28 protein-coding genes and 11 pseudogenes (2 of these 39 running past the window's edge) are annotated in these 57,671 nt (G+C 75.0%); 19 read left to right on the forward strand and 20 right to left on the reverse strand.

Going from position 1 to position 57,671, the window contains the following annotated elements:
• From MRQ36_RS24980 to MRQ36_RS34640, 8 genes and pseudogenes are all read left to right on the forward strand, one after another.
• Positions 1-3,110 (forward strand): annotated as a pseudogene (locus tag MRQ36_RS24980) (beta-ketoacyl synthase N-terminal-like domain-containing protein); its annotated part reaches 4,480 nt to the left of the window's first position; the annotation flags it as partial.
• A gap of 92 nt (positions 3,111-3,202) precedes the next feature.
• Positions 3,203-9,238: pseudogene (locus MRQ36_RS34615) on the forward strand (beta-ketoacyl synthase N-terminal-like domain-containing protein); the annotation flags it as partial.
• Between the two features lie 147 nt (positions 9,239-9,385).
• Positions 9,386-9,799: pseudogene (locus tag MRQ36_RS34620) on the forward strand (KR domain-containing protein); the annotation flags it as partial.
• A gap of 406 nt (positions 9,800-10,205) precedes the next feature.
• Positions 10,206-10,679, forward strand: a complete 474-nt coding sequence (locus MRQ36_RS34625; RefSeq protein WP_374251191.1) for a phosphopantetheine-binding protein — start codon at positions 10,206-10,208, stop codon at positions 10,677-10,679.
• On the forward strand, positions 10,661-20,098 hold the full coding sequence (locus MRQ36_RS34630) for a type I polyketide synthase (protein WP_374251192.1): 9,438 nt from the start codon (positions 10,661-10,663) through the stop codon (positions 20,096-20,098). Before MRQ36_RS34625 ends, MRQ36_RS34630 begins: the two co-directional genes overlap by 19 nt.
• A gap of 4 nt (positions 20,099-20,102) precedes the next feature.
• On the forward strand, positions 20,103-28,457 hold the full coding sequence (locus tag MRQ36_RS24990; RefSeq protein WP_374250707.1) for a type I polyketide synthase: 8,355 nt from the start codon (positions 20,103-20,105) through the stop codon (positions 28,455-28,457).
• Between the two features lie 86 nt (positions 28,458-28,543).
• Positions 28,544-28,864, forward strand: a pseudogene (locus tag MRQ36_RS34635) (polyketide synthase dehydratase domain-containing protein); the annotation flags it as partial.
• Between the two features lie 149 nt (positions 28,865-29,013).
• On the forward strand, positions 29,014-31,458 hold the full coding sequence (locus MRQ36_RS34640) for an alpha/beta fold hydrolase (protein ID WP_374250709.1): 2,445 nt from the start codon (positions 29,014-29,016) through the stop codon (positions 31,456-31,458).
• A gap of 50 nt (positions 31,459-31,508) precedes the next feature.
• Here MRQ36_RS34640 and MRQ36_RS25005 read toward each other — a convergent pair whose 3' ends face one another.
• Genes MRQ36_RS25005 through MRQ36_RS25015 form a run of 3 tightly spaced genes read right to left on the reverse strand, consistent with a single transcriptional unit; the run spans position 31,509 to position 33,782 of the window.
• On the reverse strand, positions 31,509-32,303 hold the full coding sequence (locus MRQ36_RS25005) for an ABC transporter permease (protein ID WP_242799197.1): 795 nt from the start codon (positions 32,301-32,303) through the stop codon (positions 31,509-31,511).
• Entirely contained in the window at positions 32,300-33,238 is a 939-nt protein-coding gene (locus tag MRQ36_RS25010; protein ID WP_242799198.1) for an ABC transporter ATP-binding protein, read from the reverse strand. Before MRQ36_RS25010 ends, MRQ36_RS25005 begins: the two co-directional genes overlap by 4 nt.
• Positions 33,239-33,266: 28 nt before the next feature.
• A complete protein-coding gene (locus MRQ36_RS25015; RefSeq protein ID WP_242799199.1) occupies positions 33,267-33,782 on the reverse strand; it encodes a YceI family protein in 516 nt (171 codons plus the stop codon).
• A gap of 168 nt (positions 33,783-33,950) precedes the next feature.
• Between MRQ36_RS25015 and MRQ36_RS25020 the strand changes: the two genes are divergently transcribed.
• Both MRQ36_RS25020 and MRQ36_RS25025 read left to right on the forward strand, forming a co-directional pair.
• Positions 33,951-35,153: a sensor histidine kinase gene (locus MRQ36_RS25020; RefSeq protein WP_242799200.1), complete on the forward strand. Its 1,203-nt coding sequence runs from the start codon at positions 33,951-33,953 to the stop codon at positions 35,151-35,153.
• Complete coding sequence (locus tag MRQ36_RS25025) at positions 35,150-35,800, forward strand: response regulator transcription factor (RefSeq protein ID WP_242799201.1); 651 nt, start codon at positions 35,150-35,152, stop codon at positions 35,798-35,800. Before MRQ36_RS25020 ends, MRQ36_RS25025 begins: the two co-directional genes overlap by 4 nt.
• A gap of 22 nt (positions 35,801-35,822) precedes the next feature.
• Here the strand turns inward: MRQ36_RS25025 and MRQ36_RS25030 are convergent, their stop codons facing one another.
• The gene (locus tag MRQ36_RS25030; RefSeq protein ID WP_242799202.1) at positions 35,823-37,088 is read right to left on the reverse strand and encodes an activator-dependent family glycosyltransferase; all 1,266 of its coding nucleotides are present in this window, start codon (positions 37,086-37,088) and stop codon (positions 35,823-35,825) included.
• Between the two features lie 221 nt (positions 37,089-37,309).
• On the opposite strand from MRQ36_RS25030, the gene MRQ36_RS25035 reads away from it, so the two are divergent.
• From MRQ36_RS25035 to MRQ36_RS25055, 5 genes are all read left to right on the forward strand, one after another.
• Positions 37,310-38,338 (forward strand): NAD(P)-dependent oxidoreductase, encoded by a 1,029-nt coding sequence (locus MRQ36_RS25035; protein WP_242799203.1) that lies wholly within the window; start codon positions 37,310-37,312, stop codon positions 38,336-38,338.
• A complete protein-coding gene (gene rfbH, locus MRQ36_RS25040) occupies positions 38,331-39,641 on the forward strand; it encodes a lipopolysaccharide biosynthesis protein RfbH (RefSeq protein ID WP_242799204.1) in 1,311 nt (436 codons plus the stop codon). The genes MRQ36_RS25035 and rfbH overlap by 8 nt, the downstream gene beginning before the upstream one ends.
• 52 nt (positions 39,642-39,693) lie before the next feature.
• Complete coding sequence (locus tag MRQ36_RS25045) at positions 39,694-40,725, forward strand: Gfo/Idh/MocA family protein (protein WP_242799205.1); 1,032 nt, start codon at positions 39,694-39,696, stop codon at positions 40,723-40,725.
• Positions 40,712-41,974 (forward strand): macrolide family glycosyltransferase, encoded by a 1,263-nt coding sequence (locus tag MRQ36_RS25050; RefSeq protein WP_242799206.1) that lies wholly within the window; start codon positions 40,712-40,714, stop codon positions 41,972-41,974. Before MRQ36_RS25045 ends, MRQ36_RS25050 begins: the two co-directional genes overlap by 14 nt.
• 233 nt (positions 41,975-42,207) lie before the next feature.
• Positions 42,208-42,390 carry a hypothetical protein gene (locus MRQ36_RS25055; protein ID WP_242799207.1) on the forward strand — a complete coding sequence of 61 codons (183 nt, stop codon included), beginning with the start codon at positions 42,208-42,210 and terminating at the stop codon, positions 42,388-42,390.
• 141 nt (positions 42,391-42,531) lie between these two features.
• On the opposite strand, the gene MRQ36_RS25060 is transcribed toward MRQ36_RS25055, so the two are convergent.
• The 4 genes from MRQ36_RS25060 to MRQ36_RS25075 are packed head-to-tail and all read right to left on the reverse strand — an operon-like array spanning position 42,532 to position 46,309.
• On the reverse strand, positions 42,532-43,452 hold the full coding sequence (locus MRQ36_RS25060; RefSeq protein ID WP_242799208.1) for a formyltransferase family protein: 921 nt from the start codon (positions 43,450-43,452) through the stop codon (positions 42,532-42,534).
• Positions 43,449-44,735 (reverse strand): PIG-L deacetylase family protein, encoded by a 1,287-nt coding sequence (locus MRQ36_RS25065; RefSeq protein WP_242799209.1) that lies wholly within the window; start codon positions 44,733-44,735, stop codon positions 43,449-43,451. Before MRQ36_RS25065 ends, MRQ36_RS25060 begins: the two co-directional genes overlap by 4 nt.
• A 30-nt stretch (positions 44,736-44,765) precedes the next feature.
• Positions 44,766-45,641, reverse strand: a complete 876-nt coding sequence (locus MRQ36_RS25070; protein WP_242799210.1) for a 1,4-dihydroxy-6-naphthoate synthase — start codon at positions 45,639-45,641, stop codon at positions 44,766-44,768.
• Complete coding sequence (locus MRQ36_RS25075; protein ID WP_242799211.1) at positions 45,638-46,309, reverse strand: hypothetical protein; 672 nt, start codon at positions 46,307-46,309, stop codon at positions 45,638-45,640. The genes MRQ36_RS25070 and MRQ36_RS25075 overlap by 4 nt, the downstream gene beginning before the upstream one ends.
• Before the next feature lie 183 nt (positions 46,310-46,492).
• Between MRQ36_RS25075 and MRQ36_RS25080 the strand changes: the two genes are divergently transcribed.
• A complete protein-coding gene (locus MRQ36_RS25080) occupies positions 46,493-48,031 on the forward strand; it encodes a macrolide family glycosyltransferase (protein ID WP_242799212.1) in 1,539 nt (512 codons plus the stop codon).
• Positions 48,032-48,039: 8 nt separating this feature from the next.
• On the opposite strand, the pseudogene MRQ36_RS34645 reads toward MRQ36_RS25080, so the two are convergent.
• Positions 48,040-48,174 (reverse strand): annotated as a pseudogene (locus MRQ36_RS34645) (cold-shock protein); the annotation flags it as partial.
• A gap of 167 nt (positions 48,175-48,341) precedes the next feature.
• On the opposite strand from MRQ36_RS34645, the gene MRQ36_RS25085 reads away from it, so the two are divergent.
• From MRQ36_RS25085 to MRQ36_RS25095, 3 genes and pseudogenes are all read left to right on the forward strand, one after another.
• Positions 48,342-49,196, forward strand: coding sequence for a metallophosphoesterase (locus MRQ36_RS25085; protein WP_242799213.1), 855 nt, complete (start codon positions 48,342-48,344; stop codon positions 49,194-49,196).
• Positions 49,121-49,414: pseudogene (locus MRQ36_RS25090) on the forward strand (hypothetical protein); the annotation flags it as partial. The gene MRQ36_RS25085 and the pseudogene MRQ36_RS25090, both read left to right, overlap by 76 nt.
• A 211-nt stretch (positions 49,415-49,625) precedes the next feature.
• On the forward strand, positions 49,626-49,838 hold the full coding sequence (locus MRQ36_RS25095; protein WP_242799214.1) for a hypothetical protein: 213 nt from the start codon (positions 49,626-49,628) through the stop codon (positions 49,836-49,838).
• A 110-nt stretch (positions 49,839-49,948) separates the two neighbouring features.
• Here MRQ36_RS25095 and MRQ36_RS25100 read toward each other — a convergent pair whose 3' ends face one another.
• The 11 genes and pseudogenes from MRQ36_RS25100 to MRQ36_RS34675 all read right to left on the reverse strand — a co-directional run.
• Positions 49,949-50,662: an aspartate/glutamate racemase family protein gene (locus MRQ36_RS25100; RefSeq protein ID WP_242799215.1), complete on the reverse strand. Its 714-nt coding sequence runs from the start codon at positions 50,660-50,662 to the stop codon at positions 49,949-49,951.
• A gap of 4 nt (positions 50,663-50,666) precedes the next feature.
• Complete coding sequence (locus MRQ36_RS25105; protein ID WP_242799216.1) at positions 50,667-51,989, reverse strand: MFS transporter; 1,323 nt, start codon at positions 51,987-51,989, stop codon at positions 50,667-50,669.
• Position 51,990: 1 nt separating this feature from the next.
• On the reverse strand, positions 51,991-53,325 hold the full coding sequence (locus MRQ36_RS25110; RefSeq protein WP_242799217.1) for a condensation domain-containing protein: 1,335 nt from the start codon (positions 53,323-53,325) through the stop codon (positions 51,991-51,993).
• A gap of 58 nt (positions 53,326-53,383) precedes the next feature.
• Positions 53,384-53,521 (reverse strand): annotated as a pseudogene (locus tag MRQ36_RS34650) (phosphopantetheine-binding protein); the annotation flags it as partial.
• A 381-nt stretch (positions 53,522-53,902) separates the two neighbouring features.
• Positions 53,903-54,196 carry an AMP-binding protein gene (locus tag MRQ36_RS34655; protein ID WP_374250714.1) on the reverse strand — a complete coding sequence of 98 codons (294 nt, stop codon included), beginning with the start codon at positions 54,194-54,196 and terminating at the stop codon, positions 53,903-53,905.
• Between the two features lie 159 nt (positions 54,197-54,355).
• Entirely contained in the window at positions 54,356-54,733 is a 378-nt protein-coding gene (locus MRQ36_RS25115; protein WP_242799218.1) for an AMP-binding protein, read from the reverse strand.
• Complete coding sequence (locus tag MRQ36_RS25120; protein WP_242799219.1) at positions 54,733-55,524, reverse strand: AMP-binding protein; 792 nt, start codon at positions 55,522-55,524, stop codon at positions 54,733-54,735. Before MRQ36_RS25120 ends, MRQ36_RS25115 begins: the two co-directional genes overlap by 1 nt.
• Positions 55,525-55,582: 58 nt before the next feature.
• Positions 55,583-56,242 (reverse strand): annotated as a pseudogene (locus MRQ36_RS34660) (condensation domain-containing protein); the annotation flags it as partial.
• A gap of 155 nt (positions 56,243-56,397) precedes the next feature.
• A pseudogene (locus tag MRQ36_RS34665) lies at positions 56,398-56,517 on the reverse strand (phosphopantetheine-binding protein); the annotation flags it as partial.
• A gap of 203 nt (positions 56,518-56,720) precedes the next feature.
• A pseudogene (locus MRQ36_RS34670) lies at positions 56,721-56,885 on the reverse strand (hypothetical protein); the annotation flags it as partial.
• A gap of 82 nt (positions 56,886-56,967) precedes the next feature.
• Positions 56,968-57,671: pseudogene (locus MRQ36_RS34675) on the reverse strand (AMP-binding protein) (its annotated part continues 343 nt past the right edge of the window); the annotation flags it as partial.

Here is a 57,671-nt window from a genome sequence, read left to right on the forward strand (position 1 = left end):
AGCAGCGGCTCCTGCTGGAGATCTGCTGGGAGGCGATGGAACAGGCCGGCCTCGACGCGCACACCCTGCGGGGCAGCCGCACCGGCGTCTTCGCCGGCGTCACCTACCAGGACTACGGCGGCCTGCTCGCCCTCGCCAAGGACGACTTCGAGGGCTTCCTCGGCACCGGCAACTCGCCCAGCGTGCTCTCCGGCCGCGTCGCGTACTCGTTCGGCCTGGAAGGGCCCGCGCTGACCATCGACACCGCGTGCTCCTCGTCGCTGGTCGCGCTCCACTCGGCCTGCCAGGCGCTGCGCGAGGGCGACTGCACGATGGCCCTGGCGGGCGGCGTCACCGTGATGTCCACCCCGATCTCGCTGGTCGAGTTCAGCCGGCAGCGGGCCCTCGCCCCCGACGGCCGGTCCAAGCCGTTCTCCGCCGACGCCGACGGGGCCAGCTGGGCCGAAGGCGCCGGCGTGGTGCTGCTGGAACGCCTCAGCGACGCCCGCCGCAACGGCCACCGCGTCCTCGCCGTGGTCCGGGGCAGCGCCGTCAACCAGGACGGCGCGTCGAACGGGTTGACCGCGCCGAACGGTCCGTCGCAGCAGCGGGTGATCCGGCAGGCCCTGGCCAACGCCGGCCTGTCCAGCACGGACGTGGACGTCGTGGAGGCGCACGGCACGGGTACGTCGTTGGGTGACCCGATCGAGGCGCAGGCGGTCATCGCGACGTACGGGCAGGACCGGCCCGCGGACCGGCCGCTCTGGCTGGGGTCGGTGAAGTCCAACATCGGCCACGCCCAGGCCGCGGCCGGCGTCGCCGGACTGATCAAGATGGTGGCCGCCATGCGGCACGGCGTGCTGCCCCGCTCGCTGCACGCCGGCACCCCCACCCCGCACGTCGACTGGTCCGCCGGCGATGTACGACTGCTCGCCGACGCCCGGGAGTGGCCGGCGGCCGACCGCCCCCGCCGCGCCGCCGTCTCGGCGTTCGGCATGAGCGGCACCAACGCCCACGTCATCGTCGAGGAGGCCCCGGAGCAGACCCCCGCGTCCCCGGACCGGCCCGCCCCGACCGTCGTACCGTGGCTGCTCTCCGCCCGCTCGACCGCCGCCCTGCACGGCCAGGCGTCCGCGCTGCGGCCCCTGGTCGACACCGCCGACCCGGCGGACGTGGCGTGGTCCCTCGCCTCGACGCGCGCCCGGTTCGAGCAGCGCGCCGTGGTGGTCGGCGATCACGCGGCCGGTCTGGCGGCCCTCGCCGCCGGCGAACCGGCGACCAACGTGGTGTCCGGGGTGACCGGGGCCGCTGGTCGCACGGTGTTCGTGTTCCCGGGTCAGGGTGCGCAGTGGGTCGGTATGGGCGGCGCGCTCCTCGATTCGTCCCCCGCGTTCGCCGAGTCGGTGGCCGAGTGCGCGGCCGTGCTGTCCGACCTGGTCGACTGGTCGGTCGTCGACGTGCTGCGCGCACACCCCGACGCGGTGTCGCTGGACCGGGTGGACGTCGTGCAGCCCGCGTCGTTCGTGGTGATGGTGAGCCTCGCGGCGCTGTGGCGCTCCTACGGGGTACGCCCCGCCGCCGTGGTCGGTCACTCGCAGGGCGAGGTCGCCGCCGCGTACGTGGCCGGGGTGCTCACGTTGCCGGAGGCGCTGCGGATCGTCGTGGCGCGGTCCCGGGCGGTCGCCGACCTCAGCGCCGGCAGCGGCACGATGGCGTCGCTGCGGATGCCCGCCGACGACGCGCAGACCCTGCTGGCCCGCCACGACGGCCGGGTCAGCATCGCGGCCGTGAACAGCCCCTCCCAGGTGGTGATCTCCGGTGAGGTCGCCGCCGTCGAGGACGTCCTCGCCGACTGCGAGCGGGCCGCTGTCCGAGCCCGGCGGATCGCGGTGGACTACGCGTCCCACTCGGCGGCGATGGACGCCCTCGCCGACCGGCTCGCCACCGAACTCGCCGACGTCACTCCCCGGGCACCCGAGGTGCCGTGGCTCTCCACGGTCACCGCCGACTGGGTCGACGGCCTGGACCTGGACTACTGGTTCCGGAACCTGCGCGAACCCGTCCGCTTCGCCGACGCGATCACCCGGCTCGCCGACGAAGGCCACGGCGTGTTCGTGGAGGTCTCCCCGCACCCCGTGCTGGCCGCCGCCGTCGAGGAGACCACCGACCAGGCGGATCAGCCCGTCGTGGTCACCGGCACGCTGCGCCGCGACGACGGTGACCTCGACCGGTTCCTGCTCAGCGCCGGCACGCTCTGGACCCACGGCGTCGACGTGGACTGGACCACCGCGCTCGGCGGACCCCGCCCGGCCGTCGACCTGCCCACGTACGCCTTCCAGCGGCAGCGCTACTGGCCGACCGTGCACCTCGGCCAGGCCACCGACACCGACACCGTGGAGACCGCCGACGGCGAGTTCTGGGCCGCCGTGGAACGTCAGGACACCGGCGCGCTCGCCAGCACCCTCGGCACCGACCCGGCCGTGCTCGACCCGCTGCTGCCCGCCCTGGTCAACTGGCGCCGCCAGCAGCGCGAACAGCACACCACCGACGCCTGGCGCTACCGGGTCTCCTGGACCCCGTTCACCCCGGCCACCCAGCCGGTCACCGGCAGCTGGCTGGTCGTCACCTCGTCCGACGACCCGGCCGCGCAGCGCTGGGCCGACGCGGTGAGCGGCGAACTCGCCAGCCGTGGCGCCACCTGCCGTCCGCTGCGGCTCACCGATGCCCACCTCGACCGCGCCGCGCTCGGGGCACTCCTCGGCGACGGCGGCCAGCCGGCCGGCGTGGTGTCGCTGCTCAGCCTCGACCAGCGACCCGTACCCGGCGTCCTCGGCCACCGCCGGCCTCGGCCTGACCGCCACCCTGCTCCAGGCCCTCGGCGATGCCGGCCTGACCGCCTCGATCTGGGCCGTCGCCGTGGCCCGCTGGGACAGCGTGGCCCATCCCGCGCAGGCCGCCGTCTGGGGTCTCGGCCGGGTGGCCGCGCTGGAACACCCCGACCGCTGGGGCGGCCTGTTCGACGTACCTGCCGAGGCCGACACCGCGGCCGCGCGGCGCGTGGTCGACGCCCTCACCGCCGGCGGCGAGGACCAGCTCGCCGTCCGCGACCTGGCCGTTCGCCCGCCGGCTGATCCGGGCACCCCGCCCGGCCGGCGCGGACGCCACCTGGCAGCCCTCCGGCACGGTCCTGATCACCGGTGGCACCGGCGCCCTCGGGGCCCGGATGGCCCGCTGGGTCGTCGCCAACGGCGCCACCCACGTGCTGCTGGCCAGCCGGCGCGGCCCGGACGCCCCGGGTGCCGCCAAGCTGCGCCAGGAACTCCAGTCGCAGGGCGCCGCCGTCACCGTCGCCGCCTGCGACACCACCGACCGGGCCCAGCTCGCCGCGCTGCTCGACGGCATCCCCGCCGCGCACCCGCTCACCGCCGTCGTGCACGCCGCCGGTGTGCTCGACGACGGCATCCTCGACTCGCTCACCCCCGAGCGGATCGGCGGGGTGCTCGCCCCGAAGGCCACCGCCGCGCTGCTCCTGGACGACCTCACCCGTCACCTCGACCTCGACGCGTTCGTGCTCTTCGCGTCCACCGCCGGCATCTGGGGCGGACCGGGCCAGGCCAACTACGCGGCGGCCAACGCGGTGCTCGACGCGCTCGCCGAACACCGCCGCGCCGCCGGCCACGCCGCCACCTCGATCGCCTGGGGACCGTGGGCCGACGCCGGCATGGCCGACAGCGCCGCCGTCGAGGACCGCCAGCGCAAGGGCGGCATCCACCCGCTGCCCCCCGAGTCGGCGGTCACCGTCCTGCACCAGGCCGTCGGCGACGGCGAGGCGACGCTGACCGTCGCCGGCGTCGACTGGCAGCGGTACGCCCCCGCGTTCACCGCGAGCCGGCGCAGCCCGCTGCTCGACGCCATCCCCGAGGCGCGGGCCGCCCTCGAATCCGCCGACGGCGACACCGGCGGCCACCCCGACGGCCTCACCGCGCGGCTCGCGCAGCTCACCGCCGCCGAGGGCGAGCGGGAACTGCTCGACCTGGTACGCCGGCACGTCGCCGGGGTGCTCGGCTTCGCCTCGCCGGCCGACGTGGAACCCACCCACGTCTTCTCCGCCATCGGCTTCGACTCGCTCACCGCGATCGAACTGCGCAACCGGCTCGGCCTGGCCACCGGGCTGCGCCTGCCGGCGACGATGATCTTCGACTACCCGACCCCGTACGCGCTGGTGCGGCACCTGCGCCGGGAACTCGTCGGCGACGCCGCACCCGCCCCGGTCGTGGCGACCGGGCGGGCCGAGGAGAGCGTCGACGACGACCCGATCGCCGTGGTCGGGATGAGCTGCCGGCTGCCCGGCGGGATCAGCAGCCCGGAGGAGTTCTGGCGGCTGCTGGCCGAGGGCGGCGACGCCATCACCGAGTTCCCCACCGACCGCAACTGGGACGTCGACGCCGTCTACGACCCGGACCCGGACCGGGCCGGCACCACGTACACCCGGCACGGCGGGTTCGTCACCGGGGTCAGCGAGTTCGACGCCACCCTTTTCGGCATCAACCCCCGCGAGGCGCTCTCCATGGACCCGCAGCAGCGGCTCCTGCTGGAAGCGGTCTGGGAGGCCGCCGAGCGCGCCGGCATCGACCCGCTGTCACTGGCCGGCAGCCGCACCGGGATGTTCGCCGGCGGCAACGGCTCCGACTACGGCGGCCTGCTCATCGCCAGCCCGCAGGGCGCCGACGGCTACTTCATGACCGGTAACGCGGCGAGCGTGCTCTCCGGCCGGGTGGCGTACGCGCTGGGCCTGGAGGGGCCGGCGGTCACCGTCGACACCGCCTGCTCGTCGTCGCTGGTCGCCCTGCACCTGGCGGCCCAGGCGCTACGCAACGACGAGTGCGACCTCGCGCTGGCCAGTGGCGTCACGCTGATCTCCACGCCCGCCCCGTTCGTCTCGTTCAGCCGGCAGCACGGCCTCGCCGTGGACGGCCGGTGCAAGGCGTTCTCCGACGACGCGGACGGCACCGGCTGGGCGGAGGGCGTCGGCGTGCTGGTGCTGGAGCGGCTCAGCGCCGCCCGCCGCAACGGCCACCGCGTCCTCGCCGTGGTCCGCGGCAGCGCCGTCAACCAGGACGGCGCCTCCAACGGCCTCACCGCCCCGAACGGCCCCTCCCAGCAGCGGGTGATCCGGGCGGCCCTGGCCGGCGCCGGCCTGTCGGCCGCCGACGTGGACGCGGTCGAGGCGCACGGCACCGGCACGTCCCTCGGTGACCCGATCGAGGCGCAGGCGCTGCTGGCCACCTACGGGCAGGACCGCCCCGCCGACCGGCCCGTGCTGCTCGGCTCGGTGAAGTCGAACCTCGGCCACACCCAGGCCGCGGCGGGCGTCGCCGGGGTGATCAAGATGATCCTGGCGCTGCGGCACCAGGTGCTGCCCCGCACCCTGCACGTCGGCACGCCCTCGTCGCACGTGGACTGGTCCGCCGGAGCGGTCGAACTGCTCACCGAGGAACGCGCCTGGCCGCGCGCCGGCCGGCCGCGCCGGGCCGGCGTGTCGTCCTTCGGCATCAGCGGCACCAACGCGCACGTCATCATCGAGGAGGCCCCCGAGGAGGCCCCTGGCCCGGAACCGGTGCGGCCGGAGCTTCCGGTGGTGCCCTGGCCGGTGTCGGCCCGTACGCCGGAGGGCGTGGCGGCGCAGGCCGCGCGGCTGCTGGCCGAGCCGGGGCGGGAGCCGCGGGACGTCGGCTTCTCCCTCGCCACCACCCGGTCGGCGCTGGAGCGTCGCGCCGTGGTGCTCGGCGCGGACCACGACGAGCTGCGCTCCGCCCTCACCGCCCTGGTGGCCGGTACGCCCGCCGCCGGTGTGGTCACCGGCGCCATCCGCAACGGCCTGACCGGTGTCGTCTTCTCCGGTCAGGGCGGCCAGCGGCTCGGCATGGGCCGCGACCTTGCGGCGGCGTTCCCGGTCTTCGACGCGGCGCTGTCCGAGGTGTGCGCGCAGTTCGACACCCTGCTGGACCGTCCGCTGCGTGAGGTGATCGATTCCGCCGCCGACGACCTGGGTCGGACCGGTTGGGCGCAGCCGGCCCTGTTCGCGGTCGAGGTGGCGCTGTTCCGGCTCCTCGAATCCTGGGGTGTCACCCCGGACTACCTGATCGGTCACTCGATCGGTGAACTCGCCGCCGCGCACGTCGCGGGTGTCCTCGACCTGGCGGACGCGTGCCGCCTGGTCGCTGCACGCGCGTCGCTCATGCAGGCGCTGCCGTCGGGTGGTGCGATGTGGGCGGTCCGCGCGACCGTGGACGAGGTGACCCCGCTGCTGGTCGACGGCGCGTCGATCGCGGCGGTCAACGCTCCGGGTCAGGTCGTCGTGTCCGGGACCCGGGAGGCCGTGGAGCAGGTCGCGGCGGGCCTGGCCGACCGGCAGGGCCGCTGGTTGACGGTGAGCCACGCGTTCCATTCCGCGTTGATGGACCCGATGCTGGCCGACTTCACCCGGGCCGCCGAGGCCATCGAGCTGCGGAAACCGCGGATCCCGATCGTCTCCACGCTGACCGGTGAGGTGGTGGACGAGTTCACCGCCGGCTACTGGGCGGACCAGGTGCGCGGCACCGTCGCCTTCGCCGACGCGGTCAGCCGGGCCGCCGAGCTGGGCGTGACCCGGTTCGTGGAACTCGGCCCCGACACGACCCTGGTCGCCGCGATCGAGGAGACCCGCGACGGGGTGCTGGCCGTACCGGCGCTGCACCGCAAGCAGACCGAACCCACCACCGCCGTGACCGCCCTCGCCCGGCTCTGGGCCGACGGCTGCCCCGTCGACTGGGCGGCGTTCTTCGCCCCCACCGGTGCGCGCGTCGTCGACCTGCCCACCTATGCCTTCCAGCGGAAGTCGTACTGGCCGCAGCCGATGACGCACCGGGCGGGGGACGTGACCGCCGCCGGCCTCACCGACGCCGGACACCCGCTGCTCGGTGCCGCCGTCGCCCTGGCCGGCGACGAGGGACACCTGTTCACCGGCCGGCTCAGCCTCCGCGACCACGCCTGGCTCGCCGACCACGACGTGCTGGGCACAATTCTCTTCCCCGGCACCGGGTTCCTGGAACTCGCCGTCCGGGCCGCCGACGAGGTCGGCTGCGACCGGGTCGAGGAACTCACCCTGGCCGCCCCCCTCCCGCTGCCCCGCACCGGCGGCATCCACCTCCAGCTCCAGGTCGGCCGCCCCGACGACACCGGTACGCGGACCATCCGCATCCACTCCCGCCCCGACGACGCCACCGCCGACACGCCGTGGACGCTGCACGCCACCGGCACCCTCGCCAGCGGCACCACCACCGAACCGATCGACCTGACCGCCTGGCCGCCGACCGGCGCGGAAGCCCTCGACGTCTCCACCTTCTACGACATGTACCGGGCCGGCGGCTTCACCTACGGCCCGTCGTTCCAGGGACTGCGCCAGGCGTGGCGGGTCGGCGGCGACGTCTACGTCGAGGTGGCCCTGCCACCCGAGCACGCCGCCGACGCCGCCGCGTACGGGCTGCACCCGCCGCTGCTCGACGCGGCCGTGCAGGCGCTCACCTTCGTCGCGCTCGACGGCACCGGGCAGAGCCGGCTGCCGTTCTCCTGGACCGACGTCACGCTGCACGCCGCCGGCGCCGCCAGCCTCCGGGTACGCCTGGCCCAGGCCGGACCGGACACGCTGACCATGGCCATCGCCGACGCCACCGGCCAGCCCGTCGCCACCATCGGCGCGCTGGCCATGCGCCCGGTCAACCCGGCGCAGCTCTCCGCGCCGCGCCCGACGTACCCGGACTCGCTGTTCCGCCTGGACTGGGTCGAGACGGCGACCGTCGGCGCGACCCCGACCGGCCGGTCCTGGGCGGTGCTCGGCGCCGACGACCTCGACCTGGCCGACGCGCTCGCGGCCCGCCCGGTCGCCGACCTCGCCGCGCTCGGCGACGAGGAAGTCCCGGACGTCGTCCTGGTCCCGTGCGTCGGCGACGCCACCGACGCCACCGACGCCGCCGGCATGGCGGCGGCGGCCCGCACCCTGAGCACCCGCGCCCTCGCGCTGGTCCAGAGCTGGCTCGCCGACGACCGGTACGCCCGGTCCCGGCTGGTCTTCGTCACCCGCGGCGCGGTCGCCGGCGACGACACGACCGGCCTGAGCGACCCGGCCGCCGCCACAGTGTGGGGCCTGGTCCGCTCCGCCCAGACCGAGGAACCCGGCCGGTTCCTCCTGGTGGACCTCGACGACGCGACGCACGCCGCCGCGCTGCTACCGGCGCTCGTCGACGCCGACGAACCGCAGGTCGTCGTCCGGGCCGGCGTGTCCGCGCGGCGCGCGGCTGGCCCGCCTCGCCGGCGACGGCGCGTTGCCCCGGCGGAGGCGGCCTGGCGGCTCGACACCACCGGCCGCGGCTCGCTGGGCAACCTCACCCTGGCCGCCGACCCGGAACTGCTCGCCCCGCTCGGCCCCGGCCTGGTCCGGGTCGCGGTGCGCGCCGCCGGCCTCAACTTCCGCGACGTGCTCAACGCCCTCGACATGTACCCGGGCGACCCCGGTCCGATGGGCGTCGAAGGCGCCGGCATCGTCACCGAGGTCGGCCCCGGCGTGACCCGGTTCGCCCCCGGCGACCGCGTCCTCGGCATGTTCGGCAAGGCGTTCGGGCCGGTCTCCGTCGCCGACGAGCGGATGATCGCCCAGCTGCCCGCCGACTGGTCGTTCACCCAGGCCGCGTCCGTGCCGATCGCCTTCCTCACCGCCTGGTACGGCCTGGTCGACCTGGCGAAGCTCGGCACCGGCGAGGCGGTGCTCATCCACGCCGCCGCCGGTGGCGTCGGGATGGCCGCCGTGCAGCTCGCCCGCCACCTCGGCGCCGAGGTGTACGCCACCGCCAGCGAGGGCAAGCACGACACCCTGCGCGCCCTCGGCATCCCCGACGACCACCTAGCCTCCTCCCGGAACCTCGACTTCGAGGAGCGGTTCCGGGCCACCGCCGGCCGGGTCGACGTCGTGCTCAACTCCCTCGCCGGCGAGTACGTCGACGCCTCGCTGCGCCTGCTCGGCGTCGGCGGCCGGTTCCTGGAGATGGGCAAGACCGACGTCCGCACCCCGGAGCAGCTGCGCGACCGGCACCCCGGCGTCGGCTACCACGCGTTCGACCTGATCGAGGCGGGCGCGGAACGCATCGGCGAGATGCTCACCGAGGTGCTGCGGCTGGTCGAGTCGGGGGCGCTGCGCCCGCTGCCGGTGGCGAGCTGGGACGTCCGCCGGGCACCCGAGGCGTACCGGCACGTCAGCCAGGCCAAGCACGTCGGCAAGGTGGTCCTCACCATGCCGGTGCCGCTCGACCCGGCCGGCACCGTGCTGGTCACCGGCGGCACCGGCGGCCTCGGCCGGTACGTGGCCCGGCACCTGGTCACCCGGCACGGCGTGCGGCACCTGCTGCTCACCAGCCGCCGGGGCGCCACCGCCGACGGCGCCGCCGAGCTGGTCGCCGAGCTGACCGGGCTGGGCGCGCAGGTCCGCGTCGAGGCGTGCGACGCGGCCGACCGGGACGCCCTGGCCCGTACCCTGGACACCGTCCCGGCCGACCACCCGCTCACCGCCGTGGTGCACGTCGCCGGGGTGGTCGACGACGGGGTCATCCCGGCGCTCACGCCCGCCCGTCTCGACACCACCCTGCGCCCCAAGATGGACGCCGCCCTCCACCTGTACGAGCTGACCCGCGACGCCGACCTGGCCGCCTTCGTCCTCTTCTCCGGGGCGGCCGGCACCTTCGGCGGCGCCGGGCAGGCGAACTACGCCGCCGCGAACGCCTTCGTCGACTCCTTCGCCCGCTGGGCCCGGCAGCGGGGCGTACCCGCGGTCGCCCTGGCCTGGGGGCCGTGGGTCGCCGACCGGGGCATGACCGGCCACCTCACCGAGACGGACTTCGCCCGGATGGCGCAGGCCGGCCTCCGGCCGCTCCGCGAGGAGCAGGGCATGGCCCTGTTCGACACGGCGCTCGCCGTCGACCACGCGGCCCTGCTGCCGATGCGGCTGGACCCGACCGTGCTCGGCGCCGGCACGGCCGCCGCTGCTGCGCGGCCTCACCGCCGGCCCGGCCTGCCGGACTGCCGCCGCCGCGCCGACCGGCGCGGCCCCGGCGGGCGGACTGGCCGCCCAGCTGCGCGGCCTGTCCCGCGTCGACGGCGTCGACCACCTGGTCGAGCTGGTCTGCGGGCAGGCGGCGGCGGTGCTCGGCCGCGCCGGCGCCGACGACATCGAGGCGGAGCAGGCGTTCAACGCGCTCGGCTTCGACTCGCTCACCGCGATCGAGCTGCGCAACCGGCTCACCGCGGCGACCGGCACCCGGCTGCCCGCCACGCTGGTGTTCGACTACCCGACCCCCGTCGCGCTGGCCGAGCACCTGTGGACCGCCCTCGCCCCCGAGGCGGGTGCCGCGCCCGACGCGGACCAGCCGACGGGGTCGGAGACCGCCGCGCTGCGCGAGGTGGAACGGCTGGAACGCGAACTGGACCGGCTCGCCGCCGGCGGCGCGGTCGACGCGGTGGTGAGCCGGCGCCTGCAGGCCCTGGCCGCCAGGTGGGCCGGGGTCGGCGTCCCGGTGGACCAGGACGACGACGGCGGAACCGACGACGACTTCTCCTCGGCCACGGCCGACGAGCTCTTCGACCTGATCGACAGCGAATTTGGTGGGGCGTCTTGAGCGAGAACCGGGATGTGCGCGGCGGCGGCGACGAGAAGCTGCTCGGCTACCTGAAGAAGGTCACCGGCGACCTGCGGCAGGCCCACCGGCGGCTGCGCGATCTCGAGGCGGCCAGCAGCGAACCCATCGCCGTCATCGGCATGAGCTGCCGGCTGCCCGGCGGGGTGGACACCCCGGAGGAGCTGTGGCGGCTGCTCGACGGTGAGGGCGACGCCATGGGCGGCTTCCCCGCCGACCGGGGCTGGGACCTGGAGCGGCTCTACAGCGCCGACCCCGGCCAGGCCGGCACCACGTACGCCAGCCGGGGCGGCTTCGTGCCCGGCGCGACGCAGTTCGACCCGGCGTTCTTCGGGATGAGCCCCCGCGAGGCCCTCGCGATGGACCCGCAGCAGCGGCTGCTGCTGCAGAGCGCCTGGGAGGCGTTCGAGAACGCCGGCGTCGACCCGCACTCGCTGCGCAACAGCAGCACCGGCGTCTTCGTCGGCGCCGCCTCCACCGGCTACGGCTCGCACCTCACCGCGCTGCCCGAGGGCGTCGAGGGCTACCTCCTCACCGGCAACTCGATGGCCGTCGCGTCCGGCCGCATCGCGTACACCCTGGGGTTGAAGGGTCCGGCCGTGACGGTCGACACGGCCTGCTCGTCGTCGCTGGTCGCGATGCACCTGGCCGTGCAGTCGCTGCGCTCCGGGGAGTGCTCGCTCGCCCTGGTCGGCGGCGTCACCGTGATGTCGACGCCCGGCATGTTCCTGGAGTTCAGCCGCCAGCAGGGCCTCGCCGTCGACGGCCGCTGCAAGGCGTTCTCCGACGACGCCGACGGCACCGGCTGGTCCGAGGGCGTCGGCCTGGTCGTCCTCGGCCGCCTCTCCGACGCCCGCCGTGCCGGGCACCGGATCCTCGCCGTGGTGCGCGGCACCGCCGTGAATCAGGACGGCGCGTCGAACGGCCTGACCGTCCCGAACGGCCCGTCGCAGCAGCAGGTCATCCGGACCGCGCTCGCCAACGCCGGCCTGTCGGCCGCCGAGGTCGACGCGGTCGAGGCCCACGGCACGGGTACGACCCTCGGCGACCCCATCGAGGCGCAGGCCCTGCTGGCCACGTACGGGCAGGACCGCCCCGCCGACCGGCCGCTCTGGCTGGGGTCGGTCAAGTCGAACCTCGGCCACACCCAGGCCGCCGCCGGGGTCGCCGGGGTGCTGAAGATGGTCCTCGCGCTGCGGCACGGGACGCTGCCCCGCACCCTGCACGTCGGCACCCCGTCGTCGCACGTCGACTGGTCGGCGGGTCAGGTGCGGCTGCTCACCGAGGCGCAGCCGTGGCCGCGCGGCGACCGGCCGCGCCGGGCCGGGGTGTCGTCGTTCGGGATCAGCGGCACCAACGCGCACGTCGTCCTGGAGGAGGCGCCGGCCGACGAGGAGACCACCGACCGGGCCCCGCTGCCCGTCGTACCGGTGCCGCTGTCGACCCGGCAGGAGGACACCCTGCCCGTACTGGCCGCGCGGCTGCGGTCCGCGCTGGCCGCCCGGCCCGACCTCGACCCGGGCGACATCGGCCGTACGCTCGCCACCGGCCGCGCCGCGTTCGACCACCGCGCGGTCGTCGTCGCCGGTGACCACGCCGCGACGCTCGCCGGCCTGGACCAGGTCGCCGCCGGTACGGATTCCGCCCTCGTGGTACGCGGCACCGCCGCCCGCAGCGGCCGGTCCCGGGACCGGCTGGCGTTCGTCTTCTCCGGCCAGGGCGGCCAGCGGCTCGGCATGGGCCGCGACCTGGCCGGGGTGTTCCCGGTGTTCGAGTCGGCCCTGTCCGAGGTGTGCGCGCAGTTCGACACCCTGCTGGACCGCCCGCTGCGACAGGTCATCGACACCGCCGCCGACGACCTGGGCCGGACCGGCTGGGCGCAGCCGGCCCTGTTCGCGGTCGAGGTGGCGCTGTTCCGGCTCCTGGAATCCTGGGGTGTCACCCCGGACTACCTGATCGGTCACTCGATCGGTGAACTCGCCGCCGCCCACGTCGCGGGCGTGCTGGACCTGGCGGACGCGTGCCGCCTGGTCGCGGCACGCGCGTCACTCATGCAGGCGCTGCCGTCGGGTGGTGCGATGTGGGCGGTCCGCGCGATCGTGGACGAGGTGACCCCGTTGCTGGTGGACGGTGCGTCGATCGCGGCGGTGAACGCGCCCGGTCAGGTGGTGGTGTCCGGGACGCGGGAGGCCGTGGAGCAGGTGGCGGCCGGTCTGGCCGAGCGGCAGGGCCGCTGGTTGACGGTGAGTCACGCGTTCCATTCCGCGTTGATGGATCCGATGCTGGCCGAGTTCAGCCGGGTGGCCGGCACGGTGGAGCTGCGGAAGCCGCGCATTCCGATCGTCTCCACGCTGACCGGCGCGGTGGTCGAGGAGTTCACCCCGACCTACTGGGCGGACCAGGTGCGGGGAACCGTCGCCTTCGGGACGGCCGTCGGCCGGGCCGCCGAACTCGGCGTCACCCGGTTCGTGGAACTCGGCCCCGACGCGAGCCTCGTCGGCGCGATCGAGGAGACCCGCACCGACGCGCTGGTGGTGCCGATGCTGCACCGCCGGCAGGCCGAACCGGCCACCGCCGTGACCGCCCTCGCCCGGCTCTGGGTCCACGGGTGCCCGGTCGACTGGGCCGCGTTCTTCGCCCCCACCGGGGCGGCCCTGGTCGACCTGCCGACCTACCCCTTCGCCCGGGACCGCTACTGGATGGAGAACCCCGAGGGCACCCGTACCCGCCCCGCCGTCGACCCGGTCGACGCCGAACTCTGGGACGCCCTGGAACGCGGCGACGTCGAACTCTTCGCCGCCGAGTTGGGGGTGGACGCCGAACTGCCGCTGCGGGACACCCTTCCGGCCCTCTCCGCGCGGCAGCGCGAACGCCGCGAGCGGGCCGCGATCCAGCGGCTCTGCCACCAGGAGTCCTGGACGCCTGTCGTGATCGGGGACCGGCCGGTCTCCGGGCACTGGCTGGTGGTGGAGTTCGCCGGTGACGAGTGGGCGCCGGTGCTGGCGGGTGAGTTGTCGGCCCGTGGGGTGACGGTGAGCCGGCTGCGGGTGGGTCCGGACGAACTGGACCGGGCGGTGCTGGCGGACCGGCTGGCCGGGTTCGCCGACGTCGACCGGGTGGTGTCGCTGCTCGGCCGGGCCGTGGACGGGTACCCGGGAGTGCCGCAGGGTCTCGCGGCGACGCTGGTCCTGGTGCAGGCGGCAGGCGACGCCGGCATCGACGGTCCGCTGTGGATGGTGACCTCGGGTGCGGTGTCGGTCGGTCCGGGCGAGGCGGTGACCGCGCCCCTCGCGGCGGGTGTGTGGGGTCTCGGCCGGGTGGTGGCCCTCGAAGAGCCGGGCCGCTGGGGCGGCCTGGTGGACGTGCCGGCAACCGCCGACCCGGTGGCGGCGCGGGCGGTCGTGGACGTGGTCGCGGCGGCGGGCCCGGGTGCGGCAGGCGGTACCGTCGGTGGTGAGGACCAGGTGGCGGTACGGGGGTCGGTGGTGTTCGGCCGTCGTCTGGTGTCCGCACCTCTCACCGGTGAGGGGTGGGTGCCGCGTGGCACGGTCCTGATCACGGGTGGCACGGGGGTGTTGGGTGCCCGGGTGGCGCGGTGGGTGGTGTCGCGGGGCGCCGAGGCTGTGGTGTTGGTGTCGCGTCGGGGATTGGCGGCACCGGGTGCGGTGGAGTTGCGGGACGAGCTGACCGCGGCGGGCGCGCGGGTGGAGGTGGTGGCCGCCGACGTCGCCGACGGGCGGGCCGTGGAGGAGCTGTCGGGTCGTGACGTGTCGGCGGTGGTGCATGTCGCGGGTGTGTTGGGTGACGGCGTGGTCGACGGGTTGTCGGTCGACGGGTTGGCGGGGGTGTGGGCCGGTAAGGCGGGTGCGGCGTGGGAGTTGGACCGGGCGTTCGGTGACCGGGACCTGGACGCCTTTGTGGTGTTCTCGTCGGCGGCGGGGGTGTGGGGTGGTGCCGGTCAGGGTGCGTACGCGGCGGCGAACGCGGCGTTGGACGGTCTGATCGCGGCGCGGCGGGCCCGGGGTCTGGTGGGTACGTCGGTGGCGTGGGGTCCGTGGGCGGACGGCGGCATGGCCGACGACGACCTCGTCCGGTCCCGACTCGACCGGGGCGGCATGACCCCACTCGACCCCGACACGGCCGTCACCCTGCTCGGCGCCGTGACCGGCTGCGTCACCGTCGCCGACGTCGACTGGGACCGCCTCGTACCCGCCGTCACCGCGGCCCGCCCCAGCCGGCTGTTCGACCGGATCGCCCCCCGACCGGCCGGCCCGGCCACGGCCACCACCACGCCCACCCCGGCCGGTGGTGCATTCGCCGGACTCTCCGGCACGGCACTGCGGGTGTCCCTCACCGACCTGGTGCGCGCCAGGGTTGCCACGGTCCTCGGCTTCGCCGATCCCACCGGGGTCGACGTGTCGGCGCCCTTCACGGACCTCGGCTTCGACTCCCTCACCGCCGTCGAACTCCGCAACGCCCTCTCGGTCGCCAGCGGACTGAAGCTCCCCTCGACCCTCGTCTACGACTACCCGTCGGTCACCGCACTCGCCGGACACCTGATGGACGAGCTCTCCGGCGGCGAGGACAGCCGGACCGCCGTCGAGGTGCCCGCCACCGTCGTCGACGGTGACCCGGTCGTGGTGGTGGGCATGGGGTGTCGATTCCCCGGCGGTGTGGAGTCTCCGGAGAGCCTGTGGGACCTGCTCTCCGGCGGCGTCGACGCGATGGGCCACTTCCCGGTCGACCGGGGCTGGCAGGTGGAGGACGGCTTCGCGGCGGTCGGTGGCTTCGTCGACGGGGCCGCGAACTTCGACGCGACCCTGTTCGGGATCTCGCCGCGTGAGGCGTTGAGCATGGATCCGCAGCAGCGGCTGCTGCTGGAAGTGGTGTGGGAGGCGCTGGAGCGCGCCGGGGTGGGTCCGCTGTCGCTGCGCGGTGCCCCGGTCGGTGTCTTCGCCGGCACCAACGGCCAGGACTACCCGGCGCTGCTCGCGTTGACCGGGGAGTCGACCGACGGGTACGGAGCGACGGGTTCGTCCGGCAGTGTGTTGTCGGGTCGGGTGTCGTATGCGCTCGGTCTGGAGGGGCCGGCGGTGACGGTGGACACGGCGTGTTCGTCGTCTCTCGTCGCGGTGCATCTGGCGGTGCAGTCCCTGCGGTCCGGGGAGTGCAGTCTCGCCCTGGCGGGTGGGGTGACGGTGATGTCCACCCCCGGTGCGTTCGTGGAGTTCGCCCGGCAGGGTGGTCTCGCTGGTGACGGCCGCTGTAAGGCGTTCTCGGATGACGCGGACGGCACCGGGTGGGGTGAGGGTGCCGGTGTGTTGGTGTTGGAGCGGTTGTCCGACGCCCGCCGCAATGGTCACCGGGTCCTCGCGGTGGTGCGGGGGAGTGCGGTGAATCAGGATGGTGCGTCGAACGGGTTGACCGCGCCGAACGGTCCATCGCAGCAGCGGGTGATCCGGCAGGCCCTCGCCAGCGCCGGCCTGAGCCCGGCGGACGTGGACGCGGTCGAGGCGCACGGCACGGGCACGTCGTTGGGTGACCCGATCGAGGCGCAGGCGTTGCTGGCCACGTACGGGCAGGGTCGTGAGGCGGACCGGCCGGTGTATCTGGGGTCGATCAAGTCGAACATCGGGCACACCCAGGCGGCGGCGGGGGTGGCCGGGGTGATGAAGATGATCCTGGCGCTGCGGCACCGGACGCTGCCCCCGACCCTGCATGTGGGCACGCTGTCGACACACGTCGACTGGAGCACCGGCAATGTGGAGGTGCTGACCGAGCAGCGGGAGTGGGAGGTCGAGCAGCGGCCACGTCGGGCGGCGGTGTCCGCGTTCGGTCTGAGCGGCACCAACGCCCACCTCATCCTGGAAGAAGCGCCCGCCGACGAGCCGTCGACGAGCACCACCGACGGCGTCGCCGTGCTGCCCGTGCTGCCCTGGCCCGTCTCGGCCAAGACCCGCGGTGCCGTGGCGGCGCAGGCCCGGCGACTCCTCACCGCCCTGGCCGACGACCCGGCCCCGGCCGACGTGGCGCTGTCGCTCGCCACCACCCGCTCCGGCCTGGAACACCGCGCCGTGGTGCTCGGCGCGGACGCCGACGAGCTCCGGGCCGGACTCACGCTGCTGGCCGGCGACGGTTCCCCGTCGACCGGCGTGGTGTCGGGTGCGGCCCGCGACGGCCTGACCGGTGTCGTCTTCTCCGGGCAGGGCAGCCAGCGACTCGGCATGGGCCGCGACCTGGCCGCCGCCTTCCCGGTCTTCGAGGCGGCCCTGGCCGAGGTGTGCGCCCAGCTCGACCCGCTGCTGGGCCGCCCACTGCGCGCCCTGATCGACGGCTCGGCGCACCAGCCGAACCGGTCGAGTGCCGCAGCGGAACAGACCGGATCCGGTGCGCCGGACGAGCGGCCCGATGCGACGGACGCGACGCAGGACCTGGCGCAGACCGGCTGGGCGCAACCGGCGCTCTTCGCCGTCGAGGTGGCGCTGTTCCGGCTCCTCGAATCGTGGGGTGTCACCCCTGACTACCTGATCGGTCACTCGATCGGTGAACTCGCCGCCGCGCACGTCGCGGGTGTCCTCGACCTGGCGGACGCGTGCCGCCTGGTGGCGGCGCGGGCGTCGTTGATGCAGGCGTTGCCGTCGGGTGGTGCGATGTGGGCGGTCCGCGCGACCGTGGACGAGGTGACCCCGCTGCTGGTCGAGGGCGCGTCCATCGCGGCGGTCAACGCCCCGGGTCAGGTCGTCGTGTCCGGGACCCGGGAGGCCGTGGAGCAGGTGGCGGCCGGTCTGGCCGAGCGGCAGGGCCGCTGGTTGACCGTCAGTCACGCGTTCCACTCGGCGTTGATGGACCCGATGCTCGCCGAGTTCACCCGGGTGGCCGGCACCGTGCCGATGCGCCGACCCCGCATCCCGATCGTCTCCACTCTCACCGGAGAGCCGATCACCGAGTTCACCGCGTCGTACTGGGCCGACCAGGTGCGCGGCACCGTCGCCTTCGCCGCAGCCGTCGACCGGGCGACCCGACTGGGCGTCACCCGGTTCGTGGAGGTCGGCCCCGACGCCAGCCTCGTCGGGGCGGTCGCCGACAGCGGCGACGGCGTGCTCGCCGTACCGATGCTGCGCCGGGACCGGCCGGAACCGGCCACTGCCGTCACCGCCCTCGCCCGGCTCTGGGCCGACGGCGGCACCGTCGACTGGGCCGCGCTCCTCGCCCCCACCGGCGCGCGCGTCGTCGACCTGCCCACGTACGCCTTCCAGCACCAGCGCTACTGGCCGAAGCCGAGGCCCGCCGCGTCGCCGACCACCGCCCCGACGGTCGACGCCGCCTTCTGGGAGGCGGTGGAACGCGAAGACGCCGACCTGCTCGCCGCTCGACTCGGCGTGGACGTGGAACTGCCGCTGCGCAAGACCCTGCCCGCGCTGTCGGCCTGGCAGAAGCAGCAACGGGAACAGTCCGAGCTGGCGCGGCTCCGCTACCGGGAGTCCTGGGTGCCCGTCGCCGTACCCGGTGACCGGCCGGTCCCCGGGCACTGGCTGGTGGTGGAGTTCGCCGGTGACGAGTGGGCGCCGGCCCTGGCCGACGAGGCGTCGTCCCGTGGGGTGACGGTGAGCCGGCTGCGGGTGGGTCCGGACGAGCTGGACCGGGCGGTGCTGGCGGACCGGCTGGCCGGGTTCGCCGACGTCGACCGGGTGGTGTCGGTGCTGGGCCGGGCGGTGGACGGGCACCCCGAGTTCCCCGGCATGCCGGTCGGGCTCGCGGCCACCCTGGTGCTGGTCCAGGCCCTGGGCGACGCCGGTGTCGAGGGTCGGCTCTGGACGGCGACGTCCGGCGCGGTGTCGGTGGGTACCGGAGACACCGTGGTGGAGCCGCTCACCGCGGGTGTGTGGGGTCTGGGCCGGGTGGTGGCGCTGGAGGAGCCGGGCCGCTGGGGCGGCCTGGTGGACGTGCCGGTGGCCGCCGACGCGGTGGCGGTGCGGGCGGTCGTGGACGTGGTCGCGGCGGCGGGCCCGGGTGCGGCAGGCGGTGCCGTCGGTGCTGAGGACCAGGTGGCGGTACGGGGGTCGGTGGTGTTCGGCCGTCGTCTGGTGTCCGCACCTCTCACCGGTGAGGGGTGGGTGCCGCGTGGCACGGTCCTGATCACGGGCGGCACGGGCGCGCTGGGTGCCCGGGTGGCGCGGTGGGCGGTGTCCCGGGGCGCCCAGGGTGTGGTGTTGGTGTCGCGTCGAGGGCTGGTGGCACCGGGGGCGGCCGAACTGCGGGACGAACTGACCGGCTCGGGTGCCACGGTGGAGGTCGTGGCCGCCGACGTGAGCGACCCCGCCGTGGCGGAGGAGCTGTTGACGCGGCCGGTGTCGGCGGTGGTGCACGTCGCGGGTGTGTTGGGTGACGGCGTGGTCGACGGGTTGTCCGTCGACGGGTTGGCGGGGGTGTGGGCCGGTAAGGCGGGTGCGGCCTGGCAACTGGACCGGGCGTGCGGTGACCGCGAGTTGGACGCGTTCGTCGTCTTCTCGTCGGCGGCCGGGGTGTGGGGTGGTGCCGGGCAGGGTGCGTACGCGGCGGCGAACGCGGCGTTGGACGGTCTGATCGCGGCGCGGCGGGCCCGGGGTCTGGTGGGTACGTCGGTGGCGTGGGGTCCGTGGGCGGACGGCGGCATGGCCGACGACCAGCTCGTCCTCTCCCGGGTCAGCCGGGGCGGCGTCACGCCGCTGGACCCCGACCGCGCGCTGCGGGCGCTGGAATCCGTCGGCGAGGGCTGCGTCACCGTGGCCGACGTCGACTGGGACCGCTTCGTGCCCGCCGCCACCGCGCTGCGCGCCAACCCGTTCTGGGACCTGGTCGCGCCCCACCCCACCGCCGCCACCCGGCCGGAGACCGGTCCCACCGACGACCTCCGGCAGCGGCTGGCCGCGATGCCCGCCGCGGCGCGCCGGACCACCCTGACCGAGGAGGTACGCGCCCACGTCGCCACGGTCCTCGGCTTCCCCGACCCCGCCGCGGTGGCGGTCGGCACCGCCTTCAAGGACCTCGGCTTCGACTCGCTGACCGCCGTGGAGCTGCGGAACGTCCTCGCCGCGCAGACCGGCCTGAAACTCCCCTCCACGCTGGTCTTCGACCACCCGACGACCACCGCGCTCGTCGACGTGCTGCTGCGCGACCTGGCCGGAGAAGACGACACCGAGCCCGACGCCGACACCGAACTGGACCGGCTGGAAGCCACCCTGCTGGCCCTGCCCACCCAGGAACTCAGCCGCCTGCGGGTGACCGCCCGCCTCCAGCAGCTCATGAAACGCCTGGAATCCGCTCCCGAGGCTCACACCGACGCCGACCTCTCGGCCAGGATCGAAGCCGCCACATCCGACGACATCTTTGCCCTTATCGACAACGAGATCGGGACGCGGTGAGCTGATGAGCGACGAGGCCAAGCTTCTCGGTTACCTGAAGAAGGTCACGCTCGAACTGCACGAGACGAAGCAGCGCCTCCGCGACGTCGAAGCGGCCGACGACGAACCGATCGCCGTCGTCGGCATGGGCTGCCGCTTCCCCGGTGGCGTGACGTCCCCCGAGGAACTGTGGCAGCTCCTCGACGGTGGCGTCGACGCCCTCGGCCCGTACCCGCCGGACCGGGGCTGGGAGGACGACGGCGGCGTCGGCGGATTCGTCGACCGGGTCGCCGACTTCGACGCCGGCCTGTTCGGCATCTCGCCCCGCGAGGCGACGGTGATGGACCCGCAGCAGCGGCTGCTGCTGGAAGTGGTGTGGGAGGCCCTGGAGCGCGCCGGCGTGGGTCCGCTGTCGCTGCGCGGCGCTCCCGTCGGTGTCTTCGCCGGCACCAACGGCCAGGACTACCCGGCGCTGCTCGCGCTCTCCGGGGAACCCACCGACGGGTACGCCTCCACCGGTTCCTCCGGCAGCGTCCTCTCCGGCCGGGTGTCGTACGCCCTCGGCCTGGAAGGCCCGGCCGTCACCGTCGACACGGCGTGTTCGTCGTCCCTCGTGGCGATGCATCTGGCGGTGCAGTCGCTGCGGTCGGGGGAGTGCAGTCTCGCCCTGGCGGGTGGGGTGACGGTGATGTCCACGCCGGGGGCGTTCGTGGAGTTCGCCCGGCAGGGTGGTCTCGCGTCGGACGGCCGGTGCAAGGCGTTCTCGGACGACGCGGACGGCACCGGGTGGGGTGAGGGTGCGGGTGCCCTCGTGTTGGAGCGGTTGTCGGACGCCCGCCGCAATGGTCACCGGGTTCTTGCCGTGGTGCGGGGCAGTGCGGTGAACCAGGACGGCGCGTCGAACGGGTTGACGGCGCCGAACGGTCCGTCGCAGCAGCGGGTGATCCGGCAGGCCCTGGCGAACGCGGGGGTGTCGGCGACGGAGGTCGACGCCGTCGAGGCGCACGGTACGGGCACGTCACTCGGCGACCCGATCGAGGCGCAGGCGCTGCTCGCCACCTACGGGCAGGGACGGCCCGTCGACCGGCCGGTGTATCTGGGGTCGATCAAGTCGAACATCGGGCACACCCAGGCGGCGGCGGGGGTGGCCGGGGTGATGAAGATGATCCTGGCGATGCGACACCGGACGCTGCCCCCGACCCTGCACGTCGGCACGCCCTCCAGCCACGTCGACTGGACCACCGGAAACGTCGAACTGCTCACCGACGGACGGCCCTGGCCCCACCACGACCGGCCCCGCCGCGCCGGCGTCTCGTCGTTCGGCATCAGCGGCACCAACGCCCACGTCATCGTCGAGGAGGCACCCGCCGAACCCGAACCGCCGGTGACCTTCGGCGTGGGACCGGCGCTGCCGGTCGTACCCTGGCCCCTCTCGGCGAAGACGCCGGCCGCCCTCGCCGCGCAGGCCGACCGCCTGCTCACCCACGCCGGCACCGACCCCGCACCCGACATCGCCCTCTCCCTGGCGACCACCCGCTCCGGCCTGGAACACCGGGCCGTGGTGCTCGGCGCGGACGCCGACGAGCTGCGCACGGGCCTCGCGGCGCTGGCGAGGGACGAGCCGGCACCGGCCGCCGTCACCGGAACCGTCCGCAACGGCCTCACCGGCTTCGTCTTCTCCGGCCAGGGCAGCCAGCGACTCGGCATGGGCCGCGACCTCGCCGCCGCGTTCCCCGTCTTCGACGCGGCCCTGTCCGAGGTGTGCGCGCAGCTGGACCCGCTGCTGGGCCGTCCGCTCCGCGAGGTCGTCGACGGCCCGACGCAGCGACGCGACCGACCGGATACCACCGGAGACCTGGACGAGCCCGGTTCGGCGGGCGCGGCCCCGGACCTGGCGCAGACCGGCTGGGCGCAACCGGCGCTCTTCGCGGTCGAGGTGGCGCTGTTCCGGCTCCTCGAATCCTGGGGTGTCACCCCGGACTACCTGATCGGTCACTCGATCGGTGAACTCGCCGCCGCGCACGTGGCGGGAGTGCTGGATCTGGCGGACGCGTGTCGCCTGGTGGCGGCGCGGGCGTCGTTGATGCAGGCGCTGCCGTCGGGTGGTGCGATGTGGGCGGTCCGCGCGACCATCGACGAGGTCACCCCGCTGCTGGTCGAGGGCGCGTCCATCGCCGCGGTCAACGCACCCGGCCAGGTGGTGGTCTCCGGCGAACGGGCAGCCGTCGAGCAGGTCGCCGCCGGCCTCGCCGACCGGCAGGGCCGTTGGCTGGAGGTCAGTCACGCGTTCCACTCGGCGCTGATGGACCCGATGCTCGCCGAGTTCACCCGGGTCGCGGCCACCGTGCGGATGCGGGCGCCGCAGCTCCCGATCATCTCCACCCTCACCGGGCAACCCGTCGAGGAGTTCACCCCGACCTACTGGGCCGACCAGGTACGCAACACTGTCGCCTTCGGGGCGGCAGTCGACAAGGCCGGCGAGCTGGGCGTGACCCGGTTCGTGGAGGTCGGCCCCGACGCGAGCCTGGTCGCCGCGATCGAGGAGACCCGAGACGGGGTGCTGGCCGTACCGGCGCTGCACCGCAAGCAGGCCGAACCCCGCACCGCCGTGACCGCCCTGGCCCGGCTCTGGGCCGACGGCTGCCCCGTCGACTGGACGGCGCTGCTCGCCGGCGCCCACCGCGTGGACCTGCCCACCTACGCCTTCCAGCGCCAGCGCTACTGGCCCCGCGCGCGGCTCACCGCCGGCCCGCAGACACTCGGCGCGACCCGTACCGGGCACCCGCTGCTGCACGCCATGATCACGCTCGCCGGCGGCGGCGACGTGCTGCTCCTGGGCGCACTGTCGGTGCAGGTGCAGCCGTGGCTCGCCGACCACCGGGTGGCCGACCGGATCGTCCTCCCCGGCACCGGCCACCTGGAACTCGTCCTCTCCGCCGGTGAGCGGGTCGGCTGCGACCGGGTCGAGGAGCTGACCATCACCAGCCCCCTGGTGATCCCCGCGACCGGGCTGGCACACCTGCAGATCCTCGTCGGTGCCCCGGACGGCACCGGCTGCCGGTCCGTGCAGGTGTCCTCCCGTCCCGACGGCGACCCGGACGCCGAGTGGACCCACCACGCCACCGGCCTGCTCGCCCCCGCCGAGCCCGTCGCCGCGTACGACCTGGCCGAGTGGCCGCCGCCCGCCGCGCAGCCGCTGGACGTGACCGGCCTGTACGACGCGCTGGCCGGGGCCGGCCTCGGCTACGGGCCGGTCTTCCGGGGACTCCAGCGGGCCTGGCACCGCGACGGCGACGTCTTCGTGGAGGTGGCGCTCCCCGACCACGCAGGCGGACCGGACGCGCTCTGCCTGCATCCCGCCGCGCTCGACTCGGTGCTGCACTCCCTGGCGATCGGCGCCACCGGCACCACCACGGACCCTGCCGTCGCCGGACCGGACGGGCCGGGAACCGCGGAGCCGGGCCGGCTGCCGTTCTCGTGGAGCGGGGTGACCCTGCACGCCGTGGGCGCCACCGCCCTGCGCGCCCGACTGCGCCCCACCGGGCCGGAGACCGTGACCGTGCAGGCCGCCGACGTGTCCGGCCGACCGGTGGTCGAGGTGGCGTCGCTGACCCTGCGGCCGATGGCCACCGAGGCGAACCCGGCGGACCCCGGCACCCCGCGCGACGCCCTGTACCACCTGGACTGGACGCCCGTCCCCACCCCGGACACCGCACCGACCGACCCGGCCCATCTCGACACCGAGGCCGACACCGACGGCCCCGACCGGAGCGGCGACGCGCTGCCCGGCCGGCGGTACGCCGACCTCGCCGCCCTGCAGGCGGCGGTCGACGCCGGTGCCCCCGTACCCGAGGTGGTGCTGACCCGGGCGGCGCCGCCCGGCCCGGATCTCACCCGGACCACCCACGACGCGGTCCTGCGGGCGGTGGAGCTGATCCGGCAATGGCTGGCCGACGAACGGTTCGCCGCCAGCCGGCTGGTCTTCGTCTCCACCGGCGCGGTCGCCGCCGTCGACGGCGACGCGGTGACCGACCTGCCCGGCGCGGCCGTCTGGGGCCTCGTCCGGTCGGCGCAGTCCGAGCACCCCGGCCGGTTCCAGCTCGTCGACGGCCCGGCCGCCGAGGCCCTCGCCGCCGACGAACCGCAGGTCGCGGTCCGCGACGGCCGGCTGCTCGGCTGCCGCCTCGCCGCCACCACCGTCCCCGCCGCCGCCACGCCCGCGTGGGACCCCGCCGGCGCGGTGCTGGTGACCGGCGCGACCGGCGAACTCGGCCGGGTCATCTGCCGGCACCTGGTCACCACCCACGGGGTACGCCACCTGCTGCTGCTCAGCCGGCGCGGCCCGGCGGCACCCGGCGCGGCCGACCTCGTCGCGGAGCTGACCGCGCTCGGCGCGCAGCCGGTGGTCGTCGCCTGCGACGTGGCCGACCAGGCGGCGCTCGCCGCCGTGCTGGACGCGCTGCCCGCCGACCGGCCGCTGACCGGGGTGGTGCACGCCGCCGGGGTGCTCGCCGACGCCACCGTCACCTCGCTCCGCCCCGACCAGGTACGCCAGGTGCTGCGCGCCAAGGTGGACGCTGCGGTCAACCTGCACGAGCTGACCCGCACCGCCCCGCTGACCGCGTTCGTGCTCTTCTCCTCCGTCTCGGCCGCGTTCGGTGCCCCCGGCCAGGGCAACTACGCCGCCGCCAACGCGTTCCTGGACGCCTTCGCCGCGCACCGCCGGCACGCCGGGCTGCCCGCGCTGTCGCTCGGCTGGAGCCTGTGGGCGCAGGCCAGCGGGATGACCGGGCACCTCGACGAGGCCGACCTGCGGCGGATGGCCCGCGGCGGGGTCGTCCCGCTCTCCACCGCCGACGGCGTCGCCCTGTTCGACCTGGCCGCCCGGGCCGGCCGGGCGGCGGTGCTGCCCATGCGGCTGGACCTGGCCACCCTGCGGGACACCGCCGACCACCTGCCGCCGGTGTTCCGGACCCTGGTCCGCCCGTCCCGGCGCCGCGCCGCCGAGGCCGGCTCCGTGGCGGCGGCCTCCCTCGTCTACCGGCTCGCCGCGCTGGACCCGGAGGACCGCCGGTCCGCGCTGCGCGACCTGGTCCGCGAGCAGGCCGCCACCGTGCTCGGCCACGACACCGCACAGGACGTGCCGGTCGACCGGCCCTTCCGCGACCTGGGCATCGACTCGCTCACCGCGGTCGAGCTGCGCAACCGGCTCAACGCGGCGACCGGGCTGCGGCTGCCCGCCACCCTGGTCTTCGACCACCCCACCGGCGCCGCCGTCGCCGAGCACCTGCTGGAGCGCCTGCTCGGCGCCGAGCCGCCCCGGCCCGCCGCCCGCCGGACCACCCGTCGCACGGACGACCCGGTCGTCATCGTCGGCATGGCCTGCCGCTTTCCCGGCGGCGTACGCAACCCCGACGACCTGTGGCAGCTGGTGGTCTCCGGCGCCGACGGGGTCACCCCGTTCCCCACCGACCGGGGCTGGGACCTGGACCGGCTCTACGACGCCGACCCGGACGCCGGCGGGGCGAGCTATGTCCGGCACGGCGGTTTCCTGCACGACGCCGCCGACTTCGACGCCGCCTTCTTCGGCATCTCGCCCCGCGAGGCGCTGGTGATGGACCCCCAGCAGCGGCTGCTGCTGGAGACCTCGTGGGAGGCCGTCGAGTCCGCCGGCATCGTCCCGGCCACCCTGCGCGGCCGGCGCACCGGCGTCTTCGCCGGGGTGATGTACCACGACTACCTGGCCCGGCTGCACTCCGTGCCGAAGGGCGCGGAGGGCTTCCTCGGCACCGGGTCGGCCGGCAGCGTCGCCACCGGCCGGGTCGCGTACCTGCTCGGGCTGGAGGGGCCGGCGGTCACCGTGGACACCGCCTGCTCCTCCTCGCTGGTGGCGCTGCACCTCGCCGCCCAGGCGCTGCGCGACGACGAGTGCGACCTGGCGCTGGCCGGTGGCGTGACGGTGATGGCGACCCCCGGCACGTTCGTCGACTTCAGCCGGCAGCGCGGTCTCGCCCCCGACGGCCGGTGCAAGTCGTACGCCTCCGCCGCCGACGGCACCGGCTGGGCCGAGGGCGTCGGCATGCTGCTGGTGGAACGCCTCAGTGACGCCCGCCGCAACGGCCACCCGGTGCTGGCCGTGGTGCGGGGGAGCGCGGTCAACCAGGACGGCGCCTCCAACGGGCTCACCGCCCCGAACGGCCCCGCCCAGCAGCGGGTGATCCGGCAGGCCCTGGACCGGGCCGGGCTGCGCACCGCCGAGGTGGACGCCGTGGAGGGCCACGGCACCGGCACGGTGCTGGGCGACCCGATCGAGGCGCAGGCGCTGCTCGCCACGTACGGCCAGGACCGGCCGGCGGACCAGCCGCTCTGGCTGGGGTCGGTCAAGTCGAACATCGGGCACGCCCAGGCGGCGGCCGGCGTCGGCGGGATCATCAAGATGGTCCAGGCGATGCGGCACGGCGTACTGCCCCCCACGCTGCACGTCGACACTCCCACCGACCAGGTCGACTGGTCGGCCGGGCAAGTGCGGCTGCTCACCGAGGCGGTGCCCTGGCAGCCGGCCGGACGACCCCGCCGGGCCGGCGTCTCCTCGTTCGGCATCAGCGGCACCAACGCCCACGTCATCCTGGAGGAACCCGCGCCCGCTCCCACCGCGCCGACCGCGTCGGCCGGCCGGCTCCCGCTGGTCCCGCTGCTGGTCTCCGGCCGGACCGAGGACGCGGTACGGGCGCAGGCGGATGTCCTCCGCGCCCACCTGGACCGCCACCGCGACCTCGACCCGCGGGACGTCGGCTTCTCGCTGGCCACCGCGCGGACCGTCTTCGACCAGCGGGCCGTGGTGCTCGGCGCCGACCGGGAGGAGCTGCTCGCCGGCCTGGCCGCGGTCGCCGCCGACGAACCCGCCCCGCGGACCGGCCGGGGCCGTGCCGGCGTACGCCCGCTGGCCTACCTGTTCACCGGGCAGGGCAGCCAGCGCCCCGGTATGGGCCGCGAACTGTACGCCGCCGCCCCGGTCTTCGCCGAGGCGTTCGACGCGGTCTGCGCCCACCTGGACGCCGACCTCGACCGGCCGCTGCGCGACGTGCTGTGGGCCGACACCGAGCCGGCCGACGGCGACCGCCCGCTGGACCGTACCGGCCACGCCCAACCGGCGCTCTTCGCGCTCCAGGTGGCGCTGTTCCGGCTGTTGGAGTCGTACGGGCTGCGCCCCGACCACCTGGTCGGCCACTCGGTCGGCGAACTCGCCGCCGCGCACGTCGCCGGGGTGCTCAGCCTCGCCGACGCGTGCCGGCTGGTGGCCGCCCGGGGTCGGCTGATGCAGGCCCTGCCGTCCGGCGGCGCGATGGTGGCGGTCCGGGCGACCGAGGCGGAGGTGCTGCCCCTGCTGGTCGACGGGGTGAGCGTCGCGGCGGTCAACGGCCCCGACGCGGTCGTGCTCTCCGGTGAGGAGGCCCCCGTCCTCGCGGTGGCCGCGCACTTCGCCGACCGGCCCGGCAAGCGGCTGCGGGTCAGCCACGCCTTCCACTCGGCGCGGATGGAGCCGATGCTGGCCGAGTTCCGGGCCGTCGCCGAGTCCGTCACCTACCACCCACCGCGGATCCCGCTGGTGTCCACGGTGGAGGTCGACGCGCGGGTCGACCAGCCGGCCTACTGGGTGCGGCAGGTCCGCGAGGCGGTCCGCTTCCACGACGCGGTCACCCACCTGCACACCGCCGGCGTCACCCGCTTCGTCGAGCTCGGCCCGGACCCGGTGCTGGCCACCGCCGTGCAGGACGCGCTGCGCGACCGGGAACCGGAGCTGACCACGGCAGCCCTGCTGCGCCGGGGCCGACCCGAGCTGGCCACCCTCGGCACCGCGCTGGGCGGCCTGCTCGCCGACGGCGACCCGGACCGGTCGGCGTGCTGGGCCGGCACCGGCGCCCGCCGCGTCGACCTGCCCACGTACCCCTTCCAGCGGCAGCGGTTCTGGGCGGACGCGGGCGCGGCCCCGCCGACCTGGCCGCGGCCGGTCTCACCGACGCCGGTCATCCGCTGCTCGGCGCGTGCGTGGCGCTGCCCGACGGCGGGTCCGTCTGCACCGGGCGGCTCGCGGCGACCAGCCCCTCCTGGCTGGCCGACCACCGGGTGGCCGGGACCCCGGTGGTGCCGGGCACCGCGCTGCTGGAGCTGGCGCTGCATGCCGGGGACCACGCCGGCGGCGGCCGGGTGGACGAACTCGTCCTCGCCGCGCCGCTGCCGCTCGACGCCGCGGGGGACCGGCAGGTCCAGGTGGTCACCGACGCGGGTGACGACGCGGGTGGCCATCGGGTACGGATCTTCTCCCGTGCCGTGGACGCCGCCGCCGACGAGCCGTGGACGCTGCACGCCACCGGCACCCTGAGCAGCACGGACGCGCCGGACGTCACCCCGTTCGACGCGATACCGTGGCCGCCGCCCGGTGCCCTGGCGGTGGACGTCGAGGGCGCCTACGACACGCCCGACGGTGACGGCGTCGGCTACGGTCCCGCCTTCCACGGCCTGCGCGCGGCCTGGCGACGCGACGGCGAGTTGTACGCCGAGATCGTCCTGCCCGAGCCGGTCCGCGCCGACGCCGACCGGTACGGCCTGCACCCGGCCCTCGCCGACGCCGCGCTGCACGGGCTGGCCTACCTGCTGCCCGGCGCGGCCGGGCGGCTCGTGCCCTTCGCGTTCCGGGGCGTCGACCTGATCGCCCAGGGCGCCACCGCGCTGCGGGTCCGGCTCACCGCCACCGGTGCCGACGAGGTCGCGATCAGCGCCGTCGACCCGGCCGGCCGCCCGGTGGCCTCGGTCGACGCGCTGACCCTGCGGCCCCTCGCGGCCGCGCCGGCCCGGCACCCGGCCGTCGACTCGCTGTTCCGGGTGGAGTGGGTGCCGGTGCCGGTGCCGGTGCCGGTCGACGACGCCGCCGTCGGGCGGTGCGTGCTGGTCGGCTCGGACGCGCTCGGCATCGCCGGTCCGCTCAGCCGGGCGGGCGTCGCGGTCGAGTCCTTCGCCGACCTGGCGGCGCTGACCGCCGCCGTCTCCACCGGCATGACCCTGCCGAACCTGGTGATGGTCGGCGTCACCGGCCACCCGGTGACCGAACCCACCCGGGCGGTACGCGAGGTCACCGCCGCCGCCCTGGACACCGTGCGCTCCTGGCTGGCCGACGGCCGGTTCGCCGGCACCCGGCTCGCCGTGGTCACCCGGGGCGCCCTCGGCACCGGCGACGACCGCCCCGACGACCTGGCCGGCGCGGCCGTGTGGGGTCTGGTGCGGACCGCCCAGTCGGAGAACCCCGGCCGGCTCGTCCTGGTCGACCTCGACGGGGCAGCGGAGAGCGTCGCCGCCCTGCCGGCGGCGATCGGTGCCGGCGAACCGCAGCTCGCGATCCGCGCCGGCCGGGTCCGCGCCGGTCGGCTGGCCCAGGTGGCCGGACCCGAGCGGCCGGAGGTCGGCTGGGACCCGGACGGCACCGTGCTGGTCACCGGCGCGACCGGCGCCCTCGGCGGGCCGCTGCTGCGCCACCTGGTCACCGCCCGGGGCGTACGCCGGTTGCTGCTGGTCAGCCGGCGCGGCCCGGACGCCCCGGCGCGGCGGCGCTGCGCGCGGAGCTGGCCGCGCTCGGCGCGGAGGTCACCGTGGCGGCCTGCGACGCGGCCGACCGGGACGCCCTGGCCGCCCTGCTGGCGGCGGTACCGCCGCAGCACCCGCTGACCGCCGTGTTCCACCTCGCCGGGGTCCTCGACGACGGGGTGCTCGGCTCGCTCACCCCCGCCCGGTTCGACCCGGTGTTCCGCGCCAAGGTGGACGCGGCGCTGCACCTGCACGAGCTGACCCGGTCCGCGCCGCTGGCCGACTTCGTGCTCTTCTCCTCCTCGGCGGCCACCTTCGGCACCCCCGGGCAGGCCAACTACGCCGCCGCCAACGCGGTCCTCGACGCCCTCGCCGACCAGCGACGGGCCGACGGCCTGCCCGCCACGGCACTGGCCTGGGGCGCCTGGGAGCAGGGCATGGCCGGCCGCCTCGACCAGGTCGACCGGGACCGGATGCAGCGCGGCGGGGTGCTCGCGCTCACCGACGAGCAGGGCATGGCGCTGCTGGAGGCGGCCCTGCGGGTCGACGCCGCCGCGCTGGTGCCCGTCCGGCTCGACACCGCCGCCCTCGGCGCGGAACCCGCCCGCTGCTGCGCGGACTGGCCGCCCGTCCCGCCGCCGGGCCGCCACCGGGACCGGCCCGTCGCTGGCCGGGCGGCTGCGCGACCTGGACGCCGCGCGCGCGGCGCGGCCGTGCTCGACGTGGTTCGCGCCGCCACCGCCGGCGTGCTCGGTCACCCCTCACCCGAGGCGGTGAGCCCCGAGCAGCCCTTCCTGGAACTCGGCCTGGACTCGCTGACCGCGGTGGAGCTGCGCAACGCGCTGGCCACCGCGACCGGCCTGACCCTGCCGGTCACCCTCACCTTCGACCACGCCACGCCGCGGGCCGTGGCCGAGTTCCTCGACGCCGAACTGAGCGCCGCCCAGCCGGCGGCGGGCGGATCGGAGCCGGCCCGTCCGGTCCAGGACGTCATCGGCATGCTCTTCCGGCAGGCCTGCGAGCAGCACCGCCTCAAGGAGGGCTTCGAGCTGCTGCAGAGCGTCGCCCGGCTGCGGCCCACCTTCACCGACGCGGCCGAGGTACGCGAGCTGCCGACCGCGGTCCGGCTCGCCAAGGGCCCCGAACCGGTGCGGCTGGTCTGCTTCAGCTCCCAGGTCGCGCTGGCCGGCGTGCACCAGTACGCCCGCTTCGCCTCCGCGTTCCGGGACGTCCGGGACGTCGTCGCGCTGGCGGTGCCCGGCTTCGCCGCGGGGGAGCCGCTGCCGGCCACCGCCGACGCCCTGGTGGAGCTGCTGGCCCGGATGGTGCGCGAACACGTCGGTGACCATCCGTTCGCGCTGCTCGGCTCCTCCTCGGGCGGGGTACTGGCGCACGCCACCGCGGCCCGGCTGGACCGGGACGGACCGAGCGCCGCCGGGGTCGCGCTGCTCGACACGTACGTCCCCGGGGACGACTCGCTCGGCCAGTTCGAGGACCAGTTGCTCGGCGGGATGTTCGCCCGCGAGGAGAGCTTCGCCCGGATGGACTCGGCGCGACTGTCCGCGATGAGCTGGTACTTCAACCTGCTGGGCGACTGGACCCCGCCGAAGCTGACCGCGCCGGTGCTGCTGGTGCGGGCCAGCCGACCGATGCCGGGCGGCGAGGGCCTGTCGCCGCAGCAGTGGCAGACCGGGTGGACCGAGGCGGACGAGGTGGTCGACGTGCCCGGCAACCACTTCACCATGATGGAGGACCTGGCCGCCTCCACCGCCGGCGTGGTCGACGACTGGCTGCGCCGGATCTGAGCGCGGGGCCCCCGTTCGCACCACGGGGGCCCCGCGCTCAGCTCCGGTGCTCACTCCGCCCGGGGATCCCAGCGGAAGCGGCGGATCGCGACCACCGCGCCGACGGCGCCCCAGAGCAGCAGCACCACGAAGGCTCGCCACGGCACCCCCGAGTGCGCGGTGAACGCACCGAGCAGGGCCTCGTTGAACGGCTGCACCGGCAGCGCCCCGGTCACCGTGGTCAGCACCTCGGAGTGGATCGGCATGTAGGTGCCGGAGATGAAGACCAGCGGGAAGAGCACCAGCTGCACCACCGACGGGGCGGCCTCGGCGTTGCGGATCAGGGACGCCACCGCGACGCCCAGGGCGCAGAAGCTGGCCGCGCCGAGCACCAGGGTCACCGCGATCACCGGCCACTGGGCGACGGCCGGGAAGCGGACCCCGTACAGCCGGCCCACGACGATGATGAGCAGGACGTCCACCACGCTCACCACGACGCAGTGCGCGAGCAGCCCGAGGAAGTACATGTACGTCGGCAGCGGCGTCGCGCGGACCCGCTTGAGGATTCCGTTCTGCCGGCGGGTCGACAGCACGATCGCCAGCTGGCTGTAGCAGGCGCCCAGCACGGAGACCGCGGCGATGGTGGAGACGTAGTACTGCAACGCCGACCGGCCGTAGAAGTAGTCGCTGCTGCCCACATCCCCGAAGAGGGCCCCGAAGATCGCGATCACCACGACCGGGAAGAGGAACGTGAAGAACGCGCTCTGCGGGTTGCGCCAGAAGCTGAGCTGCTCGTAGCGGATCTGGTGCCACAGCAGGGCCAGGTCGCCGCCGCGGGCGACCCGGGGTTCGGTGACCGTGCTCACCGGCTGCTCCCTTCGAGGTCTCGGGCGGGCGTCGACGCCTCCTGGTCGGTGAGGCGCAGATAGACGTCCTCCAGGCTCGGCCGGTCGACGGTGAGTCCGGCCAGGACGGTGCCGCGCCCCAACGCCCAGCCGGTGAGCTGGTGCAGCGTCGCGGTCGGCTCCGTCGACTCGACGCTGACCCGCCCGTCGGCCAGCGTGGCGGGCACCGGCAGGTCCGTCACCGCGCACCCGTCGGGCAGCGCGAAGGTGATCCGGGTCAGCGCCGCGTCCCGTCCGCCGAGGCTGGCCGTCGGGCCGGCGGCCACGATCGTGCCGGCCGACATCACCGCCACCCGGTCGGCCAGCTCCTGCGCCTCCTCCATGTAGTGCGTGGTGAGCACGATGGTCATCCCGGCGTCGCGCAGGTCGCGGACGAGCTGCCACGCGCCGCGCCGGGCGTTCGGGTCGAACCCGGTGGTGGGCTCGTCCAGGAAGAGCAGGGCCGGGTTGCCGACGATGCCCAGCGCCAGGTCCAGGCGGCGCTTCTGGCCGCCGGAGAGGTCGCGGACCTTCCGCCGCGCCTGCCCGGCGAGGTCGACCAGCTCCACCACCTCGTCCACGTTCCGGGGCGTCGGGTAGTAGCCGGCGTTGCGGGCGATCGTCTCGCGGACCGTCAGGTAGGGCTCGACCGCGATGTCCTGGAGCACCACCCCGATCCGCTCCCGCAGCCGCCGGGCGGTGGCCCGGTCGCCCGGGTCGAGGCCGAGCACCTCGGCGCGGCCGCCGTCCCGGGTCCGGAAGCCCTCCAGGATCTCCAGGGTGGTGCTCTTGCCGGCACCGTTGCGGCCCAGGAGCGCGAAGATCTCGCCGTGCGCGACGGTGAAGCTCACGTCGCGTACCGCCTGGACCGCGCCGTAGCTGCGGCGCAGGTCCTCCACCACCACCGCGTCAGTCATCGCCTCACCCCCTCGTTCGCGGCCGGGCTCAGCGGCGTACGCACACGGCCTCCACCGTCAGGTCGAGGTAGCGTCCGGTCATCCCGCGGGATCCGGTCACCCCGAACTCCAGCCGGTCCACCCGGGTGGTCGCGACCACTCGGAACCCGTCGTCCGTGCCGGCCGACTCCCGCACCGTCAGGGTCACCGGCCCGGTCACCCCCTTGACGGTCAACCGGCCGGTGATCGAGGTCTCGTCGATCCGCTCGGAGACGAAGGTGAGCACCGGGTGGCGGTCGGTGTCGAGGAAGGTGGCGGAGCGGACCGTACGGTCCCGCTGGGCGCTGCCGGTGTTGAAGCTGGCGGCGTCGACCTCCGCCTGCACCCGCGACGCGGAGAGCGGCTCGGCGACCTCCACCGTCCCGGAGCGGACGGCGAAGGTGCCGTCCACCTTCCCCAGTCCGAACAGGTGGGTGGTGCGGAACCGGACCGTCGACCGGGCCGGGTCGACGTCGTAACGTCCCAACTGGGGGATCGTGGTGGTGTGCTCAGGGCTGGTTTCCATGCCGACCATTGCACCGGTGCGCGGCGGTCCGGCGCCAGGGTGTGCAGTCGGGTTCCGCCCCGACGAAGGTGGGGCCGCCGGCGCAGGCGTACGACTTTCGTCGGTTGCGGCACCGACGCAGGTGCGCGGCCGGTTCGCCGCCGGTGGCGGATGCCCTACCGTCTAGGCATGACGGAGGCACCGTGGCACCACCGGCACCGGGTCGTCATCGACGTGGCCCTCGCCGTGGTCTTCGTGCTGCTGGACACCGGCACCACCCTGGCCGGCGGGAGCTGGTGGCCGGAGCGGCCGGGTCCGCTGGCCTGGGGGCTGCTCGGCGCGCAGGCGTTGGCCTGCTCCTCGCTGGTGCTGCGCCGCCGGGCGCCGCTGACCGTGGTCGTCGTGCTCGGCCTGTTCACCCTCGTGGTCACGCTGCTGATCTCGCCGGCGCACGCCCTGACGCCGGCCTCGGCCGGCAACGTGTGGGCGCCCTTCGCGACCGTGGTCGCCGCGTACGGGCCGCCGTTCCACAGCCGGGACCGGCGGGTCGCGTACGTCGCGTTGGGGCTGCTGACCTTCGTCGTCGCCCGGCCGTGGGAGCCGTCGGCCACGATCATCACGCTGGCGGTGCTGCGGACCGCCGTCGGGCCGCTGCTGGCGCTCTATCTCGACGCCCGCCGCCGGCTGGTGCTGGCGCTGACCGAGCGGGCGGAACGGGCCGAACGGGAACGGCACCTCCTCGCCGAGCAGGCCCGCGACGAGGAGCGGGCGCGGTTGGCGGGGGAGATGCACGACGTGGTAACCCACCGGGTGAGCCTGATGGTGCTCCAGGCCGGCGCGCTGCGGATGACCGCGACGGACGAGGCGACCCGGCAGGCCGCCGAGGACCTGCGGGCCGCCGGTTGCCAGGCGCTCGACGAGCTGCGGGACCTGGTGGGCATCCTGCGGCGGGCCCCGGAGGAGGACACCACCCCGACGGCGGACGGGCTCGCCACGCTGGTCGCCGAGTCGACCGCGGTCGGCGTACCGGTCGAGCTGGTGGAGTCCGGTGACCGGTCGCTCGCGTCACCGGTGGTGGGGCGCACGGCGTACCGGATCGTGCGGGAGGCGCTGACCAACGTGCGCAAGCACGCGCCGGGCGCACGGGTGACCGTGCGGCTGCGCTACGAGGAGGCGCACCTGCGGATCGACGTGCACAACACCCCGCCCACCGGCCGGCCCAGCGCGGCCCTGGTCGGGAGCGGTTCCGGCCTGGGCATCGTCACCCTGCGGCAACGCATCGAGCTGGTGCACGGCACGCTGCGCGCCGGGCCCGCGCCGGACGGCGGGTTCCGCCTGGAGGCGGTCCTTCCCGCGTACGTGCCGACGGCCGAATCGGCGGTGGGCGCGTGATCCGGGTGCTGGTCGTCGACGACGAGCCGATGGTCTGCGTCTTCCTCAGCCGGATCCTCGGCTCGGCGGACGACATCGAGGTCGTCGACCAGGCGCACGACGGCGCGGCGGCGGTCGAGGCGGTGGCCCGCAGCCGGCCCGACCTGGTGCTGATGGACCTGCGGATGCCGGGCGTGGACGGGCTGACCGCCATCGAGCGGATCAACGCCCGCCCCGACGCGCCGCCGATCGTCGTGCTGACCACCTTCGACGCCGACCAGTACGTGCTGCGGGCGCTGCGCCTCGGCGCGGCCGGGTTCCTGGTCAAGTCCACCCCGCCGGAGAGCCTGATCGGGCTGGTGCGGGTCGCCGCCGACGGGCACACCGTGCTGTCGCCGGCCGCCGCCCGCCGGCTGGTCACCGCCTCCACCGACAGCCGCTCCGCGCGCGACCGGGCCCGGCAGCAGATCAGCACGCTGACCGAGCGGGAGGTCGAGGTGCTCGGCTGCCTCGGCGAGGGGCTGTCCAACGCGCGGATCGCGGCCCGGCTGCACCTGTCCGAGGCGACCATCAAGGGGTACGTGTCGCGGGTGCTGGAGAAGCTCGGCTGCGCCAACCGGACGCAGGCCGGCCTGATCGCGCACGAGGCGGGCGTCGGGCAGCGCTGACGGCGTACCCCGACCGGGCCGGTCAGTGCGGCCAGGGCGCCGTCCGGCGTTCCGCCACCAGCTTCTCCAGCACCGGCACCACGTCGGACGGGGCCGGGCGGGCCATCACCTCGTCGCGCAGCCGGGCTGCGTGGTCGGCGAAGGCCGGCTCGTCCAGCAGCCGCGCCGTGGCCCGCCGTACATCGTCCGCGCCGGCGCTGCCACTCTCCAGCAGCAGCCCGGCGCCCTGCTCCCGCAGGCCGGCGCCGCGATAGAGCTGGTCGGCCACCGGGGTGGTCACGGTCAGCTGCGGTACGCCGTAGACCAGCGCGTTGGCGTAGCTGCCGAAGCCACCGTGGTGGATCAGCACCGAGCAGGTGGGCAGTAGCGCGTGCAGCGGCACCGACTCCACCACCCGGACGTTGCCGGGCAGCGAACCGAGTTCGGCGACCTGGGCGGGTAGCAGCGCGGCGACCACCTCGGCGTCGAGCTCGGACAGCGCTTCCAGGATGTCGGCCTTGGAGACGTAGTCGCCGCCGTACCGCTCGGTGTTCGAGGCGCCGAGGCTCAGGCAGACCCGGGGTCGCTCCGGTGCGTGCCGCAGCCAGTCCGGCACCACGGCGGGACCGTTGTACGGCACGAACCGGATCGGCGTGCTCGGCACGCCGGTGTCGACGGCGAGGCTCGCCGGCAGCGGGTCGAGGGTGAGCTGACCGGTGGTGAGCTCCTCGGTGAACGTACCGCCGTACTCCGCCGCCCGCGCGGTCAGCCAGGAGGCCAGCGGGTCCGCCCGCTCCTGCTCCGGCAGTTGCGCGTTCAGCTCGCGCAGCAGTTGGCGCTTCTTCACCCACACGTCCGCGAAGCAGAGCGACCGCACCTGCGCCGCACCCACCGCCCCGGCGGCGATCGGCCCGGCGTAGGTCAGCGGGTCCCAGACCACCAGGTCCGGTTGCCAGGAGCGGGCGAACGCCACCAGGTCGTCGAACATCGGTTCGTTGTACATTGCGCACCCGTACGCGCCGAGCTGCGCGCGGTCGACCTCCTGCCGGTGGTCGGGCCGCTCCGGGGACAGGTCGCTCCAGTTGACCGTGTCCCACTGCTGGGTCTCCCGGTTGGCGCTCATCGCCGCGCTGATCCCGTCGTTGCTGCCGACGGCCACCGCTGTCATCCCGGTCCGGGCGATGACGTCGACGAACTCGACGCAACTGGCCACCCGGACCTCGTGCCCGGCCGCCCGCATCGCCCACGCGACGGGCGTCAGGCAGAACAGGTGGGACTTCTCTGGCACGGTGGCGAACAGCACGCGCACGGTGGCACTCCTGACGGGTGGCGATCCGGTCCACGCTCAGGGTGGTCGGCGGTTGCGGGCTTCGCCGACCGATGCCGCCGGAGTCCGGGAAAACACCCAGAGTTCGGCCGCTGGACGGCCCGCCCCGGTCGGCCGCGTGGATAGTGGCGGCAGGTGTGGCCGCCGCCGACCCGGTGCCCGCCCCGACAAACTCCCTCGTCCCAGCAGCCGGAAGGGCCCCCATGCGCGCAGCTGGTCCCGTAGAGCTCGGGCCGCCGACCGCGGTGGTGCTCGGTGCGGCTGGCTTCATCGGTCGTACCGTCTGCGCGACGCTGCATGCCGCCGGTTGGCGGGTGACCGGCCTGGCCCGGCGGTCCGCCGTGCCCGCGCCGTGGCCGACCCGGCACCTGGACCTGGTCGCGGCCAGCGGCGGTGAGCTGTTCGCCACGCTCGCCGAGCTGCGGCCGACGCTGGTGGTCAACGCGGCCGGCGCGCTCTGGGCCGTCACCGACGACGAGCTGACCGTGGGCAACGTGACGCTGGTCGGCCGGATCGTGGCGGCGGTCGCCGCGCTGCCCCGACCGGCCCGCCTGGTGCACCTCGGTTCCGCCTACGAGTACGGCGACCAGCCCGGCGGGCGCACCCTCTCGGAGCACCTGGAGGGCCACCCGACCAGCCGGTACGGGCAAACGAAGCTGGCCGGTACCCGGCTGGTCACCCGGGCCGTCGCCCAGGGCCGCGTGGACGCGGTCGTGCTGCGGCTCAGCCTGGCGCTGGGCCCCTTCGCGCCGCGGTCCGGGCTGTTCGGCGGGATCGCCCACCAGCTCGCCGGCCAGCCGGCCGAACTCCGCCTGCCTCCGGTGGCCGGAACCCGGGACATCGTCGACGTCCGGGACGTCGCCGACGCGGTGTGCCACGCGGCGGCGGCGCCGACCGTGCCGCCCGTCGTCAACGTCGGCGGTGGCGTCGGGGTGCGGTTGACCGACGCCGTGGACGAGCTGATCCGCATCGCCGGATCGACCGCCACGATCGTGCGGGTCCCGCCGCCGGCCGTACGACGGCACAGCGGCACCGGCGACCTGCCACTGGACATCGGACTGGCCCGGCGGGCCCTCGGCTGGTCGCCACGCCGCACGCTGACCGAGGCGCTGCAGGCCGTCTGGGACACCGTTTCACCGCCGGTCGGTGTCGCGGCCGGAACGTCCGGCCCGGGCGACGGGACGGGCACATCCACCTCGAACCTCGTACTGGACGGAGATACCCATGGCTGACGCGGCCGTACGCTCGATCCTTGAGCAGGTGCGCAAACTGCACCGTGATCAGGCGTCGACGGAACAGGAGTTCGTACCGGGGGTGACGCCGATCCTGCCGTCCGGCGCGGTGCTCGACGAGGACGACCGGGTGGCGCTGGTGGAGCAGGCCCTGCACCTGCGGATCGCCTCCGGTGCGGCGGCGCTGCGCTTCGAGCGGCTGTTCGCGCGGACGATGGGGGTGCGCAAGGCCCACCTGACCAACTCCGGATCGTCGGCCAATCTGCTGGCGCTGGCCTCGCTGGCCGCCCCCGAGCTGGGGGACCGCCGGCTGCGGCCGGGCGACGAGGTGATCACGGTGGCCGCCGGGTTCCCGACCACGGTGAACCCGATCGTGCAGTGCGGGATGGTGCCGGTCTTCATCGACGTGGACCTACCCACCTACAACACCACAGTGGAGCGGATCGAGGCGGCGCTGTCGCCCCGGACACGGGCCATCATGATGGCGCACACGCTGGGCAACCCGTTCCCGGCGGCCGAGGTGGCGGAGCTGGCCCGCGCGCACGGGCTGTTCCTCATCGAGGACACCTGTGACGCCGTGCTCTCCACCTACCAGGGCCGCAACGCCGGCACCTTCGGCGACTTCTCGACGGTGAGCTTCTATCCGGCGCATCACCTGACCACCGGAGAGGGCGGCTGTGTGCTGACCAACAGCCTGGAGCTGGCCCGGATCGTCGAGTCGATGCGGGACTGGGGGCGGGACTGCTGGTGCGAGCCGGGGGAGGACAACAAGTGCCTGAAGCGCTACTCGTACCAGCTGGGTGACCTGCCGCACGGCTACGACCACAAGTACATCTTCTCCCACGTCGGGTACAACCTGAAGGCCACCGACAGCCAGGCGGCGCTGGGGCTGAGCCAGCTGACCAAGCTGGACGACTTCGTGGCCGCCCGTAAGCGCAACTGGCGGCGGCTGCGCGAGGGCCTCGACGGCCTGCCCGGCCTGCTGCTGCCCGAGCCGACGCCGGGCAGCGACCCGAGCTGGTTCGGGTTCGTCATCACGCTCACCGAGGAGGCCGGCTTCAGCCGCGCCGAACTGGTGGACTTCCTCAACGCCCGTAAGATCGGCACCCGGTTGCTGTTCGCCGGGAACCTGGTGCGGCACCCGGCCTACCAGGACCAGAACTACCGGATCAGCGGTGAGCTGACCAACAGCGACATCGTCACCGAGCGTACCTTCTGGATCGGTGTGTACCCGGGGATCACGATCGAGATGGCCGACTACATGGTCGCCTCGATCCGCGAGTTCGTCACCCGGCACCGCTGACCGCCGTGACTCACCGCGACTTCACGGACGACGTCCGACGGAGGAAGCCATCATGACGGACCGGGTGCCGATCGGCGTCGGTGTGCTCGGCGCCGCCGACATCGCCTGGCGGCGTACCGTGCCGGCGATCGTGGCCTGTGACCGGCTGCGGCTGGTCGCCGTGGCCAGCCGTACGCCGGAGAAGGCCGGCGCGTTCGCCGACCGGTTCGGCGGCGTGGCGGTGACCGGCTACCAGCGGCTGCTGGCGCGCGACGACGTCCAGGCGGTCTACGTGGCGCTGCCGAACGCGCTGCACGAGGAGTGGGCGGACGCCGCGCTGCGCGCCGGCAAGCACGTGCTGGTGGAGAAGTCGCTGACCGTGGACGCCGCTGCCGCCGTACGGCTGGCCGACACGGCCCGGACCGCCGGCCTGGCGCTGGTGGAGAACTTCGCCTTCCTCGACCACCCGCAGCACGGCTGGGTGCGGGACCGGATCGCCGAGGGCGCGATCGGCGAGGTACGGACCGTCAGTGCGTCGTTCGGCGTGCCGCAGGCCGATCCGGCGCTTATCCGCTACCGCCGGGAACTCGCCGGTGGTGCCCTGCGGGAGACCGGCTGCTATCCGGTACGCCTGGCCGGCTCGCTGCTCGGGCCGGACGTCGAGGTGGTCGGCGCGCGGCTGCGCCACGACCCCGGTACCGGGGTCGACATCTCCGGATCCGCGCTGCTGGCCGACTCCGTCGGGGTCACCGCGCAGTGCGACTTCGGCCTCGCGCACGCCTACCGCAACACGTGTGCGGTCTGGGGCAGTACCGGCCGGATCGAGGTGGACTGGGCGTTCACCCCGCCGCCGGGGACCCGCCCGGTGGTCCGGTTGCACCGGGCGGAAACCGTTACCGAGCACCGCCTGCCCGCCGCCGACCAGTTCCTGCGGATGGTGGACGGCTTCGCCGAGGCGTGCGCCGACCCGACCCGACAGGACCGCTACCGCGACGCCATCGTCGGCCAGGCGTCGCTGCTCGGGGCGATCGTCCGGCAGGCCGACTCCACCCCGTCCGCCGTGACCCGGGCGGGACAGCCCGGAGGTGACCGTGTCCCTGCCTGACCCCGACCAGGACCCCCCGCCGCGACACGTGGTCTGGTTGACCTTCCCGGCGTTCAGCCATCTCAAGGCGACCCTGGCCATGGTGGAGGAACTCCTGCGGCGCGGCCACCGGGTCAGCTATCTGGTCGCCGACCGGCTCGCCGACGTGGCCCGGGAGACCGGCGCGCGGGTCGTGCCCTACCGGTCGACGTTTCCGGCGTCGCTGTCGCCGCCACCGAGCGCGACCACGATGCTGGTCGAGTTCCTCCGGGAGAGCTTCGCGCCGCTGGAGGCGGCGCTGGCGTGTGCCGAGGCGGACCCGCCCGACCTGGTCGTGCACGACGCACTCGCCTCGGACGTCGCCGTCGCCCTCGGCCGCCGGTACGGGGTGCCGACGGTCCGTACCTACGCCGGGTTCGGCACGAACGGTCAGGTGCCGCTGAACGGCACCGAGCCGGAGCCGGAGTCGGAGCCGGTCGACCCGACCGACCCGAGGCTGGCCGAGCTGGTCGCGGAGCTGACCGGCCGGGTCGCGGCGGCCGGCGCGGCCGACCTCTTCGACGGCGGCCCGGCCAGCGGCGACGACGCGGCGCTGAACATCTCGTTCGTCACCCGGGCGTTCCAGGTCCGGGGGGACACCTTCGGCGACGACTACCTGTTCGCCGGCCCCTGCCTGCGGCCGGCGGACCTCGCCGGTGAGTGGTCGCCGCCGGCCGGCGCCGGGCCGGTGCTGCTGGTCTCGCTCGGCACCACCGTCAACCAGCGCCCCGACTTCTTCCGCAGCTGCGCCCGCGCCTTCGCCGGCACGCCGTGGCACGTGGTGATGACCCTCGGCCGGTCCACCGACCCGGCGGAACTGGGGCCGTTGCCGCCCAACGTGGAGGCGCACCGCTGGGTGCCGCACCTGGCCGTGCTGCGACACGCCGCCGCGTTCGTCTGCCAGGGCGGCACGGGCAGCCTGATGGAGGCGATGTACGAGGGCGTACCCGTCGTGGTGGTGCCCCAGCAGAGCGACCAGTACGCAATCGCCCGGCAGGTCGTCGAGCTGGGGGTGGGCCGGTCGATCCGACCCGAGGCACTCGACCTCGACACGCTGCGGGCCGCCGTCGAGGCGGTCGCCGCAGACCCCGACGCCCGACGTCGGGCGCAGCAGTTGGGCCGGTCGGTACGCGAGTCGGGCGGCCCCGTCGCGGTGGCGGACCGGTTGGCGCAACTGCTGGCCGACCGTGAGCCGCCGGCACCGCCGCCGCCGGCGATCGTGCCCGGCTGACGGTCCTTTATCACCGGAATTGACTGCGGTCAACGGCTCGCGGGTCAGGACTGGGACTTTGCGACAGTTTCACGGATCGCAATGTCTATTCGGTTGTCCGGTACTGGTACGTTCGGTCGAGTCGGTCGAGTCGGATCAATGAGATCTGCTCGGCTGCCCGGTTGTCGGCGGCGATGGGGTCACCTCCGGAGAATCGCCGGCCGGCTCTTGCCTACCCCGAGAAGGAGAAGAAGATGGCTCGGCGCAAAGGGTCTCTCATCCAGGTGCTCGTCGGATTCGGCTTGGCTGCCGTGGCGATAATCGCGCTGCTGGGCGGCGACCTGTCGGAAGGTGGGCACACGGTGGCCCTCATCGTCCTGGCACTGGGTATCGGGGTCGGGAGCATCGGGATCGGCCGCAGCCTCAGCAAGCGGTAGGCGCGAACTCCCGGCGGTGCCGTGGTGCCGCCGGGAAGGGATCGTGCTCGATCCGGAAGGTGGCGGCCTCGTCCGCTGCGGAAGGCCACCACATCCGTGTTCGAGCGCGATCTCCGCCCGGTCCCGTACGGGGACGTGAGGTCACCGGTGCCGTTTCAGGATGGCGACACCGTCGGCGCAACCGAATCGGATGGTGTCCGCGGTGACCAGTTCCAGGGTCGTTGAGCCGGCGTCGCCGGAATTGTCGGCGAGCCACGCGCCTTCGACCGGATAATCAGTTCCGCCGATCGAGGCGAACGCCCGCGGATACGGCCCCAGCAGCCCGCGCACCAGCCCTTCGATCTCCGAGAAGCGCATGGTGTGCGCGATGCGCCCGTCGGCCGGCCGCCGTTTCGGCCACCGCGTCGCCCGCTCCGCGATCTGCACCCGCGACGGCACCGAGCGGCGGGCGAGGTGCCCGGCCAGTTCCGTGCCGGCCTCGAAGTGCGTCGACGCCATCCGGTAGAACAGCGACGCGGCCGACTCCCGCTGGCGGACCGGCAGGTCGTACTGGGCGATGATCGGGCCGGTGTCCGCCTCGGGCTCCAGGAAGAACACGCTCAGCGCGGTGGAGCGCAGTCCCTTGATGATCGTCCACGGGATCGGTGCCTGTCCGCGCCCCGTCGGCAGCTTCGTCGGGTGCATGCCGATGCACCCGTACCGGCCGTCCGCCGGCCCGGGATCCGCGCCGTGCACGGTCCTCGGCACCGCCAGGACGTCCGGGTGGATGAGCCGGGACCAGCCCACCACGAGCAGGTAGTGCGGACGACAGTCGGTGAGCAGGCCGCGCAGCGACGACAGGCTGCCGTCCTCGGTCAGGACGCACTCGGCGCCCTGCTCGCGGGCCAGGTCGGCGACCGACGCGTAGCCGACGGCGGCCGAACCGCGCTCGGGCGGGATGCCGATCATCAGCGGCACTTCGACCAGTCCGTCCAGGTACGCGTCGGAGGAGAAGATCCCCTCGTACGCGCGGATCCCGAAGACGTGCGTGGTGACGAGCGCCAGCCGGGTCCGTTCCGTCACCGGTCCCCTCCGTCCGCCGTCGACGGCTGCACGTCGACCACCCGCAGCTCGCCGGCCTCCACCCCGTAGACGACCTGCGCCCAGGGGTGCTCGTCGAAGATCCGGGCCACCTCCGGTGCCCGGCCCGGGTCCGCCAGGAACTCCATCCCGGCCCGGGTCGCCGCGTCGCTGACCCCGGCCACGCCCACCACGGTCGCGCCGGCGGCCCACGGACTCGCCCGGCGGGCCACGTACCCGAACTCCCGGGGCGCTCCCGCGGCCAGCCGGGCCCCGGACACCCGGTTCTCCAGGCAGCGGGGCGAGGAGAGGGTCCAGACGGGAGCGTCGAGGCGCTGGCACTCCCGGGCCACCGGGTTGCTGTCCGGGCCGCCGACCGTGACGACACTGCCCCGCCGGGCGGCGGCCGACGCCTCGTCCGCGTCCGCGCAGTGCTCCCGCAGCGGATAGGGCGACCAGAGGTCGACGAACGCCTGCCGCAGCGCGTCCCGAGCGGCGTTGCGGTGCCGGGACGTCGCCGGGGTGTCGCCGTCGGCGGGCGGCTCGTAGAGCAGCGTGACGGTGCCGTCGCCGACCGCCGGCAGCCAGAACCGGTGGAACGGGGAGTCGCTGAGGCCGACGGTCCGGCGGGCCGCGTCGGTCGCCCCGTACTGCAGACCCACCTCGAAGGCCTCGGCCCGGTCCAACCGCGCGCGGCGGCCGTGCAGCTCCTCGTAGGCGGTCAGGTCGTGCCGACCGATCCGCGAGGCCTGCGAGTGGTAGCACTTCAGCGCCCGGTCCTTGACCAGCAGCCGGTCCGGGGTCACCTCCACGAAGACGGTCGGCCGGAAGTGGCTGATCTCGGACGAGACGTGGGTGGAGTAGTGCAGGAAGACGCAGTCGCGGAAGGCCGCGTGCGCGATCCGGTACGCCGCGCCGTGGTCGTTGTGGCTGTCCGCCCAGGTGTGCGTCACCACCACGTCCGGCCGCAGGTCGAGCCGCGCCATCAGTTCCCGGACCAGCCGTACCTCGTCGATGTCACCCCGGAGGTAGCCCTGCTCGACGCCGCCGAAGTGGACCCGGTCCGCCGGGACGCCCATCTCCGCCGCGGCGTTGGTGGCCTCGGCGCGGCGTGTGTCGCAGCACGCCGGATCGTCGGTGAGGACGAGGACGTACACCTCGTGGCCCTGCTCGCGCAGTTTCGTGACCAGCGCCGCCGCGCCGATCTCGACGTCGTCGGGGTGCGCCCCGATGGCGAGCACCCGCAGGCCGGCTCGCCCGGTCGGGTCTGGCAGCTCGATGGGCACAGCGCCTCCTGTTCGTGACATTCCCGCAGCTCAGGCCGGGACCGGGTCGGCCGGTGCCGGCAGGTCGAGGGCGTCCTGGGGCACCGGCGGCACCAGCCCGGCCTCCGCCGCCAGGTCGAGCATCGTCCGCACCGCGGCCAGGCCGCACCCGCCCAGGTCCTCGGTGTACCGGTTGACGTAGAGCCCGATGTGGCCCTCCAGCACCTCCGGCGCCAACTCCTGCGCGTGCTGCCGGACGTACGCCCGGGAGGCGCCCGGATCGGCCCAGGCGTGCCGGACCGAGGCCCGGATCGCGGCGGTGATCTCCGCCAGCCGCCGGGCGCCGAGGCTGCGCCGGCCGACGATCGCGCCGAGCGGGATCGGCAGGCCGGTCCGGCCCTCCCAGTCCTGGCCCAGGTCGACCAGGCAGTGCAGGCCGTACGTGTGGTAGGTGAACCGGGCCTCGTGGATGACCAGACCGGCGTCGACCGCGCCGTCGCGGACGGCCGGCATGATCTCGTGGAACGGCAGCACCACCGTCCGTACGTCCGCCCCCGGCCACGCCTGCCGCGCCCAGAACCGGAACAGCAGGTAGGCGGTGGAGTGCTCGGTCGGGATGGCCACCACGCGGCCGGCGAGGTCGGCCGGCGCGCACTCCTCGCGGGTGAGCAGCAGCGGTCCGCAGCCGTGCCCGAGCGCGCCCCCGGTGGGCAGCAGCGCATAGCGGTCCAGCACGTACGGCAGGGCGGCGTAGGAGATCTTCAGCACGTCGAGTTCGCCCCGCTCGGCCATGCCGTTGGTGACGTCGATGTCGGCGAGCGTCACCTCCGGCGGCGGGCACTGCGGCAGCAGCCCCGCCGTCCAGGCGTGGAACACGAACGTGTCGTTCGGGCAGGGGGAGTGGGCGAGCCGCAGCGGGCCGCTCATCGCGCCGTCCCCGGCGCGGGCGCGGCGGACATGTCCCACAGGCACAGGTACTTGTTCGGGCAGTCCTCCGGGATCCGCTCCAGCGGCTCACCCAGCCCGAACGGGGCGCGGGTGAGGTCGAGCTTCGCATGCCGCAAGCTCGGCGCAGCCATCCGCTCCAGGTTGGAGAACTCGCCCCCGGGCAGCGACGAGTCGCTGGTGTAGCTGGTGGTCAGCAACAGCCGGCAGGAGGCCCGGAACCGGTCCAGGGCGGCCAGCACCATGTCGTTGGGCAGGTGGATGAAGACGTCCCGACAGATCAACAGGTCGGTCGGGCGGACGTCCTCGGTGGTGATGTCGAGCATCTGGAGGCGGTAGCCCCGGCGGCGCAGCTCCGGCCAGGACTCCCGCTCGTGCACGTCGTGCCCGACGTAGTCCACGCCGGACAGGTCGACGGTGCTCATCCACGCGAGGTCGCCGCAGCCGGCGTCGGTCAGCGTGCGGACCCCGTACGTCTGCAGGATGCCGGTCAGCCCCTTGCGGACGAGCTGGGTGTGTGGCTCGCTGGATCCCCACCCGCAGACCGTGTCGGGCGCCTGGTCGGGCCAGCCCCGGGAGAAGACCTCCAGACCGGGCGTCAGAGGTCTGCGCGGCTCCTGCCCGGCGATGCGTTCTGCTGATTGGCTCACGGCGTCTCGCTCTCCATCGGAGGGAGTTGTCGGACCAACTCAGCACGCCGCGGGCCCGCCTCTCCACAAAGACAAGTGGTTTCCCGAGACTCTCCGGACAGGGGCAGGAATTGGCTGGGGAGTTCCCCAGACTTGCCGCCGTCCCGGCGGCCGCCGGGACGCCGAAGTGGAAGGCTCCCGGTCATGTCGAGGTTGCACGTGGCGTTCCTGCCGTTGCCCGCGTTCGGACACATCAATCCGACGCTGCCCGTCGTCGCCGAACTGGTGCGGCGCGGACACCGGGTGACGTACGCGACGAACAGCCGGTTCGCGCCGCTGGTCACCGCCGCCGGCGCGACGCTGCTGCCGTACGAGTCACCCCTGGCCTCCCGGAAGCTGCTGCACCGGATCGACGCCGAGTACATGGCGCACGAGCCGGTCCGCTCCATCGACGAGGCGATCGCCACCGTGCCGATCTACGAGGCCGGGCTTGGTGACGACGTGCCGGACGTGCTGCTCTACGACGTGAGCACGTTCGCCGCGGGGCGGGTGCTGGCCCGTAAATGGAAGCGGCCGGCGATCGAGATGTTCGTGACCTTTGCCTCCAACGAGCACTACTCGCTCACCCAGCAGATCGGCGCGATGTTCGCCGGCGAGATCGACGGGACCCACCCGGCGATCATCGACTTCTTCGTCAAGATGGGCGCGCTGCTGCACGAGCACGGCCTGGCCGACGTGACGCTGGAGGAGTTCACCGCGCCCGCCGACGACGCGAACCTGGTGTTCCTGCCCCGGCGTTTCCAGCCGGCGAACGAGACGTTCGACGACCGGTTCGCCTTCGTCGGCGCCTGCATCGGCAACCGGCCCGACCAACCGTGGAGCCCACCCGCTCCGGGCCGGCCGGTGGTGCTGGTGTCGATGGGCAGCTTCAACTACGACAACCACGGCGACCTGCTGCGCACCTGCGTGGACGCGTTCGCCGGGACGCGCTGGCACGCGGTGGTGGCGGTGGGCGAGGGAGTCGACCGGGACGCGCTCGGCCCGGTACCGGAGAACGTGGAGCTGCTGACCTGGGTGCCGCAACTGGCCGTGCTGGAGCGGGCCGAGGTCTTCGTCTCGCACGCCGGCATGAACAGCGCCATGGAGGCGATGTACTTCGGCACCCCGGTGGTCGCCCTGCCGCACATGCCGGAGCAGCGGATCGTCGCCGCCCGCCTGGCGGAGCTGGGCCTCGGCGTGGACCTGTCCGGGCAGCCCGTCACCGCCGACCGGCTGCGCGCCGCGGTGGACGCGCTGGCCGCCGACGACGCGGTCCGCGCCGGTGTCGGCGCGCTCCGCGACGAACTGCGGGCGGCCGACGGGCCGCCCCGGGCGGCGGACTACATCGAGGCGCGGGCCCGCCGCGAGCCGGCCGCCGCGCGGCGCGGTCACCGACCGCGCCGCGCGCCCGGCGCGCCGGTTCCCGGACGCCCCGACGGTCAGCCCTTCACCACCCAGCCGCGGCGGTACCCGGCGGCGATCAGCCGCTCGCGGATCTTCATGATCTGCGCGCCGGTCAGGTTCGGCGCGGTCTCCATCAGCGCCTCGGTGATCTCGCTGCTGTACTCCTCGGCCGAGAGGACCTCGCAGTCCTCGTCGTCCTCGTCCGGTGCCGGCACCGCGGCCCGCCGGGGTGCCGCGGGCGGGTCCAGCAGCTGGATCCGGGCCGCCTTCAGGCCCTTGTGCCCCTCCATCACCTCATAGCTCACCCGCTGGCCGACACACCGGTCGGTGAGCGGGAAACCCACGTCGTTGACGTGGATGAACAGGTCCTCGCCGCCGTCGTCCGGCGCGATGAACCCGTACCCCTTGGTCTCGTTGTACCGAATGATCTTCCCGATGGCCATCGTCACCGTCACCTCACCGTCAACCTGGCGCACACCCACCACGCGGACGGCCCCCCGGGGGCCCCCGCCGCGCCCGGTCACTGTATCCCGGCGCTGCCGGCGGGACGGCGGCTCCACGACCGGACAACTAGGTCTTGCCCCAGCCGGGAGGTGCCATGGTGGTCCGCATGACCTCCGTCGGCCGGCTGCTGGCCATCAGCGACCTGCACGTGCACCACGCGGAGAACCGCGCGATCGTGGAGCGGCTGCGCCCCGGGTCCGACGACGACTGGCTGCTGGTCGCCGGGGACGTCGGCGAGGTCTTCGCCGAGGTGGAGTGGGCGCTGAGCGTGCTGGCGGGCCGCTTCGCCAAGGTGATCTGGGCCCCCGGCAACCATGAACTGTGGACCCCCACCACCGACCCGGTGCAGGCGCGCGGGGTGGCGCGCTACCGGATGCTGGTCGAGATGTGCCGCCGGCTCGGCGTGCTCACCCCGGAGGACCCGTACGCGACCTGGGACGGCCCCGGTGGACCGGTCACCGTGGCGCCCCTGTTCGTGCTCTACGACTACTCGTTCCGGCCCGTCGGGGCGGACACCGCCGAGGCCGCGATGGAGCGCGCGTACGCGGCCGGGGTGGTCTGCACCGACGAGTTCCTGCTGCACCCCGACCCGTACCCGGACCGGGCGGCGTGGTGCGCGGCACGGGCCGAACTCACCGAGGCCCGGCTGGCGGCCATCGAGCCGGACCGCCGTACCGTGCTGGTGAACCACTTCCCGCTGGTCCGCGAGCCGACCCGGGCGCTGTGGCACCAGGAGTTCGCGATCTGGTGCGGCACCGAGCGCACCGCCGACTGGCACCGCCGGTTCCGCGCCGACGCGGTCGTCTACGGCCACCTGCACATCCCGCGCAGCATGACCGTCGACGGGGTGCCGTTCGTCGAGGTGTCCGTGGGCTATCCCCGCGAATGGCGACGCCGGGGCCGCCCCGTCGACGTGACCGAGGTGCCGCTGGGCGCTGGCGACCGGCTGGTGCAGCGGTGATCGGCGCGCTGCTGCCCGCGCCGGTGGTCACCGCGCACGCGTACGGCGACCCGCCGGAGGCGCGCCTGCTGCCGCCGGAGGACGTCCATGTCACCCGGGCCGTCGAGCGGCGCCGCCGCGAGTTCACCACCGTCCGCTGGTGCGCGCGTACCGCGATGGCGGCGCTCGGCGTGGACCCGGCGCCGGTGCTGCCGGGTGAGCAGGGCGCACCGTGCTGGCCGGCCGGGGTGGTGGGCAGCATGACGCACTGCGCCGGGTACCGGGCCGCCGCGCTGGCCCGGCCGCCGCCGTGCGTACCGTCGGCATCGACGCCGAGCCGAACGAGCCGCTGCCGGCCGGCGTGCTGGCCGCCATCGCGTTGCCCGCCGAGCGCGCCCGGCTGGGCGCGCTGCTGCAGGCCCGGCCGGACGTCTCCGCCGACCGGCTGCTGTGGAGCGCCAAGGCGAGGCGTTCTACAAGGCGTGGTTCCCGCTCGGCCGCCGCCTGCTGGACTTCGTGGAGGCCGAGATCGAGCTGCACGCCGACGGCACCTTCGCCGCCCGGCTGTGCCGGCCGGAGCCCGGCGTGCCGGCCGGGTTCACCGGCCGGTGGGGCGTCGCGGACGGCCTGGTCGCCACCGCGATCGCAGTGCCGGTCGACTGACGACCCGGCCGCCGCCCTGGGCGCGCCGTGGCGGGTCGACATCGGCGCGTTCGTCCCGGGTCCGGCGGCCGGCGCAGGCGCGCGGGACCGCGTTGGTCCGGCCCCGACGGTCACGCCGCGAGCAGCGGCTGCGCGGTCCGGGTCCAGAGCGACAACGCGATCTCGCGCAGCGGGTCCAGCACCTGCGACCCGCCCAGCCGCTCCACCAGCCGGTCACCCACGAGGTGCAGCTCGGTGCAGCCCAGGATCACCCCGGTGCAGCGGTACCGGGACCGCAGTGCCGAGACCAGGTCGGCCGCCTCGGTGAGCGCGCCGCCCTGCTTCATCCGGTACAGCATCCGGTGCACGCCTCGCTGGTCGCCGTCGTCCGGCCACACCACCCGGTCGGCCACCTCCGGCCAGCACGGGTGGCGGGGGAAGACCCGGGCCTGCCGGGTGCCGTCGGTGCAGAGCAGCAGGTAGCGGCCGTCGCGGGCGGCCAGCGCGTGTACCGTCTGGTCGATCAGCGACCGGACGCGCGGCAGCAGCTCCGGCGCGAGCCGGGGCAGGAAGTGGTGCGCGGTGAAACACGCCACGACCACCTCCTCGGCGCCCGCCTCCACCAGCCGGCGCAGGTGCGTGTCCAGCCGCCGGACCAGCTCGGTGTCCCGCCCGCTGCGGATCGCCTCGGTCCGGTCGGGGAACGCCGGCATCGAGTCGAGCAGCACCCGCGGCAGGTCCTGCTCGCGCGCCGCCGGGTTGAGCCGGTACACGGTCTGCACGAACGCGGCCGAGGCCAGCGGGCCCATGCCGCCCAGCACACCGAGGATCTGACGCTCCGGCACCCGGTCAGCCCGCCTGCAGCGCCGGGTCGCGGTCGGCGACCGTCTCCGGCGTCGTCACCACCAGGTCCGGCAGGTCGGTCTCCACGTTGCGTACCGCCGGGCGCAGCCACAGCAGCAGCTGCGTACCGAGCAGCAGCACCGCCGAGGCCAGGAACAGCAGGGCGATGCCGCCGACCTGACCGTCGCCGGTCACCCGGCCCACCGTGCCGGCGAGCGGACCGTCCCCGGTGACCAGGGGCGTGGCCACGTACTGGGCGAGCAGGCCGGCGCAGGCGTACGCGAAGGGCTGCGACGACCAGGAGATCATCCGGCGGACCGCGAAGACCCGGCCCTGCACCTCCGTCGGCGTCTTGAGCTGCCAGAGCGTGGCGGTGACCGCGTTGATCACCGAGTAGCCGCCGAGGATGCCGAACATGCCGGCCGTCACCACCCAGACGCTGTGCGTCAGCCCCATCGCCAGTACCAGCACGGCGTGCACGAGTCCCACCACCATGATGGTGGCAACCTTCCGCCGGGGCTCCCGGGCGGCGCTGACCACCACGCTGCCGATCGCCATGCCGGCCCAGCCGACCGCCTCGACCACGCCGTAGACGCCGGGCGAGGCGAGCGTCAGCACCAGCGGCGGCACCAGCACGATCACGGTCTGCATGCCGAAGTTGTTGGCCGCGAAGAAGAGCAGCAGCCCGAACAGTCCCTGTCGGGCGCGGATGAACCGCCAGCCCTCGGTCAGCCCGGCGAACACCGACGTGCTGGTCTGCGCGGGGGTCGGCGGGATCATGCGCGTGGTGACCAGCACCGTGAGGACCGCGATGGTGAAGGTGACCACGTCGACGGTGAGCAGCCCGACCAGGCCGAGCACCGGATAGAGCGCGCCGCCGAGCAGGGCGCCGCCGACCGCGCCGACCGCCTCGGCGACCCCGATCCGGCCGTTGGCCACCGAGAGCTGGCGGCGGGTGACGATCTGCGGCACCAGGGCGGAGAACGCCGGCCACTGCACCGCCTTGAAGACCGACAGCAGCACCGCGAGCACGTACAGGTGCCACAGCCGCAGGTGACCGGTGGCCAGCAGGACCACCGCGAGCAGCGGGGCGAGCGCGCTGCCGGCGTCGCTGACCATCATGGCCCACCGGCGGTCCCACCGGTCGACCAGTGCGCCGGCCACCGGCAGCAGCACGATGCCCGGCAGTGTCCCGGCCAGCACCAGCGTGGTGAACGACGCCGCCGACCCGGTCTGCAGGTAGACGTAGATGCCGACGCCGAACGTGGTCATCGTGGAGCCGATCAGGGACAACGCCTGCCCGGACCAGATGATGGTGAAGACGCGCACGTCAGTCCTCCAGCAGGGGAGTGTCCGGGGAACCGGCGGCCCGGTCCAGCATCCCGCGCAGCGCGGCGAGCCGGTCCGCCGCGGTCGTCGGGTCGAACCGGGCGGTGGCGTACTCCAGCCAGCCGGTGAAGCCGTCGGCCGACGGGGTCAGCCGCACGTGCAGGTCGTACCGGCTCGTCCCGCGCTCCGGGGTCACCTCGCGGAACGTCAACGGCCCGGCCCGGTCCGGCGTGGCCGGCAGGTTCTGCACCGCGAACATCGCCCGCGCGCCGACCGCCGCCGGCAGCAGCGGGTACGGCACGTCCTGGTGCTCCCAGACCGCCGTCAGGGTGTCCCGCACCCGGCCGACCAGCTCCCGGGTCGACGGCGTACCGGTCAGGTCGACCGGGACCGGCAGCACGTTGGCGAAGTCCCCGACGACCTCCTCGGCCGCCAGGTCGGGTCGGTTGCTGACCGGGACCGCCACCACGAAGCGCCGTTGGCCGCTCGCCGCGCCGAGCCACGCCTGGACGGCGGCGAAGAGCACCATGAAGTCGGTGCCGCCGGTCTCGTCGCGCAGCCGGCGCAATCCGTCGGCCGTCGCCCCGGTCACCGTGAAGTCCAGCCGCGCCCCGGCCATCGACCCGTCGTCCGGCCGGTCCGCGGCGACCTCCAGCGGGTCGACGCCGCGCAGCCGGTCCGCCCAGAAGGCCAGGCCGGGATCGAATTCGCCGGCCGCGACGGCCCGGGCCTGGGTCCGGGCGTACCCTGCGAAGCCGGTGACCCGGGGCAGCTGCGGTGGCTGGCCGGCGACGATCGCGGCGTGGAGCGCGGCGAGGTCGCGGCGGAGCACCGACAGCGACCAGCCGTCCGCGACCACGTGGTGCACCACCAGGCTGAGCAGGTGGTCCCGTGGCCCGCAGGAGGCCAGCAGGCAGCGGACCACCGGCCCGGTGGCCAGGTCGAACGGTCGGCGCAGGTCGGCCTCGGCCAGCGCCACCGCCTCGGCGAGCGGGTCGGGGCCGGTGCAGGTGTGCAGCACCACCGGCACCGGCGTCCCGCTGCCCGGCTCGTCCACCACCCGCAGCGGGCGGCCGGCCACGGTCGGGTAGCGGGTGCGCAGCCCGGCGTGCCGGGCGACCAGCGCGTCGACCGCCCGGATCACCGCCACCTGGTCGAGCGGCCCGCTGATGTGGACGGTCATCGGCAGGTGGTACGCGTGGCCCTGCGGGTGACCGGCGTCGGCGAGCAGGTGCTGCTCGGCCGGGCTCAGCACGTCCTGCGGCACGGCGACCTCGGCGGTGACCGGGGCCAGGTCGCCGCGACGGGAGGCGGAGCCGGCTGCCGGTCCAGCCACGCGGCGATGTCGGCGACCCGCGGCGCGGCGAGCAGGTCGCGCAGCGGATGCGGTGGCCCGTCGCGGCGGCGAGCCGGGCGACCAGCCGGGCGGCGAGCAGCGAGTGCCCGCCCCGGGCGAAGAAGTCGTCGTCCGCACCGACCGGTGCCGGACCGACCAGGTCGTCGCCGAGCACCTCGGTGAAGGCGGCGGCCACCCGGCGTTGGCGTCGGTGTGGCAGGGCCGGCCGGCCGTCGGGACGTCGGCGAGCGCGACGAGCGCCCGCCGGTCCACCTTGCCGTTTCCGGTGACCGGCAGGGCGTCCCGGGCGACCACCGCCGCCGGGACCAGCGCCGCCGGAGACGGCCGCGCAGCGCGTGCAGGAGCCCGTCGGTGTCCAGGGCGGCCGGCGTCACGAACGCGACGAGCCGCAACTCCGGGGCGGTGCCGGCGGCCACCACGGCGGCGGCGGTCACCCCGGGGCGCCCGCAGCGCGTGTTCGACCTCGCCCGGCTCGATCCGGTGCCCCCGGATCTTCACCTGGTCGTCGGCCCGGCCCGGAACTCCAGGCCGGCCGTCGGCGTGCCGGACGCCGAGATCACCGGTGCGGTACAGCCGCGCACCGGGTCGGTCCGACCACGGATCGGGCACGAACCGCTGGGCGGTCAGGGCCGGCTGCCCGTGATAGCCGTACGCCAACCGGTCGCCGCCCAGCCAGATCTCCCCGGGTCACCCCGGGCGGCACCGGTAGGCCGTCCGCGTCGACCACGTACACCCGGATGCCGCTGATCGGCGCGCCCAGCGGGGCCGGGCCGGTCGTCGGGTCGCTGTCGCCCACCGGGTGGCAGGTCGCGGTCATCGTGGTCTCGGTCGGGCCGTACTGGTTGACCACCCGGGCCGGCCGGCGAACGCGGCGGTCGCCGCTGCCGCGTCGGCCAGGTCCAGCGGCTCGCCGGAGACCAGCACGACGCAGCGCCGCCCCCGTCCCAGGTCGCCCGGGCCGCCGCGGTGAGCGCCCGCAGCACCGTCGGGACGGCGGCGAGCACGCAGGTCACCCCGGCGCGGTCCACCGCCTCCCGCATCGCCTCCGGGTCGGCGCGGTGCTCCGGTCGAGGAAGACCACGGTGGCCCCGGCGGCGAGCGGGCCGAACAGGTCGCGGGTGGACGCGTCGAACGACGCCGAGGCCAGTTGCAGCACCCGGTCGCCCGGACCGACGGCCCACTCGGCGAGCAGGTAGTCGGTCAGGTAGCTCGCGGCGGCGTGGTGCGGGGTGAGCACGCCCTTCGGCCGGCCGGTGGAGCCCGAGGTGTACGCGACGTAGGCGAGGTCGTCGGGGGTGGGTTCCGGCCCGGGCCGCGCCGGCCGGGGGTCGGCGGTGAGGGTGAGGTCGGCTCCGGCGAGCAGCGCGGCGCAGCCGCTGTCGGCCATCAGGGCGGCGTGCCGGTCGCCGGCTGGTCCGGATCGAGCGCCACGTACGCCGCGCCGGAGCGCAGCACGCCGAGCAGCGCGACGGCGAGCGCCGGTCCGCGCGGGACGCGTACCGCGACCCGGTCGCCCCGACCCAGCCCGGCCCCGGCGAGGCGCCCGGCCAGCTCCGTCGCACCCTCGACCAGCTCGCGGTACGTCACGGACCCGCCGGGGCGTCGGCCACCGCCGGGGCGTCCGGGGTGCGCGGCCTGCGCCACGACCAGCCCGCTCAGCGTGCGCCGACCGTCCGGCGTGGACGGCCGGCCGTGGTCCACGGCGGACACCGGGTCCACGGGCGCCGGCTGCCGCACGTCGGGCAGCGCGGACGTGTCCGGGTCGGCGACGACGGCGGTCAGGAACGCGGCCAGGTCGGCGGCGAGCGCCGCGATCCGTGCGGGCGTGTGCCGGCCGGTCCGGTAGAGGAACGACGCCACGTGCCCCTCGGCGTGCTCCTCGAACAGCACGCCCAGTTCCGCCTTGGCGTACGCGGCCGTCGGCGACACCGGCGTGACAGTCGTCCCGTCCGCGAGGGTCACCGGGACGATCGCCTCGGCGTCGTGGTTGACCGTGTAGCGGGTGAGGTCCGGTGCGCCCGGACCGAGCGCGGTGACCACCCGGTCGAACGGCACGTGCCGGTGCGCGTACGCGTCGCGCAGCGCGTCCCGGGTCCGGCGCAGCGTCGCCCGGAACCCGCCGCCGGGCCGCAGCCGCACGGCCACCGTGCCGAGCAGCAGTCCGACCACCCCGGCCATCCGGCCGCTCCCGGTCGGAGACCGGCACGGTCACCACCAGGTCGTCGGTGCCCGCGTGCCGGCCCAGCACGCAGCCGTACGCCGCGAGCAGCGCCTCGAACCCGGTGGCCTGCTCGGCCGCGGCGAGCCGGCCGAGCCCGGCGACCAGGCCGGCGGGCAGCGGCTCCACGTGCACCGCGCCGGCGTTGTCGTCGTCCGGGTCCGCCCGGTCGAGGTGAGCTCCAGGCGGGCAGGTCGGCGGGACCTGCCGCCAGTGCGCCAGCCCGGTCGCGACGGCCTGTTCGGCGACGCCGCGCTGCCAGTGCGCGTAGTCCCCGGCCTGCAACACCGGCGGCGCCGGCCGCCCGTCACCGGTCCGGCGGTACGCGTCGCGCAGCTCGTCCAGCAGCACCCGCACCGAGCCGGCGTCCACCACGGCGTGGTGGAAGGCAAGTACCAGCACGTGCTCGTCCGGGGCGGAACTGACCAGGGTGGCGTGCAGCAGCGGGCCCCGGTCCAGCGGGAAGCCCCGCCCGGCGGCCGCCGCGACCAGCGCGTCGACCAGGCCGGGGTCGTCGGTGCGGTGGTGCTCCCACGGCACCACCGCCTCCGGCGACACCAGCCGGACCGGGATCCCGTCCGGGGCCGGGAAGGTGGTGCGCAGCGCCTCGTGCCGGTCGACCAGCTCGTGCAGCGCCGCGCGGAGGGCGGGCACGTCGAGCCGGCCCCGGATGCGCACACCACCGGCACCGTGTACGCCGGGTCGCCGGGGGAGAGCTGGTCGGCGAACCAGAGCCGGGCCTCCGCCGCGGACACCTCGGTGACCGGGCCGCCGGCCGGGCGCACCTCGGGCAGCTCCGCGACGGCCGGCCCGTCGTCGTCCAGCCGGGCGGCCAGCGCGGCCAGGGTGCCCGCCTCGAACAGCAGTCGTACCGGCACCGGGCGGCCGAGCGCGGCGGCGGCCCGGGTGCACGCCTCGATCGCCAGCAGCGAGTGGCCGCCCAGGGCGAAGAAGTCGTCGTCCCGGCTGGACCCGGTCCACCCCCAGCAGGCCGGCCCAGGGTGGTGGCGAGCGTCGCCTCGGTGGGGGTGCGTGGCGGCTCCCCACCGCCGGCACCCGCGGGTGGCGGCTGGGCCGGCAGCCGCTTGCGGTCCAGCTTGCCGCTGGTGGTGACCGGCAGCTCGGCGAGGACCAGCACCGCCGCCGGCACCGCGGCGGCCGGCAGTCGACGGGCGGCGTGCTCGCGCAGCGCCGCCGGGTCGGGTGCGGCGGTCCGCGCTGCGGTCACGTAGCCGACCAGCCTCGGGCCGCCGGGCACGTCGTCGCGGACCACCACGGCCGCCTCGCGGACGCCGGGCGCGCCGGCCAGTACGGCCTCCACCTCGCCCAGTTCGAGGCGGATGCCGCGCCTTGACCTGGCCGTCGTCGCGGCCGAGGAAGTCCAGCGTTCCGTCGTCGAGCCAGCGGCACCGGTCGCCGCTGAGATAGAGCCGCGAGCCGGGCGGCCCGTACGGGTCGGGTCGGAAGCGGTCGGCGGTCAGGTCGGGCCGGCCCAGGTAGCCGCGGGCCAGCTGGATGCCGCCGATGGCGAGTTCACCCGGCACGCCGATCGGCTGCGCGCGCAGCTCGGCGTCGACCACGTGACAGGTCACGTTCGCGTCGGGCGGCCCGATCGGCACCACCGCCGAGGTGACCTCGCCGGCCGCGTCCCGGCTGTGCGTGAAGATGGTGGTCTCGGTCGGACCGTACCGGTTGACCAGCCGGGCACCACCCAGGTCACCGGCGAGGAACCGGTCCCGCAGCTCGGTGCCGAGCGGCTCGCCGCCGGACTCGACCTGCCGCAGCGTCGGCACCGGCGGGCCGGGCTCGGCGAGCACCGCGGCGAGCATCGTCGGCACGAACCGGACCATGGTCACCCCGGCCGCCGCCATCAGGGTACGCAGCGCCGCCGGGTCGCGGTGCGCGCCCGGCTCGGCGATGACCAGCCGCGCCCCGGCGGCGAGGGTGGCGAACACCTCCAGCACCGACACGTCGAAGGTGATGTTGGTCTTGAGCAGCACCCGGTCGGCCGGTCCGATCCCGTCGGCGGCGATCTGGAAGCGGATCTGGTTGTGCGCCGCCGCGTGGCTGACCATCACGCCCTTGGGACGTCCGGTGGAGCCGCTGG

Origin of the sequence: Micromonospora sp. R77, from assembly GCF_022747945.1 — a bacterium.
Taxonomy (GTDB): domain Bacteria; phylum Actinomycetota; class Actinomycetes; order Mycobacteriales; family Micromonosporaceae; genus Micromonospora.

What these genes read in the sequence shown, in the direction of transcription:
- MRQ36_RS24990 (WP_374250707.1), top strand. Translation starts at nt 20,103, where the DNA reads ATGAGCGACGAGGCCAAGCTTCTCGGTTACCTGAAGAAGGTCACGCTC.
- MRQ36_RS25010 (WP_242799198.1), bottom strand. Translation starts at nt 33,238, where the DNA reads ATGACTGACGCGGTGGTGGTGGAGGACCTGCGCCGCAGCTACGGCGCG.
- MRQ36_RS25015 (WP_242799199.1), bottom strand. Translation starts at nt 33,782, where the DNA reads ATGGAAACCAGCCCTGAGCACACCACCACGATCCCCCAGTTGGGACGT.
- MRQ36_RS25020 (WP_242799200.1), top strand. Translation starts at nt 33,951, where the DNA reads ATGACGGAGGCACCGTGGCACCACCGGCACCGGGTCGTCATCGACGTG.
- MRQ36_RS25035 (WP_242799203.1), top strand. Translation starts at nt 37,310, where the DNA reads ATGCGCGCAGCTGGTCCCGTAGAGCTCGGGCCGCCGACCGCGGTGGTG.
- rfbH (WP_242799204.1), top strand. Translation starts at nt 38,331, where the DNA reads ATGGCTGACGCGGCCGTACGCTCGATCCTTGAGCAGGTGCGCAAACTG.
- MRQ36_RS25045 (WP_242799205.1), top strand. Translation starts at nt 39,694, where the DNA reads ATGACGGACCGGGTGCCGATCGGCGTCGGTGTGCTCGGCGCCGCCGAC.
- MRQ36_RS25055 (WP_242799207.1), top strand. Translation starts at nt 42,208, where the DNA reads ATGGCTCGGCGCAAAGGGTCTCTCATCCAGGTGCTCGTCGGATTCGGC.
- MRQ36_RS25070 (WP_242799210.1), bottom strand. Translation starts at nt 45,641, where the DNA reads ATGAGCGGCCCGCTGCGGCTCGCCCACTCCCCCTGCCCGAACGACACG.
- MRQ36_RS25080 (WP_242799212.1), top strand. Translation starts at nt 46,493, where the DNA reads ATGTCGAGGTTGCACGTGGCGTTCCTGCCGTTGCCCGCGTTCGGACAC.
- MRQ36_RS25085 (WP_242799213.1), top strand. Translation starts at nt 48,342, where the DNA reads ATGACCTCCGTCGGCCGGCTGCTGGCCATCAGCGACCTGCACGTGCAC.
- MRQ36_RS25115 (WP_242799218.1), bottom strand. Translation starts at nt 54,733, where the DNA reads ATGGCCGACAGCGGCTGCGCCGCGCTGCTCGCCGGAGCCGACCTCACC.
- MRQ36_RS25120 (WP_242799219.1), bottom strand. Translation starts at nt 55,524, where the DNA reads ATGGCCGGGGTGGTCGGACTGCTGCTCGGCACGGTGGCCGTGCGGCTG.